The organism is Wenjunlia tyrosinilytica (assembly GCF_014646055.1).
Lineage (GTDB): Bacteria > Actinomycetota > Actinomycetes > Streptomycetales > Streptomycetaceae > Wenjunlia > Wenjunlia tyrosinilytica.
On sequence record NZ_BMMS01000018.1, the window covers coordinates 1 to 57,671 of the forward strand.

General features: G+C 72.6%; 41 protein-coding genes and 1 pseudogene (1 of these 42 running past the window's edge). 14 read left to right on the forward strand and 28 right to left on the reverse strand.

The features are described from left to right. The 4 genes from IEY86_RS20610 to IEY86_RS20625 form a co-directional block, all read left to right on the forward strand. Window positions 1-1,445, forward strand: a 1,445-nt coding sequence (locus tag IEY86_RS20610) for a 1-deoxy-D-xylulose-5-phosphate synthase N-terminal domain-containing protein (RefSeq protein ID WP_189133264.1), incomplete at its 5' end; no start/stop codon positions are given. 262 nt (window positions 1,446-1,707) lie between these two features. After that, on the forward strand, window positions 1,708-3,171 hold the full coding sequence (locus tag IEY86_RS20615; RefSeq protein ID WP_229698636.1) for an amino acid permease: 1,464 nt from the start codon (window positions 1,708-1,710) through the stop codon (window positions 3,169-3,171). 37 nt (window positions 3,172-3,208) lie between these two features. Beyond that, window positions 3,209-4,669 (forward strand): ArnT family glycosyltransferase, encoded by a 1,461-nt coding sequence (locus IEY86_RS20620; protein ID WP_189133266.1) that lies wholly within the window; start codon window positions 3,209-3,211, stop codon window positions 4,667-4,669. 188 nt (window positions 4,670-4,857) lie between these two features. Beyond that, on the forward strand, window positions 4,858-7,077 hold the full coding sequence (locus IEY86_RS20625) for an NADP-dependent isocitrate dehydrogenase (RefSeq protein WP_189133267.1): 2,220 nt from the start codon (window positions 4,858-4,860) through the stop codon (window positions 7,075-7,077). Between the two features lie 237 nt (window positions 7,078-7,314). Here IEY86_RS20625 and IEY86_RS20630 read toward each other — a convergent pair whose 3' ends face one another. From IEY86_RS20630 to IEY86_RS20660, 7 genes are all read right to left on the reverse strand, one after another. Next, window positions 7,315-7,719, reverse strand: a complete 405-nt coding sequence (locus IEY86_RS20630; protein ID WP_189133268.1) for a PIN domain-containing protein — start codon at window positions 7,717-7,719, stop codon at window positions 7,315-7,317. Window positions 7,720-7,826: 107 nt separating this feature from the next. After that, window positions 7,827-8,795 carry a hypothetical protein gene (locus IEY86_RS20635; protein ID WP_189133269.1) on the reverse strand — a complete coding sequence of 323 codons (969 nt, stop codon included), beginning with the start codon at window positions 8,793-8,795 and terminating at the stop codon, window positions 7,827-7,829. A 134-nt stretch (window positions 8,796-8,929) separates the two neighbouring features. Continuing rightward, a complete protein-coding gene (locus tag IEY86_RS20640; RefSeq protein WP_189133270.1) occupies window positions 8,930-11,050 on the reverse strand; it encodes a 3-hydroxyacyl-CoA dehydrogenase NAD-binding domain-containing protein in 2,121 nt (706 codons plus the stop codon). 1 nt (window position 11,051) lies between these two features. Continuing rightward, the gene (locus IEY86_RS20645) at window positions 11,052-12,269 is read right to left on the reverse strand and encodes a thiolase family protein (RefSeq protein WP_189133271.1); all 1,218 of its coding nucleotides are present in this window, start codon (window positions 12,267-12,269) and stop codon (window positions 11,052-11,054) included. A 247-nt stretch (window positions 12,270-12,516) separates the two neighbouring features. Continuing rightward, window positions 12,517-13,770, reverse strand: coding sequence for an HRDC domain-containing protein (locus tag IEY86_RS20650; RefSeq protein ID WP_189133272.1), 1,254 nt, complete (start codon window positions 13,768-13,770; stop codon window positions 12,517-12,519). An 80-nt stretch (window positions 13,771-13,850) separates the two neighbouring features. Beyond that, entirely contained in the window at window positions 13,851-14,504 is a 654-nt protein-coding gene (locus IEY86_RS20655; RefSeq protein ID WP_189133273.1) for a helix-turn-helix transcriptional regulator, read from the reverse strand. 563 nt (window positions 14,505-15,067) lie between these two features. Then, entirely contained in the window at window positions 15,068-15,721 is a 654-nt protein-coding gene (locus tag IEY86_RS20660; protein WP_189133274.1) for a DUF3000 domain-containing protein, read from the reverse strand. A gap of 126 nt (window positions 15,722-15,847) precedes the next feature. On the opposite strand from IEY86_RS20660, the gene hemE reads away from it, so the two are divergent. Then, window positions 15,848-16,903, forward strand: coding sequence for a uroporphyrinogen decarboxylase (hemE, locus tag IEY86_RS20665; protein WP_189133275.1), 1,056 nt, complete (start codon window positions 15,848-15,850; stop codon window positions 16,901-16,903). 777 nt (window positions 16,904-17,680) lie between these two features. On the opposite strand, the gene IEY86_RS20670 is transcribed toward hemE, so the two are convergent. Then, on the reverse strand, window positions 17,681-18,790 hold the full coding sequence (locus tag IEY86_RS20670) for a DUF4349 domain-containing protein (RefSeq protein WP_189133276.1): 1,110 nt from the start codon (window positions 18,788-18,790) through the stop codon (window positions 17,681-17,683). A gap of 196 nt (window positions 18,791-18,986) precedes the next feature. On the opposite strand from IEY86_RS20670, the gene hemG reads away from it, so the two are divergent. Together hemG and hemQ are read left to right on the forward strand one after the other, a co-directional pair. Next, the gene (gene hemG, locus IEY86_RS20675; RefSeq protein ID WP_189133277.1) at window positions 18,987-20,468 is read left to right on the forward strand and encodes a protoporphyrinogen oxidase; all 1,482 of its coding nucleotides are present in this window, start codon (window positions 18,987-18,989) and stop codon (window positions 20,466-20,468) included. Window positions 20,469-20,472: 4 nt separating this feature from the next. Further along, on the forward strand, window positions 20,473-21,216 hold the full coding sequence (hemQ, locus tag IEY86_RS20680; RefSeq protein WP_189133278.1) for a hydrogen peroxide-dependent heme synthase: 744 nt from the start codon (window positions 20,473-20,475) through the stop codon (window positions 21,214-21,216). Between the two features lie 93 nt (window positions 21,217-21,309). On the opposite strand, the gene IEY86_RS20685 is transcribed toward hemQ, so the two are convergent. From IEY86_RS20685 to IEY86_RS20740, 11 genes and pseudogenes are all read right to left on the reverse strand, one after another. Beyond that, entirely contained in the window at window positions 21,310-23,220 is a 1,911-nt protein-coding gene (locus IEY86_RS20685; RefSeq protein WP_229698637.1) for an alpha/beta hydrolase, read from the reverse strand. Window positions 23,221-23,411: 191 nt separating this feature from the next. Continuing rightward, window positions 23,412-24,203, reverse strand: coding sequence for a TIGR04222 domain-containing membrane protein (locus IEY86_RS20690; protein WP_189133279.1), 792 nt, complete (start codon window positions 24,201-24,203; stop codon window positions 23,412-23,414). Between the two features lie 94 nt (window positions 24,204-24,297). Continuing rightward, window positions 24,298-25,326 carry a TIGR04222 domain-containing membrane protein gene (locus tag IEY86_RS20695; protein WP_189133280.1) on the reverse strand — a complete coding sequence of 343 codons (1,029 nt, stop codon included), beginning with the start codon at window positions 25,324-25,326 and terminating at the stop codon, window positions 24,298-24,300. A gap of 9 nt (window positions 25,327-25,335) precedes the next feature. Next, a pseudogene (locus IEY86_RS36620) lies at window positions 25,336-26,722 on the reverse strand (MbnB/TglH/ChrH family RiPP precursor modification enzyme). 133 nt (window positions 26,723-26,855) lie between these two features. Further along, window positions 26,856-27,569, reverse strand: a complete 714-nt coding sequence (locus IEY86_RS20710) for an aminoacyl-tRNA hydrolase (protein ID WP_189133283.1) — start codon at window positions 27,567-27,569, stop codon at window positions 26,856-26,858. 269 nt (window positions 27,570-27,838) lie between these two features. After that, a complete protein-coding gene (locus IEY86_RS20715; RefSeq protein ID WP_189133284.1) occupies window positions 27,839-28,057 on the reverse strand; it encodes a hypothetical protein in 219 nt (72 codons plus the stop codon). 461 nt (window positions 28,058-28,518) lie between these two features. Beyond that, window positions 28,519-29,112 (reverse strand): TIGR00725 family protein, encoded by a 594-nt coding sequence (locus IEY86_RS20720; protein WP_189133285.1) that lies wholly within the window; start codon window positions 29,110-29,112, stop codon window positions 28,519-28,521. Then, complete coding sequence (gene msrB / locus IEY86_RS20725) at window positions 29,024-29,428, reverse strand: peptide-methionine (R)-S-oxide reductase MsrB (RefSeq protein WP_189133286.1); 405 nt, start codon at window positions 29,426-29,428, stop codon at window positions 29,024-29,026. Before msrB ends, IEY86_RS20720 begins: the two co-directional genes overlap by 89 nt. Before the next feature lie 9 nt (window positions 29,429-29,437). After that, window positions 29,438-30,832: a UDP-N-acetylmuramate--L-alanine ligase gene (gene murC, locus IEY86_RS20730; protein WP_189133287.1), complete on the reverse strand. Its 1,395-nt coding sequence runs from the start codon at window positions 30,830-30,832 to the stop codon at window positions 29,438-29,440. Between the two features lie 161 nt (window positions 30,833-30,993). Continuing rightward, window positions 30,994-31,461: an indole-3-glycerol phosphate synthase gene (locus tag IEY86_RS20735; protein ID WP_189133288.1), complete on the reverse strand. Its 468-nt coding sequence runs from the start codon at window positions 31,459-31,461 to the stop codon at window positions 30,994-30,996. Between the two features lie 135 nt (window positions 31,462-31,596). Further along, on the reverse strand, window positions 31,597-32,382 hold the full coding sequence (locus tag IEY86_RS20740; protein WP_189133289.1) for a pyrimidine reductase family protein: 786 nt from the start codon (window positions 32,380-32,382) through the stop codon (window positions 31,597-31,599). A gap of 184 nt (window positions 32,383-32,566) precedes the next feature. On the opposite strand from IEY86_RS20740, the gene zapE reads away from it, so the two are divergent. Further along, window positions 32,567-33,598 carry a cell division protein ZapE gene (gene zapE / locus IEY86_RS20745; RefSeq protein WP_189133290.1) on the forward strand — a complete coding sequence of 344 codons (1,032 nt, stop codon included), beginning with the start codon at window positions 32,567-32,569 and terminating at the stop codon, window positions 33,596-33,598. A gap of 326 nt (window positions 33,599-33,924) precedes the next feature. Here the strand turns inward: zapE and IEY86_RS20750 are convergent, their stop codons facing one another. After that, window positions 33,925-35,643 (reverse strand): cholesterol oxidase substrate-binding domain-containing protein, encoded by a 1,719-nt coding sequence (locus tag IEY86_RS20750; protein ID WP_189133291.1) that lies wholly within the window; start codon window positions 35,641-35,643, stop codon window positions 33,925-33,927. Window positions 35,644-35,906: 263 nt separating this feature from the next. Here IEY86_RS20750 and IEY86_RS20755 point away from each other — a divergent pair, with 263 nt between their 5' ends. Then, a complete protein-coding gene (locus tag IEY86_RS20755) occupies window positions 35,907-36,443 on the forward strand; it encodes an Asp23/Gls24 family envelope stress response protein (RefSeq protein ID WP_189133292.1) in 537 nt (178 codons plus the stop codon). Between the two features lie 200 nt (window positions 36,444-36,643). Here IEY86_RS20755 and treZ read toward each other — a convergent pair whose 3' ends face one another. Together treZ and IEY86_RS20765 are read right to left on the reverse strand one after the other, a co-directional pair. Continuing rightward, window positions 36,644-38,389, reverse strand: a complete 1,746-nt coding sequence (gene treZ / locus IEY86_RS20760; RefSeq protein ID WP_189133410.1) for a malto-oligosyltrehalose trehalohydrolase — start codon at window positions 38,387-38,389, stop codon at window positions 36,644-36,646. Window positions 38,390-38,586: 197 nt separating this feature from the next. Then, complete coding sequence (locus tag IEY86_RS20765) at window positions 38,587-39,288, reverse strand: DUF4232 domain-containing protein (RefSeq protein WP_189133293.1); 702 nt, start codon at window positions 39,286-39,288, stop codon at window positions 38,587-38,589. A 303-nt stretch (window positions 39,289-39,591) separates the two neighbouring features. Between IEY86_RS20765 and IEY86_RS20770 the strand changes: the two genes are divergently transcribed. Then, a complete protein-coding gene (locus IEY86_RS20770) occupies window positions 39,592-42,333 on the forward strand; it encodes an ATP-binding protein (protein WP_189133294.1) in 2,742 nt (913 codons plus the stop codon). 78 nt (window positions 42,334-42,411) lie between these two features. Here IEY86_RS20770 and treY read toward each other — a convergent pair whose 3' ends face one another. Together treY and glgX are read right to left on the reverse strand one after the other, a co-directional pair. After that, entirely contained in the window at window positions 42,412-44,877 is a 2,466-nt protein-coding gene (gene treY / locus IEY86_RS20775) for a malto-oligosyltrehalose synthase (protein ID WP_189133295.1), read from the reverse strand. A gap of 33 nt (window positions 44,878-44,910) precedes the next feature. After that, entirely contained in the window at window positions 44,911-47,037 is a 2,127-nt protein-coding gene (gene glgX, locus IEY86_RS20780; protein WP_189133296.1) for a glycogen debranching protein GlgX, read from the reverse strand. A gap of 258 nt (window positions 47,038-47,295) precedes the next feature. Here glgX and IEY86_RS20785 point away from each other — a divergent pair, with 258 nt between their 5' ends. From IEY86_RS20785 to IEY86_RS20800, 4 genes are all read left to right on the forward strand, one after another. Next, complete coding sequence (locus tag IEY86_RS20785) at window positions 47,296-48,183, forward strand: Tat pathway signal sequence domain protein (protein WP_189133297.1); 888 nt, start codon at window positions 47,296-47,298, stop codon at window positions 48,181-48,183. Window positions 48,184-48,195: 12 nt separating this feature from the next. Further along, window positions 48,196-49,521 (forward strand): copper amine oxidase, encoded by a 1,326-nt coding sequence (locus tag IEY86_RS20790; protein ID WP_189133298.1) that lies wholly within the window; start codon window positions 48,196-48,198, stop codon window positions 49,519-49,521. Between the two features lie 328 nt (window positions 49,522-49,849). Next, a complete protein-coding gene (locus IEY86_RS20795; RefSeq protein ID WP_373287062.1) occupies window positions 49,850-51,088 on the forward strand; it encodes a DUF5919 domain-containing protein in 1,239 nt (412 codons plus the stop codon). A 122-nt stretch (window positions 51,089-51,210) separates the two neighbouring features. Beyond that, window positions 51,211-51,936, forward strand: a complete 726-nt coding sequence (locus IEY86_RS20800; RefSeq protein ID WP_189133300.1) for an exonuclease domain-containing protein — start codon at window positions 51,211-51,213, stop codon at window positions 51,934-51,936. A gap of 104 nt (window positions 51,937-52,040) precedes the next feature. On the opposite strand, the gene IEY86_RS20805 is transcribed toward IEY86_RS20800, so the two are convergent. The 4 genes from IEY86_RS20805 to IEY86_RS20820 form a co-directional block, all read right to left on the reverse strand. Beyond that, window positions 52,041-52,913 (reverse strand): phosphotransferase enzyme family protein, encoded by an 873-nt coding sequence (locus IEY86_RS20805; protein ID WP_189133301.1) that lies wholly within the window; start codon window positions 52,911-52,913, stop codon window positions 52,041-52,043. A gap of 83 nt (window positions 52,914-52,996) precedes the next feature. Next, window positions 52,997-56,017, reverse strand: coding sequence for an AfsR/SARP family transcriptional regulator (locus tag IEY86_RS20810; protein WP_189133302.1), 3,021 nt, complete (start codon window positions 56,015-56,017; stop codon window positions 52,997-52,999). Between the two features lie 278 nt (window positions 56,018-56,295). Further along, window positions 56,296-57,060: a S1 family peptidase gene (locus tag IEY86_RS20815; RefSeq protein ID WP_189133411.1), complete on the reverse strand. Its 765-nt coding sequence runs from the start codon at window positions 57,058-57,060 to the stop codon at window positions 56,296-56,298. Between the two features lie 454 nt (window positions 57,061-57,514). Next, window positions 57,515-57,671, reverse strand: the final stretch of a protein-coding gene (locus tag IEY86_RS20820; protein WP_229698625.1) for an MMPL family transporter. It continues 2,105 nt past the right edge of the window; the window shows 157 of its 2,262 coding nt (coding positions 2,106-2,262); its start codon lies off the right edge, out of view — the gene reads right to left on this strand; the stop codon is at window positions 57,515-57,517.

The following is a 57,671-nucleotide window of genomic DNA, read 5'->3' on the forward strand; positions in this document are numbered from 1 at the left end:
ACAACATCGCGGCGGCCAAGGACCGGCCGCTGGTGATCGTGGTCAACGACAACGAGCGGTCCTACGCGCCCACCATCGGCGGGTTGGCCAACCACCTGGCCACGTTGCGCACCACGGACGGGTATGAGCGGTTCCTCCAGCGCGGCAAGGAGATCCTCGAGCGCACCCCCGTCATCGGGCAGCCGCTGTACGAGACGCTGCACGGCGCCAAGAAGGGGCTCAAGGACTTCATCGCCCCGCAGGGCATGTTCGAGGACCTGGGCCTCAAGTACGTCGGGCCCATCGACGGCCACGACATGGAGGCGCTGGAGTCGGCGCTCCACCGGGCCAAGCGCTTCGGCGGCCCCGTCATCGTGCACTGCCTCACCGAGAAGGGCCGCGGCTACCGCCCCGCCGAGCAGGACGAGGCCGACCGCTTCCACGGCATCGGGCCGATCCACCCCGACACCGGGCTGCCGGTGGCCGCCGCCGGAGCCGACTGGACGTCGGTGTTCGGCGAGGAGATGGTGCGCATCGGCGCCGAGCGCAAGGACGTCGTCGCCATCACGGCCGCCATGCTCCAGCCGGTGGGGCTGGAGAAGTTCGCCAAGGCGTACCCGTCGAGGGTGTACGACGTCGGGATCGCCGAGCAGCACGCCGCCGTCTCCGCCGCGGGCCTCGCCACCGGGGGGCTGCACCCCGTGGTCGCGGTCTACGCCACCTTCCTCAACCGCGCCTTCGACCAGGTCCTGATGGATGTCGCCCTGCACAAGTGCGGGGTGACCTTCGTCCTCGACCGGGCGGGAGTCACCGGCACCGACGGCGCCTCCCACAACGGCATGTGGGACATGTCGATCCTCCAGGTCGTCCCCGGGCTTCGGCTGGCCGCCCCCCGCGACGCCGACCAGCTGCGCCTCCAACTGCGCGAGGCCGTCGAGGTCGACGACGCGCCCACCGTCGTGCGCTACTCCAAGGGCGCCGTCGGCCCGGCCGTCGAGGCCGTGCGGCGGGTCGGGGGCATGGACGTCCTGCGCGAGAGCGGGGCCGAGTGCCCCGACGTGCTGCTGGTGTCGGTGGGCGCCCTCGCCCCGATGTGCCTGGAGATCGCCGCCCTGCTGGACGCGCAGGGGATCTCCACCACCGTCGTCGACCCCCGCTGGGTCAAGCCGGTCGACGAGGCGCTGCCCGCGCTCGCGGCCGACCACCGCGTGGTCGTCACCGTCGAGGACAACGGCCGTGTCGGCGGTGTCGGCTCCGCCGTGGCCCAGGCCCTGCGCGACGCCGGAGTGGACGTCCCGCTGCGCGACTTCGGCATCCCCCCGCGCTTCCTCGACCACGCCACGCGCAAGGAGGTCATGGCCGAGATCGGCCTGACCGCCCCCGACATCGCCCGCCAGGTCACCGGCCTGGTCGCCAAGCTCGACGGGCGCCTGGAGCAGGCCCACGCCGAGGTGGCCTCCGACTGACCCGGGAGAGGGTCTCCGCGAATCGACCGGGGCCGGGCGCCACTCTTTCGGGTGGCGCCCGGCCCCTTCTGCGCAGGTGTGAGCGCACGCCTACGGGTGAAACGCCACAACAGGTGCTGCCATGGACGCCACGGCCGGTGATCATGGCACCAGAACAACCCGCGGAGGTGTACCGATGGACGCCAGCCCACCCCCGAGCCCTCCCCCCGACGTCGCCTCGCGACGGGTGTCGGCCCTGCGCACCAAGACCGTCGAGCAGTCGATGCGGGACACCGAGGAGCCGCAGCACGCGCTCCGCAAGTCGCTGTCCGCCCTGGATCTGACGGTCTTCGGCGTCGGCGTCATCATCGGCACCGGCATCTTCGTCCTCACCGGCACGGTGGCCAAGAACAACGCGGGACCCGCCGTCGCCCTCGCCTTCGTCGCCTCCGGTGTGGTGTGCGGGCTGGCGGCGCTGTGCTATGCGGAGTTCGCCTCCACGGTGCCCGTCGCCGGGTCGGCGTACACCTTCGCGTACGCCTCCCTCGGAGAGCTGCCCGCCTGGATCATCGGCTGGGACCTCGTCCTGGAGCTGGCCCTCGGCTGCGCCGTCGTCGCCGTGGGCTGGTCCGGCTACATCCGCTCACTCATGGACAACATCGGCTGGCACATGCCCGACGGGCTGGCCGGCACCAGCGACGCCGAGGGCTTCGGCTTCGACCTGCTCGCCTTCCTGCTGGTGCTCCTGCTGACGACCGTGCTCGTGGTGGGGGTCAAGCTGTCGGCACGGATCACCGCGGTCGTCGTGGCGATCAAGGTGTGCGTGGTCCTGCTGGTCATCGTCGCCGGGCTGTTCTTCATCAACTCGGCCAACTACTCGCCGTTCTTCCCCGAGGCCGTGCCCGCCTCCGGTGCCGAATCCGGCCTCAACGCGCCACTGATCCAGCTGATGTTCGGCTACGAGCCGACGACCTACGGCGTCCAGGGCATCTTCACCGCCGCCTCCGTGGTGTTCTTCGCCTTCATCGGCTTCGACATCGTGGCGACCGCCGCCGAGGAGACCAGGCACCCCCAGCGGGATGTGCCCCGCGGCATCCTCGGATCACTCGCCATCTGCACGGTGCTCTACGTCGCCGTGTCGATCGTGGTCACCGGAATGCAGAAGTACACCAAGCTGTCCGTGGACGCCCCGCTCGCCGACGCCTTCAAGGCCACCGGCCACCCCTGGTTCGCCGGTGTGATCAGCTTCGGAGCCGCCGTCGGGCTGACCACGGTGTGCATGATCCTGCTGCTCGGCCAGAGCCGGGTGTTCTTCGCGATGAGCCGCGACGGCCTGCTGCCGAGGGCCTTCTCCCAGGTCCACCCCCGGCTGCGCACCCCTTACCGTTCGACCGTCCTGCTCGGGGTGATCGTGGCGGTCATCGCGGGCTTCACCAGCATCTCCGAGCTGGCCGGGCTGGTGAACATCGGCACCCTCTTCGCCTTCATCGTCGTGGCGGTCGGCGTGATCATCCTGCGCAACACACGCCCCGACCTGCACCGCTCCTTCCGAACGCCCTGGGTGCCCTGGCTGCCGATCGCGTCCGTGTGCGCCTCGCTGTGGCTGATGCTGAACCTCCCGGCCGAGACCTGGCTGCGGTTCGGGATCTGGATGGTCGCGGGTTTCGTCATCTACTTCGTCTACGGCCGCCGCCACAGCAGGCTCAGCACGCGGGCGCGGCCGCAACCGACGAGTCCCGGCCCTTGAGCCGCCGGGAGACCGGAGGGCGGGTACTTTGGTCCGGGTGTCGAACGCTTCCCCTTCCGCCACGCCAGACACAGCCGCCACAGCGACGCGCTACTGGCTGAGGCTGCTGCCGCTGCTGGCGGCGGTGGCGCTCGCCACCCGGCTGCCTTCTTTCCTGCGGCCCATCTGGAATCCGGACGAGGGGTTCCTCGCCACCCAGGCCCGCATGCTGGCCAACGGCGGGGTCCTGTACGACACGGTCGTCGACCGCAAGCCGCCGCTCCTGCCGTGGGCCTACCAGGGGCTGTTCGCGCTCTTCGGTGACGGCTCGCTCCAGCCGGTGCGGGTGCTCGCAATCGCGGCCCACCTGCTGACCGCGCTGGCCGTGGTCGGCATCGCGCGGCGGCGCTGGGGGAACCGCGCGGGCGCCGGCGCCGGAGTGCTCTACCTGCTGGTCTCCGTCGGGCTCGCGCCGGAGGACGCCCAGGCCGCCTCCTTCGAGGTCTTCATGCTGCCGGGGACGGCGGGCGCGTTCTACTTCGCCGACCGCGGGCGCTGGGCCCTCGCCGGGACCTGCGCGGCCCTGGCCGCGCTGACCAAGCAGACCGGCGGCGCGGTGCTCCTGCCGGTGCTGTGGATGATGTGGCGCGACCGCGACCGCTCCGACGACCCCGGACGCGGCGGAGCCCACGCCCTGCTCGGCTTCCTCGTCCCCATCGGGATGGCGGCGCTGATCACCGGACCGGGGCGCTTCCTGTTCTGGACCGTGACCGGCAGCGGCTCCTACGCCTCCTCCATGAGCGGCTCGTGGCCGACCGCGCTGGCCCGGGCCCTGGGGAACGCGGCCATACTGTCCGCCGCCGCCGGCGCGCTGGTGGCCGCCATCGGCCACATACTGCTGCGCCGCCGAGCCGTGGCCGACGCCGACCTGTGGCTGTGGCTGGCCTCCAGCGCTGTCGCCGTCGTCGTGGGCTTCCACTTCTTCGGGCACTACTACCTCCAGCTCGTCCCCCCGCTGGTCCTCCTCGGTGTCGACGCCCTGCACCACCTCCCGCGCTGGCAGCGGCCCGCGCTGTTCCTCACGGCGGTCGTCGCGGGCGTGTTCGTCGTGTGGGGGCTGCTGCACCCCACCAAGGAGCTCGACCACGCCGAGGCCGTGGCTCAGGCGGTCGCCGAGCGCACCGACCGGCAGGACACCGTGCTGATCTGGGGGATGCACCCCGAGGACTACTGGCTCGCCGACCGGCAGCCCGCCAGCCGCTATCTGACCGCGGGGTTCCTGACGAATTTCAGCGGGGGCCGTGGACAGCACCAGGTCGGCAAGGCGCACGCCGTGCCGGGAGCCTGGGCCACGTTCGAGCAGGAGACCCGGGCCCGGCGGCCCGCCCTGGTCGTCGACGACTCCAGGGGCGCCCCGTACCGCCCGTCCGAGCTGCCCGCGCTGGAGCGCATGCTGGACGACCACTACGAGCGGGTCGGCACGGTGGACGGCGCCGTGCTCTACGCCCGCAAGAGCTAGGAGGAGCCGGGCGGGAGCCGCCCGCGGCCGGCCCCGCCACACCGCTGTGAGGACCGCTCCCGGCGACCGCGCGAGCCGCCGCCCTGTCCGGGAGCGCGGCCCCCGTGCCCCCGGGGGTGGGTGTCGGACAGGGGCGCGAACGAGATATCTTGATATCGAGACGATGTAGACGTGAAGGCGGAGTACCGGTGACTGACTCGACCATCATCTATACGCACACTGACGAGGCCCCGGCCCTGGCCACGTACTCGTTCCTGCCCGTGGTCCAGGCGTACGCCTCGACGGCCGGAGTCAATGTCGAGAGCCGCGACATCTCCCTGGCGGGGCGGATCATCGCCGGCTTCCCCGAGCGTCTCGAGGAGGGCCGGCGGATCGAGGACGCGCTCGCCGAACTCGGCGAGCTGGCCAAGACCCCCGAGGCGAACATCATCAAACTGCCGAACATCTCGGCGTCGATTCCGCAACTGAAGGCGGCCATCGCCGAGCTGCAGGAGCAGGGCTACGCGCTCCCGGACTACCCGGACGACCCCAGGACCGACGAGGAGCGGGACATCCGCGCCCGCTACGACAAGGTCAAGGGCAGCGCCGTCAACCCGGTCCTGCGCGAGGGCAACTCCGATCGCCGCGCCCCCGCCTCGGTCAAGAACTACGCCAAGACCCACCCGCACCGCATGGGCGCGTGGACCTCGGACTCCAAGACCAACGTCGCCACCATGGGCGTCGACGACTTCCGCTCCACCGAGAAGTCCGCGGTCGTCGGCGTGGCCGGCTCCCTGCGCATCGAGCTCGTGGGCGACGACGGCAGCACCACTGTCCTGCGCGAGTCGGTGCCGGTCCTGGCCGACGAGGTCGTGGACGCGTCCGTCATGCGGGTCGCGGCCCTGCGGGAGTTCCTGGGCGCCCAGATCACCCGCGCCAAGGACGAGGGCGTGCTGTTCTCGGTGCACCTGAAGGCCACGATGATGAAGGTCTCCGACCCGATCATCTTCGGCCACGTCGTACGGGCCTTCTTCCCGAAGACCTTCGCCGCGTACGGCGAGGCGCTCGCCTCGGCGGGTCTGGCCCCGAACGACGGCCTCGGCGGCATCCTCAAGGGCCTGGAGTCGCTCCCCGAGGGCGAGCGGATCAAGGCGTCCTTCGAGGCCGAGCTGGCCGAGGGCCCGCGGCTCGCGATGGTCGACTCCGACCGGGGCATCACCAACCTCCACGTCCCGAGCGACGTCATCGTGGACGCCTCCATGCCCGCGATGATCCGCACCTCCGGCCACATGTGGGGCCCGGACGGCCAGGAGGCCGACACCCTCGCCGTCCTGCCGGACAGCAGCTACGCGGGCATCTACCAGGTCGTCATCGACGACTGCCGCGCCAATGGCGCCTTCGACCCGTCGACGATGGGCTCGGTGCCCAACGTCGGCCTGATGGCGCAGAAGGCCGAGGAGTACGGCAGCCACGACAAGACCTTCGAGATCCCCACCACCGGCACCGTGCGGGTCGTCGACGAGTCGGGCGACGCGGTGCTGGAGCAGGTCGTCGGCGCCGGCGACATCTTCCGCATGTGCCAGACCAAGGACGCGCCGATCAAGGACTGGGTGAAGCTCGCCGTCACCCGCGCCCGCGCCACCGGCGACCCGGCGGTCTTCTGGCTCGACGAGAACCGCGCGCACGACGCCCAGCTGATCGAGAAGGTCAAGGCGTACCTGCCGGAGCACGACACCGAGGGGCTCCGGATCGAGATCATGGCGCCGACCGAGGCCATCGCGTTCTCCCTGGAGCGCATCCGCCGCGGCGAGGACACGATCTCGGTCACCGGCAATGTGCTGCGTGACTACCTGACCGACCTCTTCCCGATCCTGGAGCTCGGCACGAGCGCCAAGATGCTCTCGGTCGTCCCCCTGATGAACGGCGGCGGGCTGTTCGAGACCGGCGCCGGCGGCTCCGCGCCCAAGCACGTCCAGCAGCTCGTGAAGGAGAACTACCTGCGCTGGGACAGCCTGGGCGAGTTCCTGGCGCTGGCGGTCAGCTTCGAGCACCTCGCGCAGACGACCGGCAACGCGCGCGCCCAGGTGCTCGCGGACACGCTCGACCGCGCCACGGCCACGTTCCTCAACGAGGACAAGTCGCCCAGCCGCCGCCTCGGTGGGATCGACAACCGCGGAAGCCACTTCTACCTCGCGCTCTACTGGGCGCGGGAGCTGGCCGGGCAGACCGACGACGCCGCGCTGGCCGAGGCGTTCAAGGGCCTGGCCGAGACGCTGGCCGAGCAGGAGCAGACCATCGTCGACGAGTTGATCGCGGTGCAGGGCACGCCGGCCGACATCGGCGGGTACTACCAGCCCGACCCGGCCAAGGCGGCGGCGGTCATGCGTCCGTCGAAGGTCTTCAACGAGGCCATCGCGACCCTCGGCTGACGGGGTCCGCGGGTTGCCCCGACCGCCGGTTCCACCGATTGAGGCAGAGGTCCCTCGGGCCGAATCCGACGCCCCGGCAGACGCCCGGGGCGAAGGGTCCGAGGGACCTTTCCCTGCCGGTCGGAGGCGGTTCCGGAATGGTCCGAGGCCGTCCCGGACCGACCCGAATCCGGTTCCGGGCCGGCTCCGGCCGGGTCCCGGGCCGACGGTCGCTCCCGGCTTCCGGGCCGCCGGCGTTCAGGGGCGGACCGCCTTGGGGCCGGCGACCTCGGCGCCGAGCTTCCTGACCCGCTCGCGCAGCTCGCGGTCGGCCGTGACGACGAGTACGGGCCGTTCGGGGGCCTCGGCCCTGGCCCGCGCCACCAGGTCCACGATCGTGTCGTCACCGCTGCCGGGCGCCGCGGTGACCGGCACGTCCTCCACGGGCGGGACGGCGCGGGCCCTGCCCTCCACGACGAGCAGGACGTCCAGCGGCGGCCGCCGGACCCACTCCGGCACATCGGCCCGATCGGGCAGCCCCTCCCGGGCGATCGGGACCAGGGCGTCGCGGAGCCTCTCGTTCGCCGCGAGCCGGTCGCGCCACCAGCCGTCCGGCACCGAGCCGACGACATTCGCACCGTCCACCACCACAAGAGGCCGCATGCCTCCAGCCTCGCGCAACGGCCGGTGCCCCGGCGAGCCGGACCGCCGACGGGGCTGCCGACGGGTGCCGTTGACGGGTGCTGTTGACGGGTGGCCCTGAGCGTGCGTCAGCGGCCGTTCCAGCCCCGTGCCGCCTCGTCCAGCGCGTCCACGACGGCCGAGCGCCCGGCCGCGTCGGTACGCACCGTGTGGCTGTTCTCGACGTGCAGGAACGGAATGCCGTGAGCGGCGGCGTCGCGCCCCTGCACATTCGTCGTGCCCTCCAACTGCCCGCAGGAACGCACCCAGGTCCGGCACGTCCGCAGCCCGGCGTCGGAGATCAGCCTGGCCGCCCTGCGGATCTCGGGGCCCGGCTCCGTGACGCCCGGGGAGAGCACCACGTCGTTCCCCGGCGAGCTCTCGTTGGCGAACCCGTGCAACTGCACCCCCGGCAGCCCGCGGGCCGTCAGAGCGGCGCACACGGCGTTGAAGACCGACCGCGCCTGGTGCGCCATGTCCGCCTCCTTGCCCTGCCCGGCGAAGCGGTTGGCCCCGGCGAGCACCAGCACCGCGCCGGGCGTCTTCGCGAACAGCTCCGCGCCCATCAGCTCGCTGTTCATGTCCGCCCGGGGGTGCGGCACCTGGACGCTGAACCGCGCGGACCGCGAGAGGTCCACGTAGACCCGGCCCCAGCCGCGTCCGGTGTCCTCGCCCTCGCGCTCGGCTATCTCGGCGACCGCCCGCTCGGAGCCCTTGAGGCGCATGGTGCGGACGGTGTAGCCGACGTGCCCGAGCCGGGACCGCGCCGAGTCGATCCTGCCGTCGAGGACGTCCATGACGCCCGCGCGCACGGCCGCCCGCTCCTCCCGGCTCGGCGGCCGGTAGCCGCTCCGGAGGGGGAACAGCGCCGTGTACGAGCCGACACGGTCGCCGAGTTCGACCGGCGAGGCGACGTCGGGAGGGCGGTCCTTCGGCTCCGGGCGGGACTTCGCGGTGAGCGTGACCACGGTGGCGGCCACCAGCAACGAGGCGCACAGGGCCGAGACGAGGACGCGTCGGCGCCGCTGACGCGGCGCCGCGGGGGAAGGCGCGTACATATGGCCGTAGCTTAAGCGCCCCGGTCCCGGCCGCTCGCACCGCATGGCTCCCGGCCCCGCGCCCGCAACGCCGAAACGGCGGGCCCCGGGACAGGGGCCCGCCGGATCAAGGGTTTCGGCGGCTCGCGCGAGGCTTACGCGGGCACGCTCGCCACGCCCGGGGCGAGGAACGGCTTGCCGTTGACCCGCTCCGAGACGCCCGCACGGTCCAGGTACGGCGTGATGCCGCCCAGGTGGAACGGCCAGCCGGCGCCGGTGATCAGGCACAGGTCGATGTCCTGGGCCTCGGCGACGACACCCTCGTCCAGCATGAGCTGGACCTCCTGGGCGATGGCGTTCAGCGCCCGGTCGCGCACCTGCTCCTCGGTCAGGACGGTGTCGCCGACCTGGAACAGGGCCGCCACCTCCGGGTCGACCTCGGGCTTGCCGGAGTCGTAGGTGTAGATGGAGCGCTTGCCCGCCTCGACGATGCGGCCGAGGTTCTCCGACACGCGGAAGCGGTCGGGGAAGGCACGGTGGAGGGTGCCCGAGACATGGTGGGCGACGGCCGGGCCGACGAGCTCGAGCAGCACGATGGGCGACATCGGAAGGCCGAGCGGCGCCACGGCGCGGTCGGCGACCTCCACCGGGGTGCCCTCGTCGATCGAGGCCATGACGTCGCCGAGGAAGCGGGTCAGGACGCGGTTGACGACGAACGCCGGGGCGTCCTTGACCAGCACTGCGGTCTTCTTCAATGTCCTGGCGACGGAGAACGACGTGGCCAGCGTGGCGTCGTCGGTCTTCTCGCCGCGGACGATCTCCAGCAGGGGAAGGACGGCGACCGGGTTGAAGAAGTGGAAGCCGACGACCCGCTCCGGGTGCTCCAGCTTCGAGGCCATCTCGGTGACCGACAGCGAGGAGGTGTTGGTCGCCAGGATGGTGTGCGGCTGGACGATCTGCTCCAGCTCGGCGAACACCTTCTGCTTGACGCCCATCTCCTCGAAGACCGCTTCGATGACGAAGTCGGCGTCGGCGAAGGCCACGGCCTTGTCCAGCGAACCGGACACCAGCCCCTTGAGGCGGTTGGCCTTGTCGTTGCTGACGCGGCCCTTGAGCAGCAGCTTGTCGATCTCGGCGTGGACGTAGCCCACGCCCTTGTCGACGCGCTCCTGGTCGATGTCGGTGAGGACCACCGGCACCTCGAGGCGGCGGGCGAACAGGAGTGCCAGCTGAGAGGCCATCAGGCCCGCGCCGACCACGCCGACCTTGGTGACCGGACGGGCGAGGTTCCTGTCCGGGGCACCGGCCGGGCGCTTGGCGCGCTTTTGGACCAGGTTGAACGAGTACAGCCCGGCCCGCAGCTCGCCGCCCATGATCAGGTCAGCGAGGGCGTTGTCCTCGGCGTCGAACGCGGCCTCGAGGTCGCCGTCCTTGACGGAGGCGATGATGTCCAGGGCCTTGTACGCGGCCGGGGCCGCGCCGTGGACCTTGGAGTCGGCGACCGTGCGGCCGCGCGCGACGGCGTTGTCCCACGCCTCGCCGCGGTCGATCTCGGGCCGCTCGACGGCGATCTCGCCCTTGAGGACGGCCGCGGTCCACACAAGGGACTGCTCGAGGAAGTCGGCCGCCTCGAAGATCGCGTCGGCGATACCGAGCTCGAAGACCTGGGCGCCCTTGAGCTGCTTGTTCTGGTTGAGCGAGTTCTCGATGATCACCGAGACCGCGCGGTCGGCGCCGATCAGGTTCGGCAGCAGCGCGCAGCCGCCCCAGCCGGGGACCAGGCCGAGGAAGACCTCGGGCAGGGAGAACGCCGGCAGGGCCGCCGAGACGGTGCGGTAGGTGCAGTGCAGGCCGATCTCGACCCCGCCGCCCATCGCCGCGCCGTTGTAGTAGGCGAAGGAGGGCACCGGCAGCGCGGCGAGGCGCTTGAACGCGTCGTGGCCGCCCTTGCCGATGGCCACCGCGTGGTCGCGCTCCTTGAGCGCCTCGACGCCCTTGAGGTCGGCGCCGACGGCGAAGATGAACGGCTTGCCGGTCACACCGACGGCGACGATCCCGCCCGCGGCGGCCTCGGCCTCGACCTGGTCGAGCGCCTTGCCGAGGTTGGACAGGCCCTGCGGGCCGAAGGTGGTCGGCTTGGTGTGGTCCAGGCCGTTGTCCAGGGTGATGAGCGCGAAGCGCCCGGCCCCGCCCGGGAGGTCGAGGTGGCGCACGTGAGCCTGCGTCACGACCTCGTCCGGGAAGAGCTCCTGGGCGAGCTGCTGAAGGTCGGTCACGTTACTTCTTCCCCTCGAAGTGCGGGTTCTCCCAGATCACGGTGCCACCCATGCCCATGCCGACGCACATGGAGGTCAGGCCGTAGCGGACCTCGGGGTGCTCCTCGAACTGGCGGGACAGCTGGTTCATCAGCCGCACGCCGGAGGAGGCCAGCGGGTGGCCGAAGGCGATGGCGCCGCCCCAGGCGTTGACCCGCTCGTCGTCGTCGGCGAGGCCGTAGTGGTCCAGGAAGGACAGCACCTGGACGGCGAACGCCTCGTTGATCTCGAACAGGCCGATGTCGTCGATCGACAGACCCGCCTTGGCCAGGGCCTTCTCGGTCGCCGGGACCGGTCCGATGCCCATGACCTCGGGCTCGACGCCCGCGAAGGAGAAGGAGACCATGCGCATGCGCACCGGCAGGCCCAGGTCGCGGGCCACGTCCTCGGCCGCGAGCAGGGAGGCGCTGGCGCCGTCGTTGAGGCCCGCGGAGTTGCCCGCGGTGACGCGGCCGTGCGGGCGGAAGGGGGTCTTGAGGCCGGCCAGGCCCTCGAGCGTGGTGCCCGGGCGCATCGGCTCGTCGACGGTGGCCAGGCCCCAGCCGGTCTCGCCGCCCTCGGGGCTGGTGCGCCGCACCGCGACCGGTACCAGGTCCTGCTGGATCTTGCCGTTCGCGTACGCCTTGGCGGCGCGCTCCTGGCTGCGCACACCGAACGCGTCGGCGCGCTCCTTGGTCAGCTGCGGGAAGCGGTCGTGGACGTTCTCCGCGGTCATGCCCATGAACAGCGCGGACTGGTCGACCAGGCGCTCGGACAGGAAACGGGGGTTGGGGTCCACGCCCTCACCCATCGGGTGGCGGCCCATGTGCTCGACACCGCCCGCGACGACCACGTCGTACGCGCCGAAGGCGATACCGCCCGCGGTGGTGGTGACGGCGGTCATGGCACCGGCGCACATGCGGTCGATGGCGTAGCCGGGCACGGACTTGGGCAGGCCGGCCAGCAGGGCGGCCGAGCGGCCGATGGTCAGCCCCTGGTCGCCGATCTGCGTGGTGGCGGCCACGGCGACCTCGTCCACGCGCTCCGGCGGCAGGTCCGGGTTGCGCCGCAGCAGCTCCCGGATGCACTTGATCACCAGGTCGTCGGCACGGGTGTCGTGGTAGATGCCCTTCGGGCCCGCCTTGCCGAACGGGGTGCGGACGCCGTCGACGAAGACGACGTCCCTAGCGGTACGAGGCACGTTGGCTCTCCTCCAGATGCGGGGGCACTGCTGCTGAACTGTTCGCTTCTCCGCTCGCGAGGCGCCGCCGGCGGTACCGGCCGATGCCGTCGGCGGGTCCCTCCCGCCCGACCTCGGGCGGAAGGACCTCGCACGCGTCGCTCCCGGCTGGGCGCGCCGCAACGATGGAGCGGCGGGCCCATACGGTCATGCTACTCACGGGTAACCACTGTGCCCAGCCCTGCCCCCCAAAGGGGCCAACGTCACATCACGACGTGTCCGTGTCGGTCAGCGCGGCGAGGAGGACCGGGGCCACCAGCTCCATCTGCCAGGGCCGTGCGCCGTGCGCCGCCAGGGCCTCGCCGACCCGCTCCAGAGACAGCGTCCTCGGGGGCTCCCAGCACACCCGGCGGACCGTGTCGGGGGTGATCAGGTTCTCCTGGGGCAGGCGGAGCTCCTCCGCGAGCGAGGTCACCGCGACCCGTGCCGCGGACAGCCGCGCGGCGGCCACCGGGTCCTTGTCGGCCCAGGCGCGGGGCGGGGGAGGGCCGGTCATGGGGGCGGTCGGCTGCGGCAGCCGGTTCTCCGGCAGGGCCCTGGCCCTGTCGATGGCGGCCATCCACACGTCCAGCTGGCGGCGGCTGCCCCGGTTGCCGAACCCCGGGAGCGCGACCAGCGCGTGCGTAGTGGCGGGCGGGGCCAGGGCGGCGGCGACGATGGCCGCGTCGGTCAGCACCCGGCCCGGGGAGATGTCGCGCTCGCGGGCCACCTGGTCGCGGGCCGTCCACAGCTCGCGGACGACGGCGAGCTGGCGGCGCCTGCGTACCTTGTGCATCCCCGAGGTTCGGCGCCATGGATCGACGCGGGGACCGGGCGGGGGAGCGGCGGCGATCGCGGAGAACTCCTGGAGGGCCCACTCCAGCTTCCCCTGCCGGTCCAGTTCCTCCTCCAGCGCGTCGCGCAGGTCGACCAGGAGCTCGACATCGAGGGCCGCGTAGCGCAGCCAGGGCTCGGGGAGCGGGCGGGTGGACCAGTCGACGGCCGAGTGGCCCTTCTCCAGGGAGTAGCCCAGGACGTTCTCGACCATGGCGCCCAGGCCCACGCGGGCGAACCCGGCCAACCGTCCGGCGAGTTCGGTGTCGAAGAGGCCGGCGGGACGCATGCCCAGCTCGCCCAGGCAGGGAAGGTCCTGGGTGGCCGCGTGCAGCACCCACTCGGCGTCGGCGAAGGCGGCCCCCAGGCCGGACAGGTCGGGGCAGGCGATCGGATCGACCAGCGCGGTCCCCGAACCGTCACGGCGCAGCTGGACCAGGTAGGCCCGCTGCCCGTAGCGGTAGCCGGAAGCGCGCTCGGCGTCGACAGCGACCGGACCGGTGCCCGCCGAGAAGGCGGCGATCACCTCGGCTAGGGCCTCCGGGCTGGCGACTACCGGCGGGATGCCCTCGCGCGGGTCCAGCAGAGGGACCGGCGCCGGGGTTTGTTCACTTGCGGTTTCAAGGGCGGCTTCTCGGGCGTCGGTCACCTACCCAGGGTAGCTGTCCATACAAAACGCCCGTCGACGGAACGTTCCGCCGACGGGCGTTCGACAAGCGGGCCCGACGATCAGTGAATGATCCCCGTACGCAGGGCGACGGCCACCATACCGGCGCGGTCGCCGGTGCCGAGCTTGCGGGCGATCCGGGCGAGGTGGCTCTTGACGGTCAGGGCGGACAGCCCCATCGACACGCCGATCGCCTTGTTCGACTGGCCCTCCGCGACGAGCCGGAGCACCTCGACCTCGCGTCCGGACAGTTCCCGGTAGCCGTTGGGTGTGGCACCCGGGGGACGGCGCAGGCGGGCGGCGCCCGCGCCGATCGGGGCGGCACCCGGACGCGGCGGCAGGCCGACGCTCGTACGGGTGCCGGTGACGACGTAGCCCTTGACGCCTCCGGCGAGGGCGTTGCGCACCGCGCCGATGTCGTCGGCGGCGGAGAGCGCGAGGCCGTTCGGCCACCCCGCCGCCCGCGTCTCCGCGAGCAGGGTCAGGCCGGAGCCGTCGGGGAGGTGGACGTCGGCGACGCAGATGTCGCGAGGAGTACCGACCCGGGGGCGGGCCTCGGCGATGGACGAAGCTTCGATCACGTCGCGGACTCCGAGCGCCCACAGGTGTCGGGTGACGGTGCTGCGGACGCGGGGGTCGGCGACGACGACCATCGCGGTCGGCTTGTTGGGCCGATAGGCGACCAGGCTTGTTGGGTGTTCGAGAAGAACCGACACCAGGCCTCCTGTGGGTGGCAGGACGGGTCCGACGTTGGGGAAGTCGGCGTGATCCGCGGTTTGAAAGGGTCACTGTGTGCTTCGGCACCATCCGTGCCCGTCTTTAGCGAAAGATCACGGTTTAGTTAGTAACAATTCGGGCAATGCGGGCTTCGTCCTGCTCGCGAAGAGCGCAAAAGTCGGCTCATCCGATCAGGATTGATGGGTAATCGGACAACAGTGGGCATCGGGGTGACGGAGTGTCACCGCTTGGGGTATCACTGCCCGGCTGCGAGTACCTTTCGAAGTCCCATTCGAAGTCCTCTTCGGGGCCCCTTCTCGGTTCCTTGGGGGTCCCTCTCGGCGTCACTTCGCGGTCCCTTTCACGGTCCCTCTCGAAGCGTCGGCAGCGGCCCTTCGCGGCCGTCCCTCCTCCGGACTCACCGACGGTTCGGGACCGGCCGCGACGTCCGTGCGGACGCCCGTGGGGGTGCCGCGACCGCGGAGGGCGATTCTGCCGCCGTGCCTCGCGGCGCCCCGTCAGCGCCTCCGCCGTACCTCGGCAGCGCCTCGTCCGTGCCTCGTCAGTGCCGCTGCGGACTGCGGCGGCTCGGCATCGGCACCACGCCGCCGCCTCCGGACCGCCCCGAGCCGGGGCCGCCGTCGTCGCCGTGGCCCGACGGAGGAAGACCGCCGGTGGTGCACAGCAGATCCGCCCACGCGGCCAGGTGCGCCGGAAGGTCCGGTCCCGCGCCCCGGTCCTCGGGCGTCCACGAGGCGCGGATCTCGACCGTGGTGGAGACGGGGCGCTCGCTCAGCCCGCCGAAGAAGTGGGAGGAACAGCGCGACACCGTCCCGCTCGGCTCGCCGAAGCGGGCGCCACGGCCCTCGAGCGCTCCGGTCAGCCAGGACCAGCCGACCTCCGCCAGCAGCGGGTCCTGGGCCATCTCCGGCTCCAGGTCCGCACGGGCCAGGGTCACCACACGGAAGTCGCCCTGCCACGCCTCGTGGCCGTCCGGATCGTGCAGGAGCACAAAGCGCCCGTCCGCCAGCTCCTCCCCCTCCACCGTCACCGAACCGGTGACCGCGTACGCGTACGGAGCCAGCCGCTGCGGCGCCCGGGTCGGGGTGAGCTCCACCTCCGGCCGTACGGCTGCCGCACGCAGCGCCTCCACCGCGCGCTGGAACTGGGGTGGGGTGCCGTCCCCGTCCGCGAGGTGCCCGCTGACCGCTGCCATGCTGCGAAGACTAGGCCGCCCGAGCGTCCGAGGCGCGCAAGGGCGCCCGCGTGGGCGGGTCGCCCACACGGACGCGCGCCATTCGGGCGGGGCGGGCGGTCCGTCGCCGCGTGCGAAGATTCAGGCGTGAGTGCCAACGAACAGCAGACGAGCAGGACGCACGACTCCGCGTTCTTGAAGGCGTGCCGCCGCGAGCCGGTGCCGCACACGCCGGTGTGGTTCATGCGGCAGGCCGGCCGCTCCCTGCCGGAGTACCTCAAGGCGCGCGAGGGCACGGCCATGCTCGAGTCCTGCATGCGGCCCGACCTGGTCACCGAGATCACCCTGCAGCCCGTGCGCAGGCACAAGGTGGACGCGGCGATCTACTTCAGCGACATCGTGGTGCCGCTCAAGGCCATCGGCGTCGACCTGGACATCAAGCCGGGGGTCGGCCCGGTCGTCGCCGACCCCATCCGCACCAGCGCCGACCTGGACCGGCTGCGCCCGCTGGACCCGGACGACGTGAAGTATGTGACCGAGGCCATCGGCATGCTCGTCCAGGAGCTCGGCTCCACCCCGCTGATCGGCTTCGCCGGCGCTCCGTTCACTCTGGCCAGCTATCTGGTCGAGGGCGGCCCCTCGCGCAGCCACGAGCGCACCAAGGCCCTCATGTACGGCGACCCGGAGCTGTGGGCGGACCTGCTCGACCGGCTCGCCGACATCACCTCGGCGTTCCTGAAGGTGCAGATCGCCGCCGGTGCCTCGGCCGTGCAGCTGTTCGACTCCTGGGTGGGCGCGCTCGCCCCGGACGACTACCGCCGCTACGTCATGCCCGCCAGCGCCAAGGTCTTCGAGGCCGTCGCCGGGCTCGGGGTGCCGCGCATCCACTTCGGCGTGGGCACCGGCGAACTGCTTAACCTCATGGGTGAAGCGGGCGCCGACGTGGTCGGCGTCGACTGGAGGGTCCCCCTGGACGAGGCGGCCCGGCGGGTCGGCCCCGGCAAGGCGCTCCAGGGCAACCTCGACCCGGCCGTCCTGTTCGCCCCGCGCGAGGCGGTGGAGGCCAAGGCACGAGAGGTGCTGAAGGCCGCCCGCTCCGCCGAGGGCCATGTCTTCAACCTCGGCCACGGGGTGCTGCCCAGCACCGACCCCGACGCGCTCACCAGGCTCGTGGAGTTCGTGCACAGCGAGACGGGTGCCTGAGCCTCCGGACCCGAGGTCTGAGAGAACTGAGCCCCGAGGGTCGGGACCGGAGGTCTGAGTACTGGGGTCGGAGGGTTGGGACCGGGGGTCTGGGAACTGCGGCCGGAGGCTCGGGATTCGAGGTCTGAGAACTGAGCCTCGGAGCCTGGGGCCTGGGAACTGCGGCCGGGGGTCGGGACCGGGGGTCTGGGAACTGCGGCCGGAGGCTCGGGATTCGAGGTCTGAGAACTGAGCCTCGGAGCCTGGGGTCTGGGAACTGCGGCCGGAGGCTCGGGATTCGAGGTCTGAGAACTGAGCCTCGGAGCCTGGGGTCTGGGAACTGCGGTCGGAGGGTCGGGACCGGGGGTCTGGGGGCTGAGGCCGGAGGGTCGGGACCGGGGGTCTGGGGGCTGAGGCCGGAGGGTCGGGACCGGGGGCCTGGGGGCTGAGGCCCGAGGGTCGGGACCGGAGGTCTGGGAACTGAGGCCCGAGGGTCGGGACCGGAGGTCTGGGAACTGAGGCCCGAGGGTCGGGACCGGAGGTCTGGGAACTGAGGCCCGAGGGTCGGGACCGGGGGTCTGGGAACTGAGGCCCGAGGGTCGGACCCGGGGTCTGAGAACTGAGCCCTGGGGCCCGGGGCCTGGCACCCGGGACCTGGGGCACGGGATCGGAGCCCGGTGGCTCCGGGCTCGGGAGGCCGACGCTGCCAGGTCGGCCGGTGGCACATTCCGGCGCACCTCGGCGGGTGGCAGCGGTCCCGTCGCTGCCGCCCGCCGGTTGTGGGCGGGTCCGCTCGCCCTACTCGCGTGGGCTCCGCTGGGCGCCATCCTCCCCGTCCTGCGGCTGCTCGCCCGCGGGCGCGGGCGCCGCGGGGCCGGCCGGAGTCGCGGGGTGGGGCGGAGCTGCGGGGTGGGGAGGTGCCGAGGGGTGCGCCGGCGGCGCCGGGTAGAGCGTCGACATGATCGGGGAGGGCCCCGCCACGGCCGGACGAGGCTGAGCCGCGCGCCTCAGGTAGCGGCGTCCCACGTAGAACAGCAGCGCCCCCAGCGCCGCGAACGGCAGGACCGCCGAGAAGACCACCAGCAGGGCACGCAGGGTCACATAGAACGCGTGCCAGCCGTCGCCGAGCGCGCCCACGACCGCCTCCCCGACGCCGTCCCCGCCCTTGTCCTTCTTCTTGGCCGCGGCGGCCGGTTCCACGACGTTGAGCGTCACCGTCGCCATGGTCGTACGCGACGCGAGCGACTTCTGCTGCTGCTCCAGCGACTCCAGATCGGCCTGGCGGGTATTCAGCTCGCCCTCGAGCGTGACCACATCGTCGATCCTGTCCGCCCGGTCCATCAGCTTGCGGATCCGGTCGACACTCGCCTTCTGCGACGTGATCCGGCTGTCGACGTCCACGACCTGGTCGGTGACGTCCTTCGCGGAGACCTTCCGCTCCAGCAGCTTGTTGCCCTCGCCGCGTCCGAGGGCCGCGAGGTCCTCCAGCGTCTGCTGGTAGGCGTCCTGCGGGACCCGCAGGACCAGGGTGGAGTGCTCGAAACCGTCCTCGTCCCGCCCGGTGTCCTCACTCCCCACATAGCCGCCCGCCGCGGTGGCCAGCCGCTGCGCCTCCTCCACCGCCCGGTCCACATGCCTGGTGCGGATGCGCAGGGACGCGGTGCGGATGACATGCGTCTGCGAGGGCTTGACCGCCTCCCGCCGCGACGCCGGGGGCTTGGGCGCCTGCCCCGGCTTCGCGTCCGAGTCGTAGGAGCCGCCGCGCTCGGCGCTGTCGGCGGCCCCCCGCTGAGCCTTGTTACCGCTGTCACCGCCCCTGCCCGAAGCCGAACATCCGGCCAGCAGGGCCACGGCGGCCAGCAGGAGTGCGAGCACGGCGGCGGAGAGGGAACGCCCGCGACCTGACATGGATCTTCGAACGAGCATCGTGAAACCCCCCGGTTCGAGGTGGCCCTGACTGCGGGCCACCGTGAGTGTCGGCGGTTCGACGGGTGCCGAGGTACGACGGTTTCCGTTTCGGGGATCTCGAACGCGTCACGGTACGGACGCGGAACGGCCCACCCGCGCCCGCCCGCCCGCCTGAGCCGTCTGCGAGAGTGGGGGCATGAACGCTTCGCCGCCGCAGCCCCGTTCCGTCCCGGACCCCAGGCACGTGGTCGTCGTCGGAGGAGGCATCTCCGGCCTCGCGGCGGCATGGTTCCTCCTGAGCGACGGCAGAGCGACGGACGGCGCGGGGACGCGGGTCACGGTGTTCGAGGCCTCGGACCGGCTCGGCGGCAAGCTGCACGCCGACGAGATCGCCGGGGTACCGGTCGACCTGGGCGCCGAGTCGATGCTGGCCCGCCGCCCCGAGGCGGTGGAGCTGGCCCGTGCCGTCGGCCTCGCCGAGGACCTGGAACCGCCTGCCACCGCCAGTGCCCGCCTGTGGACCCGTGGCGCCCTGCGGCCGATGCCCAGGGGCCATGTGATGGGGGTGCCCGGCGACCTCGCCCCGCTCGCCGCGGCAGGGGTGCTCTCCCCGCAGGGTCTGGCCCGTATCCCGCTGGACCATCTCCTGCCGCGCACCCCGGTGGCGGACGATGTGTCCGTCGGCGACTTCGTGGCCGCCCGGCTCGGCCGCGAGGTCGTGGACCGGCTCGTCGAGCCGCTGCTCGGCGGGGTCTACGCGGGCGACTCCTACCGCCTCTCGCTGAAGGCCGCGGTGCCGCAGCTGTTCGACGCCGCCCGCCGGGACCGCTCCCTGATCGAGGGTGTCCGAAGGATCCAGCGCCGGGCGCCCCGTGAGCCGGGGCCGGTCTTCATGGGCATCCGCGGAGGCGTCGGCAGGCTCCCGCTCGCCGTCGCCGATGCCTGCCGTCAGGCCGGTGCCCGGCTGGAGACGGGCACCGCCGTGCGCGAGCTCAAACGGTCCGCGAGTGGATGGCGGCTCGTCGTCGAGGGCCCGGACGGGATGCGCGCGGTCGGCGCCGACGCGGTGGTCGTCTCCTCGCCCGCCCCCGTCGCCGCCGGACTGCTCCGTGCCGAGGCACCGCAGGCGGCAGCCGAGCTCTCGGCGGTCGAGTACGCGGGCATGGCCCTGGTCACCATGGCGTTCCGCCGCCGTGACGTGGCGGGGCTGCCCGACAGCAGCGGCTTCCTCGTCCCGCCGGTGGACGGGCACACGATCAAGGCGTCCACGTTCTCCTCCCGCAAGTGGGGCTGGATCGACGCCGCCGACCAGGACACCTTCGTCCTGCGCACCTCCATCGGCCGCTACGGCGAGGAGGCGGACCTCGCCTGGGACGACACCGACCTGGTGCGGCTCTCGCGCGAGGACCTGAACGCGGCGGCAGGGCTCACCGCCGCCCCCGTCGCGGCCCGGGTCACCCGGTGGGGCAATGGGCTGCCGCAGTACCCCGTCGGCCATCTTGACCGGGTGGCTCGGATCAGGACCGACGTGGGCAAACTCCCGGGTCTGGCCGTGTGCGGGGCGGTGTACGACGGCGTGGGCATCCCGGCGTGCGTGGCCGGCGCGCGCCGGGCCGTGGACCGGCTGCTGGAAGAGGGGACCCCTGGTCCGGGCCGCACCGGGGCCGGGGGAGAATGAGCACATGACCGAGAGCACTGCCGCCGCTGCCGCGGAAGACGCCCAGGACGCCCCGGACGCCCCGAAGAAGAAGGCCCGCGATCTGAACCAGGTCATCCGGTACACCATGTGGTCGGTGTTCCGGCTGCGGGACGTGCTGCCGGAGGACCGCGTGGGATACGCCTCCGAGGTGGAGGAGCTGTTCGAGCAGCTCGCCGCCAAGGACGTCACCGTGCGCGGCACCTACGACGTCTCCGGGCTGCGCGCGGACGCCGACGTCATGATCTGGTGGCACGCGGAGACCGCGGACGCCCTCCAGGACGCCTACAACCGCTTCCGCCGCACTCGGCTGGGCCGCGCCCTCGACCCGGTGTGGTCGAACATGGCGCTGCACCGCCCGGCCGAGTTCAACAAGAGCCACATCCCGGCGTTCCTCGCCGACGAGACGCCCCGCGAGTGGGTCAGCGTCTACCCGTTCGTGCGCTCCTACGAGTGGTACCTGCTGCCCGACGAGGACCGGCGGCGCATGCTCGCCGACCACGGGAGGATGGCGCGGGGCTACCCGGACGTGCGGGCCAACACGGTGGCGTCGTTCTCCCTCGGCGACTACGAGTGGATGCTGGCCTTCGAGGCCGACGAACTGCACCGCATCGTCGACCTCATGCGCCACCTGCGCGGGTCCGAGGCGCGGCGGCACGTCCGCGAGGAGGTGCCGTTCTACACCGGGCGGCGCAAGGCCGTCGCCGATCTGGTGGCCGGGCTGGCCTGACGATCCAACGCCGAAACGGCGGTGGGCACCCGGTCCTGCCGGATGCCCACCGCTGTCTTCGCGGCCCGCTCGCCGTCCGCGGTGGGCCGGCCGCTACCGCCCGGTGCCGGAAGCGAGGGGGACGCCGTGCGAGGGGCAGCCCTCCGAGGCCGGACCGGCGTCGCCGTGCAGCAGGTAGTCGACCACCCGGTGGTTGACGCAGGGGTTGGGCAGATCGGTGACGCCGTGCGAACCGGAGTCCCGCTCCGTCACCAGCACCGAACCGGACAGCCTGCGCCGCAGTTCCACCGCGCCCGCGTACGGCGTGGCCGCGTCGCGTTCGGCCGCCACGATCATCACCGGCGCCAGACGTCCCCGTGTCCCGGCGCCGACATCCACCGGCCGCCCCTTGGGGCCCTTCCAGAACGCGCACGGCAGATTCATCCAGGTGTTGTCCCACGTCTCGAACGGGGCCCGACGGGCGACCCTGGTGCTGTCGCGGTCCCAGACCTTCCAGTCGCGGGGCCACGGAGCGTCGGCGCACTGGATCGCCGTGTAGACGGCAGAGCCGTTCTCGTCGTCGGCTGCCTGCGCGGGGTCCTTGGCGGCGAGAGCGACCAACCGCTCGGGGTTGCCGCGCACGTACTGGGAGAGGGCCGAGGCGCTGTCCGCCCAGACCATGTCGTAGTAGCCGGTGAGCAGGTAGGCGGCCTGAAGTTCGCCCGCGCCGACCTTCCCGCCCGCCGGGCGCGCGATGAGCTCCTTGCGGACCTTGTCGTAGGAGCGCTGGACCGCGGCGGCGGTGCGGCCGAGGTGGTAGACGGAGTCATGCCGGGCCACCCAGGTGCGGAAGTCGCGCCAGCGGGTCTCGAAGGCGACGTTCTGGTCCATGTTGTTGCGGTACCAGATGTGGTCCGGCGCCGGATTGACGGCGCTGTCCAGCACCATCCGGCGGACGTCGCCCGGGAAGAAGGTGGCGTAGACCCCGCCGATGTAGGTGCCGTAGGAGGCGCCCAGGAAGTTCAGCCGGTCGTCGTGGAGCGCCGCCTTGAGGACATGGAGGTCACGGGCGACATTGGCCGTCGTCATATGGGGCAGCAGCTTCGCCGAGCGGCGCCGGCAGCCTTCGGCGTACGCCTTGGCCTTGGCGACGCGGCGGCTCTTGTCCGCCGCCGACGTCGGATCCGGGTCGGGGGAGGGGCCCTTGGCAAGCGTCTTCGGGTCCTCGCAGGAGACGCGTGTGGACTGGCCGACGCCCCGAGGGTCGAAGCCCACGAAGTCGTACGCCTTCGCCACCCGCGTCCAGTTGGGGCTCTTGCGGGTGAGGGCGAGCGGGAAGGACAGGCCGGAGCCTCCGGGGCCGCCGGGGTTGTACAGCAGTGAGCCCTGGCGCTGCTCGCGTGTGCCCGTCGCCTTGGCCCGGCTGACCATCAGGCTGATCCGCGCGCCATGCGGCCGGGAGTAGTCCAGTGGCACCTCGACCCGTCCGCACCTGATCGGGGCGGGCAGGCGGGCGGCCTTGGGACATGCGGAGAAATGGACCCCGGCCGCGTAGGCCTCGCCAGCGGCCGTCTCGGCTCCCGCCTCCCGCACCTCACCGCTTAGCGGCAGCGCTCCGACTCCTGGCAGGCCCCCGCCTCCTCGAAGTGCGGCCTCTCGCTGAAGCCCACCGTCGTGCAGAAGGCCGCCGCCTCCTTGAAGGGCCGGGTCCTGGCGCAGGGCACCGTCCTGGAGAAGGCCGTCCAGCATCGGGCCGCCGCCCCGGAGAAGGCGGTCCTGAAGCACACCGCCGCCCCGGAGGCCGTCGTCCCAGCCGGCACCGGTGACCTGCCCCGACCCGACGTGCCCCGACCCGACGTGCCCCGAGGTGCCCTCTCCGGAGGCGCCTTGTCCGGAGCCGGCCTGTCCGGAGCCGCCCTGTCCCGACTCGTCCCGCACCGGATGCGGACGGTCGGCGGCCGCATCCGCCGGGGCCACCGCGAGCACTGCCGCCACGATGGCCGCGCTCATGCCGAAGCGCATCACTGCTCTCAAGGAAGTTCCCCTCTCCAGGGCCGCCCCGGGCCTGCGCGGCACCGGATCATGACAGCGATCCTTCGGAAGGTCTTTCCTTATGTAAAGCACCGTTTGTCCGGTGTCGGGATCAAGTCGCCGCCATTCAGGGGGAGTTGGGCCCAGGATGGTCATCCGATCGGATGCGCCCTTTCCGTGGGCGTTCACCCGTTGGAGGCGACTCGCCTCCCACCGCGCAAGGCGGTGCGCAGGAGCGGATCGGGCACCGCGGCGGGACCGCACACGGCGACCGCGGCCAGCACCTCACCATCGGCCGACTCCTCACCGCCCGTGCCCCGATCGGGTATTCGGAATCTCCGCAGGTAGTCCTGGCCGGCGGGCGAGGCCCACCGGGTGCAGGGGCCGATCTCGACATGGGCGATGGCAAGGCTCCCCAGGGTGATCAGCAGGGGCAGTGCGAACCAGCCGACCAGCGACCCGTCCGCACCCCGTGGATGCAGGACCGCGCCCATCACGAACGTGACGACGATCACGACCGAGGCCGCCCGCACCACGCGCACGGAGGAGTCAACGGCCAGGCGGGCGGCGGCCGGTACGGCGAGGCCGGCCTCGGTGAGCCGGTCGGCGAGCGAGCGCACGGCCTCGCCCTCGACGAAGGCGGCGCGCACGGCCGACACCGGTGACTGTCCCCCGGCCCCCACCGCCGATATCAGCGACCGCTCGATCTCGTCGCGCCCGTGCGGATCCACAACGGTGGCGTATCCGGTGTGCGCCAGCAGGATCCGCTGGTCACACGAGAGCCGGACCAGGGCGAGGTCGGTGACCCGCCGGGGACCACCGAAGAGGTAGGCCGCTTCGTACAGGCCCGGCGCTCCCCGCCGCTCCTCCCGCTCGGCGGGCTCCCGCGTCCGCGCGGCGGTGATCGCCGCACGGCACAGCCGCCCGCACGAGCCGATGGCCGCGATCCAGGCGACCAGGAGGAACAGGACCCACATGGGCCCGTTCTACCTGACGCCACCGACAATTCGCTCACCATTTCGATCGCGATTCGGTCCCAGCTCGCTGTCCGCTCCGGGCCGGCATCCGAGCTCAGCCGCCGCAGCTGGACCCGCCCCCGGAGCTGGACCCGCCCCCGCAGCTGGACCCGCCCCCGCAGCTCGACCCACCGCCGCAGCTGGACCCGCCCCCGCACGACGAACCACCCCCGCAGCTCGACCCGCCGCCCCCGCCCCCGCACGACGAACCACCGCAGCCGGAGGCGCCACCGCCGTCCGACGCACCGCACCACGAGGCGGTGCCGCAGGAGGTCCCGCCCGACGACACGACGGTATGGGCCGAGGCCATCGAGGGGCGCCACGCCATCAGATCGCGCAGAACCGGGTCCCACAGTGCCGCGGTGCCGACGATCGCCACCGTGCTCAGCATCGCCACATCCGTGGTGGCCGCTCCGGGGACCGTCCAGGGGTTCGCCCGGACCAACTCGTCCCGTTGCTGTCTGCCCCGGCGGGTCAACCGCCCCGGACGCGGCCCGAAGACCGTGATGACGACCAGGCTCCCCACGAAGAACGGCAGCAGCCATACGATCGGCGGCGGCCCCGAGGGGAAGCGATCGCTCTGGCCCACCCAGACGATCGTGGCGGCGACCAGGGCCCCGAACGACAGCACCAGGGCGACGACCACCCGGTTCCTGGCCCGGCGCCACCTGGTGTGGATCGCCGGCGCCAGCAGGAGACCGTTCGCCGCCAGCCCGTCGCCGACCTGCTGGATCGCGGGGTGGCGCATCATCTCCAGGCGCAGCGGGGCCAGTTCACGCTGCCTGGCCGGGCCGCAGGAGTCGATCAGCGCGGTCTCCAGGGGCCGCCGAGGGTGCGGATCGGTCACGGTGACGAGCCCGCTGCTGGAGACCACCACCCTGCCGTCGTAGTGCATTCCGGCGAGCACGGTCTCGGCCACGCGCCGCGGCCCTCCGGTCAGGAAGGCGGCGTCGAGCACCGACACCGGGTGCGGGACACGCGGGGCACGGTCCTCCAGCGACCGGGCCCTGCTCCAGGCCACGACGAGGTTCGCCCACGAGGCGAGCGTGAGCAGGCAGGCGATGAGGACGAGAACGGTCGACATGGCGGCCCCCTAGCCCAGCACCGAGGCACGGGCCCTGGCGGCGGCGGCCAGTCGGCGCAGCCGTCCCCGCGGACGCGGGGCGGGACCGGTGCGCTCGCGCACCCACGCGGTCAGCTCACACCGCTGTTGCCGGGTCAGATCACCCGCGGGGTCCCCGCTCGACTCCGCGGCGCGCAGCCGTGCCCGCGCGAACGAGAGGGCGTCCCGCCGCGCCCCACCGGCCGACGGATTGACCTGGGCGTAGCGGATGAACGAGGGCCGGAAGCCGTCGCCGAGGATCCGGGGCAGCTCGGGGGCGACCTTGGCGGTCACCGATGCCCGTTTGTCGGCGAGCGCCCGGGTCTGGAGCCGTACTCGCGCGGGGTCGAAGCCCTGGGGCACCGGAGTACCCGCGACGAGTGCCGACAGCAGGGCCGCCTGCGCCAGCGCGAGCCGCTGCCTGGCCGCGTCGGTCCCGGAGGCGGCGGCGCTGGAGTGGGCCGAGCCGGCGGCGGGTGCCGTGTTGGCGGTGGGAGCACCGGCCGGGGCGGATGCGGAAACGTTCATGGCGGCATTCCCCCTACGCTGCCTGAGGTGTGCGCGTGAGCACGCGGCGGATGGTGTCCAGCTCGGCGGCAAGCTCCGCCGGGGGCGGGAAGTTGTCGTCCCGCTCCAGCAGCACCCCGGGCGGGACGGCTTTCGAGCACAGCTGCCCGAGGACGTCGAGGACCGGCTCGGTGACCGGATGGGCGTGGGTGTCGTGCCAGACGCCGTCGCGCATCACTCCGCCCGCCACATGGACATAGGCGATGGCTTCCACCGGAAGGGCGTCGAGGGCGGCGGCCGGGTCCTCGCCGCGGTTGACGTGGTTGGTGTGCAGGTTGGCCACGTCGATCAGCAGGCGCACCCCCGTGCGCTCGACGAGCTCCGCGAGGAACTCGCCCTCGCTGTACTCGTTGTCGGGCCACGAGACGAGTGCCGCGATGTTCTCCAGCGCGAGCGGCACCGGAAGGCAGTCCTGGGCGATACGGATGTTCTCCGCCAGCACTTCCAGGCTGTCGCGGGTGCGCGGAACGGGCAGGAGGTGGCCCGCCTCCAGCAGCGGCGAGCCCGTCATCTCCCCGCCCGCCCGGACGAACGCGATGTGCTCGGTGACCAGCGGCGCCCCCAGCGCCTCGACCCGCTCCGCCAGCGCGGCCAGCCGCTGGGGGGCGGGACGCTCGGCGCCGCCGATGCCTAGGGAGACCCCGTGCGGAACGACGGTGACCCCGCGGTCGAGAAGCCGGCGCAGCGAGTCCGGGATGTGGCCGGGGCAGATGTTCTCCGCGACGACCTCGACCCAGTCGATGCCCGGCAGCCGGTCGAGCGCCGTGTCGATCTCGGACCGCCAGCCGATCCCCATGCCCAGGTGTTCCATCGTTTCCCCCTCCGACGCTGTCTCCCAAGCCGCTGTCTTCTACGCCGCTGTCTCCTCCGACGCTGTCCCCTCCGACGCGCTGTGCGGGGTTGATGGCCCCGGCGGGGGACGGCGAACCCTGGGCAGGCGTGGTTCAGAGCATGATTTGAGGTTGCCCGCGCAGCGCGGGCAGGTCGGCGACCACGGTGCAGGAGCCGGGCGCGATCTCCGTGAACCCGGCGTCACGTACGACCGGCAGACCGCTGTCGGTGAGCCGCCCCCAGCGCTCCGCGGCAGCGGTACGCACCGCGAGCCGGAAGCCGTCGCCTTCCCACGCGTGGCGCTCGGCGGGGGACAGCCGCCACCACGCGAGCTGGGCGGCATGCCCGACCTGGGCCATGGCCTTGCCCGCGCTCATCTCCAGCTCCGGGTTGAGCCACAGGACGGGCCCGCCGGTGTGCGGGGGCGCGACGGGCTCGGGGTCGGCGAGGTCGGTGCCGGAGACCTGGAGGCGGGCCAGGTCGCGCGGCCAGTCGTCGACGGGAACGGGCGGGAAGACCCGGACCCGGGCCCGCTCACCGTGGACGGTGATCCCGGCAAGCGCCTCGGCCCGCCGCCACTCCGCGCCGCGCGCCCGGCGCACCACCTTCCTTATCCGGCCGTCGGTCCATGAGCGCAGCGCCTTCGCCCACTCCCCGTCGCCCTCGACCCGGGGATCGGCGAGGAAGGTGAGCACAGCACGTGCCGAGGTCTCCAAGGCATCGGTCCTGGCCGGGGGTTCGGCCTTCTCGATGTTCACGACGAGCGGCAGGACGAACTGGGGCGCCGCGTCGCGCTCGGCAGCGGCGGGATCAACGGGGCTGGTCACGGCTCCAGCATGCCAGCCCCGTCACGGCGCCCGCCCGTCCGGTGCGGGACCACCGCGTCCACCCGTCATGCCGCCCCCATTTCTTGAGTGCGCCCCGATGCCGCACCACCCGCGAGTCCGGGCCGTCCACGATGCCGCCTCCCCTGCGAGGCTGCTTTTTGCCTGCGAGGGCGCTTCGCCCGCGAGTCCGGGCCACCCGCGAGTCCGGGCCGTCCGCGAGGCGGCCCTCCATGCGGCCGCGCCGCACACCGGGCAGCAACGTCGCGAGGTCAGGCCGCCGCCTGCCGGGAGACGGCCGCCGCGAGCGCCGCCGGCAGATCGATGGCGCCGGGCCCCACGTCCCGGCCGCTGTGGTCCACCGCCACCACCCAGGGGCCCGCGGCCCCCGTGGCCGAGCTGTCGGCCCAGGCCATGGTGGGGCCGTGACCCAGCACCAGGGCCGCAAGAGCGCTGCGGGCACGGTTGACACGGACCGTGATCTTCGCCATGGGATCCTCCGAATCGGGTGCTCCGTTTCCGACTCTGACCCCACGACTCGAGTCCGGCCTGAGTGGCCTCTCCGGCGCGTCTCAGGCGCCTTGTCCGCTCACCCGACCGGGCCGTCGGGGAACACATCCGCGACGTAGGCGTCCAGGTCGCCGGTGTCCGGTGCCGGCATGTGACGCACCCCGGCTGCCCGCTCGTGCCAGCGGCGAAAGCTCCCGCACGCAGCCTATGCAGGGGTGCTTCGACTTGCGAAGTGCGGGGGGCCTTACCGCTGGTGGAAGCCGTGCGGCACCGCAGGCGGCGGTGCCCGACGCCCTCGTCGGTTCTTGCGGCCAGCAGCTTCTTACGGCTTCTTGCCGCCTCTTACGGCCTCTTACGACCAGCGGCTTCTTGCGGCCTACGACCATCCGCTTCTTCGACCATCCGCTTCCTCCGGCCGTCCGCGATCCCCCGGGGAGGCCGCTCAGCTCTCCAGGGCCCAGCCGACGGCCTCCTCCGGCGAGGAGGCCTGCCGGGGCCCCGGCAGCTCGGTGCCCCCGGCGTCGAGCACCCGCCAGCCGCCGAGGCCGATGACGGGCGTGGAGCCCGACCGTACGGCCATGGCGACCTCCGACAGCGTGCCCCAGGAGCCGCCCACGGCGATCACCGCGTCCGCCGAGGCGACCAGGACGTGGTTGCGGGCCTGGCCCATGCCCGTGACGATCGCCGCGGACAGCTCACGGTTGGCGCCGGTCCGGTCGGCGCCGGACAGCACGCCGATCACCAGCCCGCCCGCCCGTGCGGCCCCCTCGGCGGCGGCCTCCATGACACCGCCGTAGCCACCGCACAGCACAACCGCCCCGGCCGCCGCCAGCAGCTCTCCCACGGAGCGAGCCGCGGCCGCCTCCTCGGGCGTGCACACGCTGGGGCCGCACACGGCCACCTGCCGTACCTGACCGGATCCTCCGGACACGACCGCGGCCCGGCGCCTACGCGTCCGGGGCCAGGCGCAGCGAGATCGAGTTGATGCAGTAGCGCTGGTCCGTCGGGGTCGGGTAGCCCTCGCCCTCGAAGACATGGCCCAGATGTGAGCCGCAGGTGGAGCACCGGACCTCGACGCGGACCATGCCGTGGGAGCGGTCCTCGATCAGCTCGACGGCCTTGGAGTCCGCCGGGTCGTAGAACGACGGCCAGCCGCAGTGGCTCTCGAACTTCGTGTCGGAGCGGAACAGTTCCGCCCCGCACGCCCGGCAGGAGTACACGCCGGTGGTCTTCGTGTCGGTGTACTCACCGGTGAACGCCTGCTCGGTGCCCGCCTCGCGCAGCACCCGGAACTCGGATGGAGTCAGCTGCTCGCGCCACTCGTCCTCGGACTTCTCGACTTCGTAGGCCATGTCTGAAGCCTACGACTCGAGCCTCGCGAGGATCTCGGGGCCGAGGAAGGTCACATCGCCCGCGCCCATCGTCAGGACGAGGTCGCCGGGGCGGGCCAGCCCGGCCACGACGCCGGGGACGGCGGTCATCGAGTGCTCGGCACGCACCTCGGCGCCGAGCGCGGCGGCCGCGCGGACCACGATGTCGCTGGTCACGCCCGGCACCGGGTCCTCACGCGCCGGGTAGATGTCCATCACGACCGCGGAGTCGGCGAGCGCCAGGGCCTCGCCCATCTCCTTGCCGAGCTGCTGGGTGCGGCTGAACAGGTGGGGCTGGAAGACCACCAGGACCCGGCCCCCGCCCGCGTTGCCGCGGATCGCCTCGAGGTCGGCGGCGATCTCGGTGGGGTGGTGGGCGTAGGAGTCGATGACCTGCACGCCGCGGGCGGTGCCCTTGACCTGAAGGCGCCGGCGTACGCCGGTGTACTGGGCCAGGGCGGGGCCGAGGTCGGCCGCGGGAACGCCCAGCGCGGCGCCCGCGGCGAGGGCGGCCACCGCGTTGTGCGCGTAGTGGCGGCCGGGGACGGACACCTTGAACGGCAGTTCGCCTCCGCCGAAGGATTCCGGCAGCGCCACCGTGACCTCGCTCGCCAGGCCCTTCGGCTCGAACTTCAGCACCCGCACATCGGCGTCGTCCGCCTCGCCGACCCGGATGATCCGCAGGTCCTGGCGGGTGATCCGGGAGGCCAGCTCCCGGGCGCCCGGGTTGTCGGCGGAGACGACCAGGGCGCCACCGGGGGTGATCCGGTCGACGAAGGTCACGAAGGACTCGTAGACCTCTTCGAGCGAGGCGTAGTTGGCGTGGTGGTCCAGCTCCACATTGAGGACGATCGCCACCTCGGGCGCGTACTTGTGGAAGCTGCGGTCGCTCTCGTCGGCCTCGGCGACGAAGATGTCGCCGGTGCCGTGGTGGGCGTTGGAGCCGGGCTCGTTGAGATCGCCGCCGATGGCGAACGACGGGTCGAGGCCCAGGCTGGACAGGCTCACCGCGAGCATGCTGGTCGTGGTGGTCTTGCCGTGCGTGCCCGCGACGGCGATGGCGCGGCGCCCCTCCATCAGGGCGGCGAGGGCGTCGGCGCGGTGGACGATCGGAATCCCGCGCTCGGTGGCGGCGGCGATCTCCGGGTTGTCGGTGCGAATGGCGCTGGAGACCACCACACAGCTCGCGTCCTCGGCCAGATGCTCGGCCGCGTGGCCGATGTGCACCTCGGCGCCGAGCTGCTTGAGTGCCAGGACCGTCGCGGACTCCTTGGCGTCGCTGCCCGCGACGTGGGCCCCGCGCATCGCGAGGATCTTCGCCAGGCCCGACATTCCCGCACCGCCGATGCCGACGAAGTGCGGGCGGTCCATGGAGGCCGGTGCCATCTGCGTTACTCCCCGAGGTGCGGTGCGGTTCTGCGGGTGGCACCCGGGTGCCCGGCGTCCGGGCGCCGCGGGTGCGGTGTGCCTAGATTCTGCACCACTGAGTGGGTGCGCCGCGGCGGCGGCCGCGGCGACCGGCCCCGCGGCGCACCCCGCCCCGGACGTCACTCGGTGTGAGCGAAGAGTTTGAGGACGGGGACGCCCACTTTGTGCCTCGCCCGCGATGCCCAGTCACGGTGGAAGAACTCCTCCACCAGGTGCGGCGCCGTCATCACCACCACCTCGTCGGCCTTGGCCTCGTCGACGATGGAGCGCAGCATGTCGAGGGGGTTCTCCTCCACCACCTGGCCGACGGCCTCGGAACCGGCGTCGCGCAGCGCCCGCAGGCTGTGCTCCAGGGCCAGGGCCGCCACGGGTGCGGCCTTCTCGCCCTCCGGCTCCTCGCGTTCGCGGGCGGCCTGGTCGAGCTGGCCGAGGGCGACATCGTCCAAGGCACGCAGCAGCCTGTCCTGGTCGCCGCGCGGCTGCATGAGCACGATGAAGGAGACCTGCTCGTCGTCGTGGAGCGTGGTCAGCAGCTCCACATCGGCGGGGACGAGCGGCTTCTCGATCATCAACACGGTCGTGAACACGGGACGTCCTTCTCTCTCACGGGCCCCACAAGCCCCTTCAGAACCATCCTGCCTCGGTCCGGCACGCGGCACGCGCCGATGCGCCACCCCACGGGGGTGTACGGGAGAGGTGTTCCAGGGAACGGGGGCAAGAGCTCATGGTCGGTTGTCGCGGGTGTACCGGGTGAACAGGAATCCGTCCTCCTCCAGGACGGACGACAGGGTGAGGCGCTGGGGGTTCTCGAGGCGCGGCCCGTCCATGATCCTTGCCGCGTCCCCGGCGGTGACCAGCGGTGCCAGGGTCAGGCACAGCTCGTCGAGGGCCCCGGCGAGGCAGAGACCGGCCAGCAGACGAGGGCCGCCCTCGGTGAGCAGCCGGAGATGGCCCCGCTCGGCGAGGGCCGCCACCGCCCGGGCGGGCTCCACACCCCGGCCCTCGCCCGCCACCACGACGTCGGCCACGGCACGGGCGGCCCTCATCCGGTCCTCCGGGGCGTGCGCGCCGGTGAGCACGATGGTCGGCACGAGTGGGTCGGTGAACAGGGGCGCCGAGAAGTCCAGGTCCAGGCCGGCGGTGACGACGGCGATGGCCGGGGCCGGGGGCTGGCCGAGGGCGGCCCGCCGCTCGGCGAACACCTCACGGGCCCGGGCCGGGCGGTAGCCCTCCTGGCGTACCGTTTCAGCGCCTACGACGACGGCGTCCGCAAGCCCGCGCAGGACACCGAAGACCCGCATGTCGGCGGGGCTGGACAGGGCCTGGGACCGCCCTTCGTGGTGGGCGGCTCCGTCGAGGCTGGAGACCATGTTCGCCCGCAGCCAGGGATGGCCCTCCCGGACGGCGCCGGGGTACTCGTACTCATCGGCGAGGGCGTCGACGGAGTCGAGCTCCGGTGCGGGGTCCGGCTTGCCGGGGGTGGCGGAGACGGTGAACAGACGGCGCATGTCGGGCAGTGTTGCACGCCCCGTAGAGTGAGGGGTTGTGTCCCCAGCAGCACGTCCTTCCAAACCAGGTCACTGCGGCGAGTCGCGCCCCGATCAGGGCCCCCACCAGGCCGGGACCCTACCGCCGTCGCCGTCCCAGGCCCTGTCCCCGGCCCCGTCCCCAGCCGCGGACGGGCGAGCGCCCGTGACCCTGTGCGAGCGCCACCCCGTCGTGCCCGCCGACCGACTGGTCGCCGAGATGGTGCCGCCGCCGCGCTTCGACGGTGTGCGGTTCGCCACCTACATTCCCGACTCCGGCCGACCCAGTCAGGCGGAGGCCGTGGGGGTGCTGGAGGGATTCGCGGCCGGTTTGGCGGGGGCGACGGCGAGCGGTCAGGGGAGCAGACGCTGGTTCCGCCGGGCCCCGGCGGCCCCGGCCGGCCCCAAGGGTGTCTACCTCGACGGTGGGTACGGCGTGGGGAAGACCCATTTGCTGGCGTCGCTGTGGCATGCCGCTCCCGGGCCGAAGGCCTTCGGGACGTTTGTGGAGCTGACGAACCTGGTCGGTGCGCTCGGCTTCCAGCAGGCGGTGGAGGCGCTGTCCGGGCACGTCCTGGTGTGCATCGACGAGTTCGAGCTGGACGATCCGGGAGACACGGTGTTGGTCTCGACGCTGCTCGGGCGTCTGGCCGACGCGGGGGTGAGGCTGGCGGCGACGTCGAACACGCTGCCGGGGAAGCTGGGGGAGGGGCGCTTCGCGTCGGCGGACTTCATGCGGGAGATCCAGGGGTTGTCGGCACACTTCCGGAGCCTGCGGATCGACGGTGAGGACTACCGGCACCGGGGGCTGCCGGACGCGCCGGCGCCGTACACCGACGAGGAAGTGACCGAGGCCGCGGGGCGGGCGGTGGGGGCGTCGCTGGACGACTTCGGGGATTTGCTGAGTCACTTGGCGAAGGTGCACCCGAGCCGGTACGGGGCGATGTGCGACGGGGTGGACGCGGTGTTCTTGCGCGCGGTGCATCCGGTGCCGGACCAGAACACGGCCTTGCGGTTGGTGGTGCTGGCGGACCGGTTGTACGACCGAGAGGTGCCGGTGGTGGCGTCGGGGACGCCGTTCGACCGGATCTTCAGCGACGAAATGCTGAGGGGCGGATACCGCAAGAAGTATTTGCGAGCGGTCTCGCGGTTGGTGGCGCTGGCCAGAGACAGCGAGACCCTGGTCACGCGGGACTGACGGTCGTTGGTGGCGGGCGTGGTGTTTGCCGAAGCCGTCGTCAGCGAGAGAACGACATCGTGGCGCGGGCGGCCCTGCGGCCCGACTGCGGCAAGGCCCACGGGGACGCGCTCGGACGGTGCGGCACCGGGGCCGCGCCGTGGTGCGTCGTCCCCGCCGACGACAAGTGACACCGGAACGGGCTCGTCGGCGAGCTGCTCCTCGAACACCTCCGGGAGATCGAGCCGGTCCATCCGCCGGCCGACCTCGATGTGGAGGAGTACCGCACGATGCCGCTGGAGACCTGGTCCGACGTCAGTTCGCATGAACCGGCGCTCCGGCCGCGCTCAGGGCAGGAGCCTGTCCAGGAACGCGTTGGAGAAGACCCGCCCGGGGTCGTACCTGTTGAGGATGGACCTCGCCGTCTCCCACCCCTCGAACGACGCCGGGATCGAGTCGGTCAGCGCACCCCGGTCCGTCCATGCCCCGCTGTCGGTGTACGCCCAGCCCTTGGACCACTCCGGGCGCACAGCGGCGTACGAGCCGGTGTAGTTCGACAGGATCCACTGCTCCAGTTCGCGGAAGAATCCCGCCGCCCCCGGCGTGCCGGGATACGTGGCGAAGTCCAGCCACACCACCGTGTCCCACTCCGGATGTCCGGCGTCGGCGCGGGCGGGGGAGAGGAGCGCCGCGGTGGTACCCCGGTCAACCCCCGTCACTCGCAGCTCGATCGGTCCATTGACCGGGAACGACCCCCGGGCCTGGTAGGCGCCCAGCTGCGACCGGTAGCGCCCCACGAACTCGTACACCACGCGCTGCACCTGAGCCCGTGAAGTGAGCACCGCCCAGCCCGCCTCCACGATCCTCAGCGTGGAGGTCTCCACGTACAGCAGCGGGTTCTTCGACCAGCCCCACACATCCCAGGTCCCGGTGGTGATCAGCCCCGACCCCACGATCGCCATGGCCAGCTTGGTGAATTCCGGGGTGCACCCGGTGTCGCCCGAGACGATCCTCCCCAGGAACCCCGACATCTCCTCCGTGACCCGGTTGGCGAAGGTGTACGGGTACGGCGAGTCGATCTGCTTGGACAGGAGCGGGCGGTTCGGCGCCACGCTCCACACCTTCAGCCAGGGCACATCGGTGAACGGGAACCAGATCGCCTCCACCCGTCCCGTGCGCGCCACGTACGAGGCGAGGGTCCGGCCCCCGCTGCCCGGGGAGGCGAAGACGGTGCCCACCGGCACGTCGAACCAGTTCTGGCAGCGCAGACGGGTGTTGGCCGCCGCCCTCAGTGTCACCTCGACGACGAATGCCCGGCCGAGGTGGACGAGGAAGGCGCCGATGTCCGGGTCGGACCGGTCGAACGTCCTGAGCGTGTACGTCCCCCGCTCCGCGTCCCACACCACGGCTGTCAGCGAGGTGACCAGGTCGCTGAGCGTGCCGAAGCCCGAGCCCGCGGGCGGGTTCTCTCCGGGGGCCGGTACCCCCGTGCCGTGGCCGCCGATGGCCAGCGCTCCGCCGATCGTCAGCTGCCCCGGTGCGGTGGTGGCGGCGAGCCCGTAGCCCGCTTGTTCCAGGCGGGTGAGCACAGCCTCCAGGGTCGCCCCCGCCTGCGCCGTGACGGTGGGCGGTGCGCCCGGGCGGACCGTGATCGCGGTGAGGTCGGCCGTGGTGTCCACGAGCACCGTTCCGGCCGGATCCGTGCCCGCCGGGAGCACCAGCGGCGACCAGTTGTGGCCCTTGCCGCGGGCGCGAACACGGTACTGGTTGGCGTGTGCCCAGTCGGCGACGGCGACCACGTCGTCCGGGGTTCTGGGCACGGCCGTCCAGACATTCTCGACGATGATCTCCAACGACCAGTTCCGGAAGGCCTGTTGGACCAGCGGGACGCCGGGCGGGAAACTGGGCGGCGGTGCGAGTGTGGAGGCGGCGCTGCCTGCCGGAACGCGGTGGGCCGGTGTCCAGGTGGCGGCCGCGGCGGCGGTGGCGGCCGCGGTGAGAAGGGTGCGGCGGGAGATGCGGGAGAGGTTCACACGCGGTCGTCCCGGACCGCTGTCGGTGGGCATGGTGGACGTCCTTCCGGCGCGCGGCGCGCCGTCCCGTTGCGTCGCACGCGGCTCGAAGGGGAGTGGATTTCAGGCCGGTTCGGCGGCAGAGTAATCTGACGATCTATCAGTTACAATGCGAAATGACGGACGATGTGCTATGGGAAGCGGCACTTGAGAACTCCCCGAGAAAATTCAGGAATCCGCGTGACGACCACGTGCCTCGTGTGTCCACAGTGGTGTCAGGGCCTCACGGCCATGGACGATCGAGGAGGAAGCACCTCATGACCACCAACACGGGCCAGTCGGCCGCCGCTTCGGCGACCGGAGGGGGCCAAGGCGTGGCGGCCGTCCCGGCACAGGCGGCGGGCTCGAAGGAGCCGGTGGAGCTCGGCGGCACCGCGATCGAGGTGCGCGGATCCGGGCCGCTCGCGGCGCCGGCGGAGCGCGGCAGGACCTCCATCGCGGACGGCGTGGTGGAGAAGATCGCGGGTATGGCGGCCCGCGAAGTGCCCGGCGTCCACGCGCTCGGCGGAGGTCTCGCCCGCACCCTCGGCGCCGTGCGCGACCGCGTTCCCGGCGGCCGCACCAATGTCGCCCGCGGGGTGAAGGTCGAGGTCGGTCAGCGGCAGACCGCCATCGACATCGACCTCGTGGTGGAGTACGGAGTGCCCATCACCGAGGTCGCCTCCGACGTGCGGGAGAACGTCATCGCGGCGGTCGAGCGGATGACCGGCCTGGAGGTCGTGGAGGTCAATGTCTCCGTGATCGACGTCCACCTCCCGGACGAGGACGAGGACCCCGACACCCGCGTGCAGTAGGCGAGCGGCTCCCGCGGGCGGCGTCAGCCGGGTCCGCTCAGCCCGCTCAGGCCCCAGCCCGCTCAAGCCCTCAGCCCGCTCAGCCGGGTGCGGCCGAGCTCCCGCCGGCCGGTCCCGCCGACCGGTCCTGTCCAGCCGTCCGCGGCAGCCGTCCTGCGCAGCCGTCCTGCGCAGCCGGTCCCTGTTCAGTCGATCCCTGTTCAGTCGGTCCTGATGACCGCCAGCGTCTCGCCCGGCAGCTCCAGGTCCGCCGACGCCCCGAGTCCGAGGGGGCCGGAGGCGGCCAGGAGCTGCGCGGCGATGCCCGACAGCGGCACCGAGCGGGGCTGGTTGGTCAGGTTCGCGGCCACCCGCAGGCTCCCCCGGCGCATCACCAGCCAGCGGCCGAGTTCGTCGAAGTCCACCCGGACGGCCGACAGGTCGGGGTCGGTCAGCTCCGGCTCCGTCCGCCGTAGCGCGAGGAGTTCGCGGTACCAGTCGAGGAGCCCGGAGTGCGGGGCGCGCTCCGGCTCGGACCAGTCCAGGCAGGACCGCTCCCACGTCGCCCGGTCCTGCGGGTCCGGCACCTCCTCCTCGCTCCAGCCGTGCGCGGCGAACTCCCGCCGCCTGCCCCGGCTGACCGCCTGTGCCAGCTCCGGATCGGTGTGGTCGGTGAAGAACTGCCACGGCGTGCCCGCGCCCCACTCCTCGCCCATGAAGAGCATCGGGGTGAACGGGGAGGTGAGGACCAGTCCCGCGGCCACGGCGAGGAGGCCGGGGGACAGGCAGGCCGGCAGCCGGTCGCCCACCGCCCGGTTGCCCACCTGGTCATGGGTCTGCGCGTAGCCGAGGAAGCGGTCGGCGCTCGCGCGCAGCGGGTCGACCGGCCGGCCGTGGTGCCTGCCGCGGAACGACGACCAGGTGCCGTCGTGCAGCCACACCCGGGTCAGCGTCTTGGCCAGTGCGGCCAGCGGAGCCTCGGCGAAGTCGGCGTAGTAGCCCTGCCGTTCACCGGTCAGCGCCGTGTGCAGGGCGTGGTGGAAGTCGTCGCTCCACTGCGCGTGCAGCCCGAGGCCGCCCGCCTCGCGCGAGGCGGTGGTCCGAGGATCGTTGAGGTCGGACTCGGCGATCAGCGTCAGCGGGCGGCCCAGCGCGGCGGACAGGGCGTCCACCCGGGTGGACAGCTCCTCCAGGAAGTGCAGGGCACGGGTGTCGGCGAGGGCGTGCACCGCGTCGAGGCGCAGCCCGTCGAGGTGGTAGTCGCGCAGCCAGGCCAGGGCGCTGCCCAGCAGGTAGTCGCGCACCTCGTCGGAGCCGGGCGCGTCGAGGTTGACGGCCGAGCCCCAGGGCGTGTGGTGGGTGTCGGTGAAGTACGGGCCGAAGGCGGGCAGATAGTTGCCCGACGGCCCGAGGTGGTTGTGCACCACGTCCAGCAGGACCGCCAGCCCGCGGCCGTGGGCCGCGTCCACGAAGCGCTTGAGGCCGTCGGGCCCGCCGTACGGCTCGTGCACCGCCCACAGCGACACCCCCTCGTACCCCCAGCCATGGGTGCCGGGGAACGGGCAGACGGGCATCAGCTCGACATGGGTGACCCCGAGGCGCACCAGGTGGTCCAGCCGCTCGGCCGCCGCGTCGAACGTGCCCTCCTTGGTGAAGGTGCCCACATGCAGCTCGTAGACCACCCCGCCGGGCAGCGCCCGCCCCGGCCAGCCGTCGTCCGTCCACGCGAAGCGGCCGTGGTCGACGACCTGGCTCGCCCCGTGCGGACCGTGCGGCTGGCGGCGCGAGCGCGGGTCGGGGAGCAGGCCGCCGCCGTCGAGGCGGAAGCCGTACTCAGTCCCGTCCCCGGCCTCGGCCCTGGTGTGCCACCAGCCGGGGCGGCCGGCGTCCTCGCGCATCGGATACCGCCTGTCCGCCGCCTCCAGCGCCACCCGGCGGGCGTGGGGCGCCCACACGTCGAAGGCCAGGGACGAGGTTTCCGGCGGGGTTTCCGGCACGGTCGGCTGCTCCCTCGGTGCGGCGGCTCGTGGGCGTTGTCACACTCGCGACCAGTATGGCGGCGGGAGTGGATTTCGACATGACCACGACGGCGCGCCGACCTGTGCCGGCGTGGGCGCCGGTCCGTGCCGGCGGGGGCGCCGGCCCGTGCCCCACGGGGCTGCTGTCAGTACGCCAGCGCGTCCGCCGCCGATGCGAAGAAGACGGTCACCTGCGGGTCGTTGATCGTCGTCTGCCCGGCGAGCTTCGCGGTGACCGCCTTGTCACCCGCCGACAGGGCGATGTTGATGCCGGTGACGGACTGTCCGCCCGAGCTGTCCGCCCGGGAGAGCCGCACTCCCGCGTAGGCGCTCTTTCCCGTTTCGAGGGCGGTCTCCGAGCTCGTGCCCGGGCCCATCGGCTGCGCCTGGCCGTCAATGGCACCGAACGTGACCACGGGCGCCTTGAGCGGGACACGGCAGGCAGTGCCGCTGGTGTTCGTGGCGGTGATGAGCGCGTGGTTGATCGGCCTGGAGACCTGCGTCACCTTGAAGGCCAGCTGGCTCGTCCTGCATGGGTGGACGTCGCCCTCAGTCTGCCCGCCGCTCGAACCGCCCGACTTGGAGCCGCCGGAGGAACCGCTGCTCGAGGCGGGCTCGGCTCCCCCCGTGGATCCACCGGACGAGCTTCCCGCCGAGGACGTGTCCCCGGACGACGAACCCCCGGAAGCGGACTCCTTGGCCTTCGGCGCGGCGGACGACGACGCCTTGTCCGACGGCTTGGGTGCGGCCGAGTCGGAGCTGTCGGAGCCGCACGCGGTGAGCGCGAGCGCGCTCAGGGAGAGCGCGGCCAGCGCGGTCGCGGTGCGGCGGACAGTGGTGGTGTTCATGGAACTGATCCCCCCAGGGATGTGCACCGGTCGGTGCGGTCTTCGAGCGGCCCGGCCGAGGAGTTCCCAAGGGCCGGGGTTGTGCCACCACCATGTCGCGTCCATGGTCTCGTGGACCATCGTGGTCCGCCACGAGATCCATGAGTGGAACTGTTACGAGAACCGTGCAACGTGCTGCGAGCATCTTTGGGGGCGGAGCCGGAACCGCGTGACGCGGCATCCGGGTCGGGTCCGTGCCGGACGGACCCGCCTCGACCGGCCCATTTCGACCAGCCGACGCATATCGATCAGGGAGAAGAGCGGATGATTCGGACCGGTGTGCCACTGCGCGGCCGTGAGCGGGCGCTCCGGAACGCCCGGGAGCTGATCGCGCGGGCCCTGGCGGGCAGGGGAGGCGCTCTCCTGGTCCGCGGGGCGACCGGCTCGGGGCGCAGCGCCGTGCTGCGGGCGGTGGCCGGGCCCGCGGCCGACGAGGGGATGCGGGTCCTGCGGGCCCGCTGCGCGGCCGAGGAGTCCGGGACCCCGTACGCCGTGGTTCGCCAACTGCTCGAAGGCGCTGACGCCTGTGCTCCGGTCGGCGACGCTCCCTCGCCCAACGCCTGGCAGGCGGTGCGTGACCTCGCCGAGGACGGCCCGCTCCTGCTCGCGGTGGACGATGTGCATCTGGCCGACCCGGCGTCACGGGACTGGCTGGCCCACCTGGCCCGCCGGCTGGACCGGCTGCCGGTGCTGGTGGCGCTGACCGAACGGCGCCAGTTCGACATCGAGGGCGCAAGGGTGCCCAGCGCCGTGCACCGGCTCGCGCGGGACGTCGTCGCCACCGAGTCGCTGGAGCCGCTGTCCCCCGAAGCGGTGGCCGCGCTGGTGCGGGACCGGCTCGGCGACAAGGTCCCCGACCCGGCGGCCTCGGGCTGGGCGGCGGCCGGATGCGGCAATCCGCTGCTCCTGCACGCCCTTGTCGACGATCTGGAGGAGCTCGCCCGCGACGGACTGGGGGCGGGCCGTTCGCTGTCCGGACTGCTGCACCCCGGCAATTTCACCGAGGCCGTGTGGTGGTGGCTCGGGTCCGCGGGCGAGGCCACCGCCGACATCGCGCGGACCGTGGCCGAACTCGACGGAGGGGGAGCGACACCCGAACTCCTCGCGGAACTGGCGCGGGCGGACACCTCCAGAGTCACCGGCTGGCTTTCCGCCATGCGCCACCAGGGGTTCCTGTCGGGCGGCGGCGCGCCGGACGCGCCGCCGCGCTTCGCCCATCCCCTGCTGCGGGACGCCGTGCTCGCCGGGTGGCCGCAGCGCCGCCGATCGGCGGCCCGCCTGCGCGCGGCCGAGATCCTCTACCGCGGCGGTGCCCCGGTGGACCAGGTCGCCGAGCATCTGCTCAAGTCCGCCCCCGTCGGCGCCGAGTGGGCGGTGGACGCGCTGGTGGAGGGCGCCGCGCGCGCCTCCCGGGCGCAGCGGCCGGCCGAGGCCACCGCGCTGCTGCGGCGGGCGCTCGCCGAACCCCTCACCGCGCCCCGGCTGGCCGATGTGCTCACCTCGCTCGGCTGCCTCGAGGTACGCACCGACCGCGCGGCCGCCGTACGGCACCTGGCCGAGGCACTGCGGCTCCAGACCTCTCCCCACGGGCGGCTGCGGGTGGCCAATGCCCTGGGCACGGCGCTGGCCGCACACGGCGAGGTCCCGGCCGCGCTGGAGGTGCTGCGCCAACTCGCCGAGGGCTTCGGCGAACGTGACGACCTGGCCGACCTCGTCCACTCGGTCCAGGCGGCCACGGCGTTCATCGCCAGCCACGAGGCCGATGGCTGGCGCAATATGCTGCCGCAGGTCCAGCAGCGGGTCCGGCGCTCCCCCGAGTGCACCGACCCCATGGCGCACTCCCTGCTCACCGAGCACGAGGCCACGGCCGGGCTCATCGGCGCGCCGGAGGCCATGCGCCGGGTCCGCTCCATCCTCGCCGCCCCGACCGACCCCGGGCTCCAGCCCTATCTGCTGGCCTCGCTCGCCACCCTGGCGCAGTGGTCGGACGAGCTCGACCTCGCGGACGAGCTGGTGGACCGGGGCCTCGCCCTGCACCGCGACCACCCGCTGCACCCGGCGCAGCAGTGCCTGCACAGTGTCCGGGCCGAGGCCGCCGTCATGCGCGGCCGGTACGAGCAGGTGGTGGAGTCGGCCACGGGACCGGGCGCCGAGGGCGAGAATGTCCATGTGCGGGCGCAGGGCGTGCTCGCCCTGATCGAGCTGGACCGGCTGCCGCAGGCCCGGCGCCTGGCCGAGTGCGTGGAAGGGCTCGGTGCCCGTGAGTCCTGGGAGTGGATCGAGTTCCGCTACGCCCAGGGCATGCTCCACTGGGCGGAGGACGACCCGGCGGGGGCGCTGCGGCATCTGAGCGCGTGCGGCGAGCTCCAGCAGGCCCGGCGGATGCTCACTCCGGCGGTGACGCCGTGGCGCTCCACGTCCGTCGCCTGCCTGCTGCGGCTCGGCCGGACGGCGGAGGCGCTGCCGCTGGCGGAGGAGGAACTGCGGCTGGCGAGGGTGTGGGGCACGCCGCGTGTCGTGGGGCGCGCTCTGCGGGCGTTGGGCGCGGCCAGAGGCGGGCAGCGCGGGCTGGCCCTGTTCGAGGAGGCCGTGGCGGAGCACCGCCGGCATCCCCTGGCGCCCGACCTGGCGGCCGCCCTGCTCGAGCTCGGCACCGCCCTGACGGACGTGGGCCAGTCCAACCGCGCCCGTGAAGTCCTGCGTGAGGCCGGGGCACTGGCGGAGCGGCTGAACGCGCCGAGGCTGCGCCGCCTGACCGCCGAGGCCCTGCGCTCGGGCGGCGCCCGGTCCCTGCGCCCGCGTCATACGGGCGTGGCGGCGCTGACGGCGAGCGAACGCCATGTCGCCTCCCTGGCGGCGGCAGGCCGCACCAACGCCGAAATCTCCGCCTCCCTCCATCTGGCCCGCCGCACGGTGGAAACCCACCTGACCAGCGTCTACCGCAAACTGGGCATCCGCGGCCGCCCCCAGCTCCCGGGCGCCTTGGCCACCCAGGAGGCGCCTTGACGACCCCGGGGTCGGCGAAGGAGCGGCCGCCCGGCACTGGCCCTGCCCAGCGGCGTCCCGCGCCCGGCCCGCCGCTCCTTACCCTTCCCGCCTCACCAGCAGGGCCACGGGGAGGTCCGTCAGAAGGGTGGCCAGTGGCACCGGGGCGTTGAAGGACCGGCCCGTCAGCTCGTCGGTCCATACGCCGCCCGGCAGGGGGAGTTCCGTGGTGCCCCAGCCGCCGCCGGCTGCCAACGCGCGGGACAGGCGGGTGGCCACCGTTGTCACCCGGTCGGCTCGGATGAAGGAGAACGCGTGGTCGGCCGCCGCGCCGTGGGCGTGCAGCGGGGTGTAGCCGGCCGCGTCCCCGAACCACTCCGGGTGGGAGCGGCGCAGGCGGAGGGCCTTGGCCGTCAACCACAGTTTGTCGTCCCGCAGGTCCCGGCCCGGTTCGCCGTCGTCGAGGCGCGCCAGCCGGGCCGCCAGGTCCGCGAACGGGACCGGCCGCCGGTTGTCCGGGTCCACCAGCGTGTGCCGCAGCGACTCCGTGCCCTGGTACACGTCCGGCGCACCCGGCATCGTCAGGTGGACCAGTGCCGCGCCCAGTACATTCGCCCGCTCCGAGGGGCCGTGCTCCTTCAGCAGGTCCGCGGCCGGGTGGGACTGCCCCTGCGCCGCGGCGGCGGCGAACTCCAGCACCGCGCTCTCGTAGTCCGCGTCCGGGCTGGTCCAGCTGGTCCGCGTCCCCGCCTCGCGCAGCGACTTGCGGACCGCCTCCACCACCCGTGCGGGACATGCCCCCACATCGTCCGGATCGGCCCCCGCACCTACCAGCGTCTGCCACACGAGGTACTGGGCGTGCCGGTCCGGCACACCTGCCCGCAGGTGCGCGTACGCGCCGTCGGCGTCCGCCAGCCACTGCCGCCACTCCTGCGGCGCCTCGGACAGCACGGCGATCCGGGCCCTGACGTCGGCGCTGCGCTTGGTGTCGTGCGTGGACAGCACCGTGCCCGTGGCGGGCCAGTCGCGCTGCAGACGCGCGCAGAAGGCATGGAACTCGTCCGGTTCGGTCCCCCGCCCATCGGGCTCGCCGCCCACCTCGTTGAGCGACAGCAGCGGGAACCACCGGTAGAACGCGGTGTCCTCCACGGCCTTCGCCCGCACGGCCGTCGAGACCTGTGCGAACCGCGCGACGAAGTCGTCCTTGTCCGGCGAGCGCCCGAGCGCCCCGAGCGCCAGGTCCCGCACCACCTGCACCGCCGCGGCCTCCTCGGGCACCCGGAAGGCCCGCGCGGCGACCTCGGCGGCCCGCTCCAGCAGCTCCACCGCCTCGGCCGGCGCCCGCTCGCCGGGGACGACGTACGGGCGGTAGACCGGGAAGGCGAGCAGCAGTTCCTCGACGGCCGTGCGCAGCGAGCGTGCGCTGTGGTCGCTCAGGGCGCTCTCGCGGGCGCATATCCGCGACGCGAGAACGCTCAGGCGTTCGACCTCGGCGGCCAGCTCCTCCCTGACGACGTCACGCGCGGCGGTCCTCGCGGTCTCCTCCCAGCCCTCGGCGCGGCCGGTGTCGGGCGCCGTGTAGTCGTCATGGACCCGGCGCAGCTCCCGGGCTCCCTCGGGGCAGACGAACAGCCCGTCCACGCGGCCCAGCGCGTCGTATCCCGTCGTTCCGGCGCACGGCCAGTCCCCGGGAAGCCGCTCCTCGCCGGTGAGCACCTTCTCCACCACCGTCCACCGCCCGCCCGTGGCCTCGGCCAGCCGGCGCAGATAGCCGCGGGGGTCTGCCAGCCCGTCCGGGTGGTCGATCCGCAGCCCGTCGACGACCCCCTCGTCCATCAGGCGCAGCAGGACCTCGTGGGTGGCCGCGAAGACCTCCGGCTCCTCGGCCCGCAGCCCGATGAGGTCGCTGATGGTGAAGAAGCGCCGGTAGTTGAGCTCGGTGGCGCCCAGCCGCCACCAGGCGAGCCGGTACCACTGGTTCCTCAGCAGCTCCTCCAGTGGCAGCTCCTCGGTTCCCTCCCGCACCGGGAAGGTGTGGCCGTGGTAGCGAAGGATCGTTTCACCGTCGAGTTCGTCGCGAGTGAGATTCTCCAGCTCGTCCCCGAGACGGCCGCCCAGCACCGGCAGCAGGATCCGCCCGTGCCGCCCGTCACCCGGATGCGCCCGCCAGTCGATGTCGAACCACCTCGCGAAGGGGGAGTGCGGCCCCTCCCGCAGCACCGACCACAGCTGCCGGTTCAGATGCTCGGGGACGGGCACGGCCATATGGTTCGGGACGGCGTCCACCACCAGCCCGAGCCCGAGCTCCCGCGCCTTGCGGGCCAGTGAGCGCAACCCCTCCTCACCGCCCAGGTCCTCGCTGACCCGGCTGTGGTCCACGACGTCGTAGCCGTGCGTGGAGCCCGGCGCCGCCTGGAGGACCGGGGACAGGTGGAGGTGGGAGACGCCGAGCGAGGCCGCGTACGGCACCACGGACTGTGCGGCCGCGAAGGGGAACGCCGCCTGCATCTGGAGGCGGTAGGTGGCCGTCGGCGTCGTCCGCGCGCAGGACGGGGCAGTCGTCATGGAATGACTTCTACCCACAGGCCCTGCCTCCCATCACGCGGGACGCTGGAGCACCACCACAGAGCGGTCGGTGACGGGCAGCCGGTCGCCCGCCCTGACCTTCGCCGTGTCGTCCCCGGCCGCCCCCTTGGGCCGCGCGGTGTCCACCACGAACCGCCACTCCCTGCCGTGGTCCACCGGCACCACGAACTCCAGCGGCTCGTAGTGCGCGTTGAACATCATGAGGAACGAGTCGTCCGTGACCCGTCCCCCTCGGGAGTCGGGCTCGGAGATGGCATTGCCGTTGAGGAACACCGTCAGTGCCCTGGCCTGAGCGGCCTGCCAGTCCTGCTCCGTCATCTCCTCACCCTCGGGGGTGAACCAGGAGATGTCGGAGAGGTCGTCGTGCGTCCCCGCGACCGGGCGGCCGTGGAAGAAGCGGCGCCGCCGCAGCACCGGGTGGTCCCGGCGCAGCCACACCATCTTCCGGGTGAACTCGTGGATCTCGGCGGCGAGGGTGTCCTCCTCGTCCTCCTTGGGCCACGGCACCCACGACAGCTCGTTGTCCTGGCAGTAGGCGTTGTTGTTGCCGTGCTGCGTACGGGCGAACTCGTCGCCGTGGCTGAGCATCGGCACACCCTGGGAGAGCATCAGGGTGGCGATGAAGTTGCGCATCTGACGTGTGCGCAGCGCCATGATCTCCTCGTCGTCCGTCCCGCCCTCGGCGCCGCAGTTCCACGAGCGGTTGAAGCCCTCGCCGTCGCGGTTGCCCTCGCCGTTGTCCTCGTTGTGCTTGTCGTTGTACGAGACCAGGTCCCGCAGGGTGAAGCCGTCGTGGCAGGTCACGAAGTTGATCGAGGCGAGCGGGCGGCGGCCGTCGCCCTGGTAGAGGTCGGAGGAGCCGGTCAGCCGCGACCCGAACTCCGCCAGGGTCGCGGGCTCGCCCCGCCACAGGTCGCGCACGGTGTCGCGGTACTTGCCGTTCCACTCCGTCCACAGCGGTGGAAAATTGCCCACCTGGTAGCCGCCCTGGCCGACGTCCCAGGGCTCGGCGATCAGCTTGACCTGGCTGACCACCGGGTCCTGCTGCACCAGGTCGAAGAAGGAGGACAGCCGGTCCACCTCGTGGAACTGCCGGGCCAGCGTCGCCGCCAGGTCGAAGCGGAAGCCGTCGACGTGCATCTCGGTGACCCAGTAGCGCAGTGAGTCCATGATGAGCTGGAGGACGTGGGGGCTGCGCATCAGCAGGGAGTTGCCCGTGCCCGTGGTGTCCTCGTAGTACCGGGCGTCCTCGGCGAGCCGGTAGTAGGACCCGTTGTCCAGGCCGCGGAAGGACAGCGTGGGGCCGAGGTGGCTGCCCTCGGCGGTGTGGTTGTAGACCACGTCCAGGATGACCTCCATGTCCGCCTCGTGCAGCGCCTTGACCGCCGTCTTGAACTCCTGCACCTGCTGGCCGCGGTCCCCGAGGGAGGAGTAGGCGCCGTGCGGGGCGAAGAAGCCGATGGTGTTGTAGCCCCAGTAGTTGGCCAGCCCCTCGTCCACCAGCCGATGGTCGTGCACGAACTGGTGGACGGGCATCAGCTCCAGGGTGGTGACCCCCAGCTCGACCAGGTGGTCGATGACGGCGGGGTGGGCGAGCGCCGCGTACGTCCCCCGGATCTCACGGGGCAGGTCCGGATGGAGCATCGTCAGGCCCTTGACGTGCGCCTCGTAGATCACCGTGTGGTGGTAGGCCGGGTTCGGCGGGCGGTCGTTGCCCCAGTCGAAGTACGGGTTGACCACCACGGACGTCATGGTGTGCGGCGCCGAGTCCAGGTTGTTGCGCGAGTCCGGCTGCCCGAAGCGGTATCCGTAGACCGCCTCGTCCCAGTCGATGGCCCCGCTCATCGCCTTGGCGTACGGGTCGAGCAGGAGCTTGGAGGAGTTGCAGCGGTGCCCCGCTCGGGGGTCGTACGGCCCGTGCACCCGGAAGCCGTAGCGCTGCCCCGGCATCACCCCGGGCAGGTAGGCGTGCCGGACGAAGGCGTCGTTCTCCCGCAGCTCCACCGCGGTCTCGGAACCGTCGTCCTCGAGCAGGCACAGCTCGACCCGCTCCGCCACCTCCGAGAAGACCGCGAAATTCGTACCCGCCCCGTCGTACGTGGCGCCGAGTGGGTACGGCTGCCCCGGCCAGACCTGCATGTCGGTGGCCCACCTCTTCCAACGTCGGTGCCGCGCACGTCCCGGTGGTCCGGGGCCGTCGGGCCCTGAGCTGCACTGCGCCGACGGCTGCCGACGCACACGCGAATCCTTGCCCACGAAAGGCCGGGCCGAACGAGTTTCCCAAGATCTTCCCCAGGATGGGCAGCGCAACGCCCTGGAGAGGCAACCCGATCGTGGGGACCGGCGTCATTCAGCACGGGACGGGGGAAACACAACCGAACAGCGCAAAGGGGAGAAATGAACAACGAGGGGGAGGCAATCCCTCCCGAGCGGGGCACCGGGGTGGGGCCTCGCGAGGGTGATCAGGACACGGGCCGTCCGGCTCGCCGCGCCATCACCGCCACACGTGTCCTGTGGGGTTCCGCGACAGCGCTGGCGTGCACCGCCGCGATGATCGCGGTCACGGTCCCCCTTCAGGCCATGGGGGACGACGGGAACGCGTCGCCGTCCCCGAGCGGTTCCTCCGCCACCGCCGGGCAGGGCGCGCCCGGTTCCGCCGCGGCGGGCCGCTCCGCCCCCGGCGTGGTCGAGGACGCCGGACCGGTGGGAGAAAGGGGCAGCGGCCGGGACCCGCTCACCCCCGACGAGGTCCAGCGGGCCAGAAAGCTCGCCGTGGACGCCTCGTTCCGCGCCAGGAGCCGCGATGTGCACGGCGGACCGGGCCCGGAGTACCTGCGCACCGAGTTCGCCGACACCCCCGGTGCCCGCACCGCGGACGTGTACTTCTTCAACTACGAGGACCGCACGGTCGTCAAGCGGACCGTCGACCTCGACGCCGGCAAGGTCACCGCGTCCAGCGCGGCCTCCGGGATCCAGCCGCCGCCCTCCCGGGAGGAGACCGACGAGGCGGTGAAGCTGCTCCTCGCCGACGGCGACGCCAAGCGGCTCAAGGCCAACTACCGCGACGCCACCGGCAAGCCGCTCACCCGGCCGGCGCAGCTCAACTCGCGCGGCCTGGCCTACGGAGGCAGCGGTGGCGAGCTCACCGGCGCCTCACCCCTGGGCAAGTGCGCCAAGGACCGCTGCCTGTCGCTGTTCACCCGAGTGTCCGGCGGCGGGCCGTGGATCGACGTCACCGACCTCGTGATCGACCTGACCGACCGGACCGTCACCCGGATCCCGTAGGAGACCCCAGACATGCGCACAACGAAACTGCGGTCCGCCCTGGGCGGAACCGCGGCCCTCCTGCTCGCCTCCGTCACCCTCGGCGGGTCCGGGTCGGGAACGGCCCAGGCCGCCCCCGGCACCTCCCCGAAGGCCGCCCCGAACGCCTCGGCGGCCAAGTGCAGCGGCCGCTCCCTGATCGAGCACAAGCTCGCGGGCGGCACCACCTGGCGGATGTGCTGGCGCGTGGACCCCCTGGCGGGCCTGGTGCTGGAGGACGTCTCCTACCAGCCCAAGCGCGAGAAGAAGCCCATCACGGTGCTCGGCTCGGCGGCGCTCGCCCAGGTCAACGTGCCCTACGACTCCGGCAAGGCGGAGTACAACGACATCACGATGTTCGGCTTCGGCCGGGAGGGCATCCTGATGAAGCTCGACCCGGCCGAGTGCCCGGGCGGCACCATCCGGAAGGCCTTCATCGGCAACAAGGCGCACGCCCAGAACGCCCTGTGCGTCAACACCCAGGCCCGCGGCACCGCCTACCGGTCCCAGGACTACGCCAAGCAGGACGGCAGCCCGGGCAAGCTCTTCCAGGCCCAGGGACAGGATCTCGTCCTGTTCAGCGTGAGCCAGGTGGGCTGGTACGAGTACATCAACCAGTGGATCTTCTCCGACGACGGCACCATCACCGCCCGCGTCGGCGCCACCGGCGACCTCTCGCCCGGCGACTACAGCAAGTCCTCCGACGGCTGGCCCATCGGCAAGGGCAGGAGCGACTACGCCACCAGTCACTACCACAGCGTCTTCTGGCGGCTGAACTTCGACCTGGACGGCTCCCCCAAGGCCAAGGTCGAGCAGTACGAGACGAAGTACACCGGCAAGAAGGGCGATGCGTCGGCCATCCTCAGCACCTCCATGTCGGAGCTGAAGAAGGAGACCGCCGCCAATTCCAGCCTGCGGCGCTGGTGGCGAGTGGTCAGCACCGCGGGCAGGAACAGCGACGGGCACCCGCGCTCGTGGGAGCTGGTCCAGAACCACAGCGACAAGTACGACGCCCACACCTTCACCAAGAACGACGTGTACTTCACGCAGTACAAGGCGTGCGAGAAGAACGCCAACGACAACCAGGACCCGGCCTGCAAGAAGGCCAGGTCCGTCGACAAGTACGTCAACGGGGAGGCGCTGACCAACCCCACGATGTGGGTGAACGTCGGCTTCCACCACATCCCCAGGGACGAGGACCAGAGCCCGATGCCCGTGCACTGGCAGGGCTTCCAGCTCGTTCCCCGTGACGTGACGGCGATGAGCCCGCTCACCCCGGACGAGCGGCTCGGGAACAACGGCCACCCGCACGAGGGGTGACATCCGCCCGCGGACGGCACTGACCCGCCGTTTCCCGCACCTGAGCACCCCGGGTCCCGCCCCCCTGCTCGGGACCCGGGGCTGTCCTCCCCGCCATCGCCCCCGGAGGGACGGACTCCACCGCCCCGGCCGCACGGCCCACCGCCGCGGCCGGATCGACCCCGCCGCCCCGCGAGTACCGCGGGGCGGCGCGGCAGTTGACCGCCTGCCGGACAACACCACCCATCGGGCTGCGCCGCCCCCCGCGAGGGCAGTAGTCTTGATCGCTGCCGGACGGCAGACGGTCGCGAGGCCTTCACGGGAAGGCCGTGGGAAGGCGGTGCCGGTGGTGACGTCGGGACTGGTCCTGCCCTCCTCGGACGGCGGCGGCCAGGGGAATCAGGGTCATGGCGAGGGAGCAACCAGCACTGTGTCCGCCCCCCGCCCTGCCGAGATAGGCGCCGAACTGGACTGGGCAGCACGGGACTGGGCCGAGGTCAGGCTTCGCGCCCGGCGTGCCGGCCGTGCCTATGTCTGGCTCAATCTCGTCGAACAGCGCCTCCGCGCCGTCGTCGCCGCCGTGCTGCGGCCCGTCTACGAACCCGTCCACGGCGAGGAGTGGGTGGTCGCCGCCGCCGGTCCCGCCGGGCACGAATGGGTCCAACGGGCCGCCGCCGTCAGGGAGGTCAGCCGCCGCAAGGGCTATCTGCTCGACCCCGCCGACGACGACCTGCTGATCTTCCTGACCCTGCCTCAGCTGCGAGAGCTCGTCGTCCAGCACTGGCCGTGCTTCGACCCCTTCCTCGCCGACCGGCGCGAACTCGAACTCGCCCTGGACGAACTGGAGGTGGCCCGGCATGTCGTCTCCCGCAACCGGTCCCTGTCCGAAACCGTCCTCGCCCAGGCCGAGCGGGCCGCTCAGCGGCTGCTCGACCTGCTGGAGGCGGGCACGCGCGGCGGCACCGCCTACGCCCGGCTGCCCGTCGACGTCGTGGAGGAACTGGTCGGCGACCGCTACGCCGATGTGGTCGGTGTGCACCCGGACCGGGTGCGGCTGCAGAGCCAGGTGGCGCTGGAGGACCTGTTCGGCTCCGCCCACCGCCTCGACGCGATAGGGATCGGTCTCAACCTGCTGGTCCAGAACTACTCCGGCCGACGGCTGGTGCGACTGGCCGAGTCCGGATGCCGGGTGCGGCTGCTGTTCCTCAATCCGGCCAGCAGCGCCGTGCGCCGCCGCGAGCGTGAACTCGGCCTCGGCCGGGGCGAGCTGAGCCGGTCGGTGGAGATGAACATCATGCACATGCGGCGGGTCCGCTCCCGCCTGCGTGACACCGGGAGCTTCGAGATCCGGGTCTTCGACGAGACCCCGAGGTTCACCGCCTACCTCGTCGACGGCGACAGCGCCGAAGGCATCGCCGTTGTCCAGTCCTACCTGCGCAAGTCGCGGGGCATGGAGTCCCCGGTCCTGGTCCTGCGCAGCGGGGGGCGCGACCTGGTCCACGGGGAGGCGGGCGGGGAGCACGGGCTGTTCGAGATCTACCGCGAGGAGTTCGAAGGGGTGTGGACCGACTCCCGGCCGGTGTCCTGAATTGATCCCCCTTTGATCCGGTTCGCTCTGTTCCGTAATGTTCTGACCACCTGTCAGGAGTGTCGGTGCCGCACGCGATGATGGGGTGAACAACGGGGGCGGCAAGGGGAAGGACGCACGACATGGCTTGGCATCAGGGGCTCCTCATCGGGTTCGACCTGGAGACCACTGGGACGGACCCCCAGGGGTCGAGGATCGTCACCGCCGCACTGACCGAAGCCGTGCACGGTGAGCTGGTCGGCTCCCGCCACTGGCTGGTCGATCCGGGTGTGCCCATTCCCGAGGAGACCTCCGCCATCCATGGGATCACGACCGAGCAGGCCGCCGCCGAGGGCCGCCCGGCGCCCGAGGCCGTGGAGGAGATCGCCGCGGGGCTGGTCGAGCACTGGTCCCGGGGGACGCCGGTCGTCGCCTTCAACGCGGCCTTCGATCTGAGCCTGCTCTCGGCGGAGCTGCGCAGATACGGCCTTCCTTCACTCGCCGAGCGGCTCGGCGCCGAGGTCGGCCCGGTCGTCGACCCGCTGACCGTGGACCGCGGGGTGGACCGCTACCGCAAGGGCAAGCGCACGCTGGAGGCCGCCTGCGAGGTCTACGACGTGGTGCTCGAGGGCGCCCACGAGGCGGCGGCGGACGCCCTGGCGGCCGTCCGGGTCGCCGTGCGCATAGCGGAGCGGCATCCCGAGGTGGCCGCGCAGGAGTCCTGGGATCTGCACCGTACGCAGGTCAGCTGGTACGCGGACTGGGCGGCGGGCTTCCAGGACTGGCTGCGCAGGGGGCGCGACCCGCAGGCCGTGGTCGACGGCCGCTGGCCGCTGCGCGAGCCGGACTCGGTGCCGGGCCTGGCCTGAGGACCGGTCAGGCGGTGACGGGGCACCGGGTCTCGCGGGACACGCCATTGCACCGTCACGCCGTAAGGCCGTTACGCCGTCACACATTTACGCCGTCACACGGGTCAGAAGGAGTGCCAGCGCACCGCCGGGTCGCCCTCGCGCAGCGAGGCGACCCTGCGGCGGAACTCCGCGAGCGCGGCCGGGTTGCCCGGGATCTGCTGGGCCACCCACGCGGCGCTTGCCGTCTCCCGGGCGCCGCGCAGCACCAGGCAGCCGTCCCACTCCGTCACGTCCCAGCCGTAGCCGGAGGTGAACGAGCGGTACTGCGAGTCGGGCATCCCATAGCGGTCCCTGGTCAGGGCCATCACCACGAGGTCGTGCTCGCGCAGGTCCGTGGAGAACGTCTCCAGGTCCATCAGCACGGGACCGTCCGGCCCCACCAGCACATTGCGCGGGAGCGCGTCCCCATGGATGGGCCCCGGGTCCAGTACGGGCTTGACCTCGCGGCCGGCGAGGGCGTACTCGTCACGGCGGGCCCGCAGAAACGCCATGTCCGCCGGGTCCACATGCCCCTGCGCCAGGCCGAGCCAGCGCTCCACCCCGCCGAGCAGATCCCGCTCGGGCAGCGGGAACGGCGGCTCCGGCAGCGCGTGCACCAGCCGTAGGAGCTGGGCGAGATCGGCGGGCCGGGTCTGTCGAACGGGAGCGGGCAGCGGCTCCCACAGCGTCATCGGGCTGCCTTCCACCAGCAGGGGTTCGGCCCGCGCCGCCCGCACCGCGGGCACACCCTGTTCGGCCAGCCACCGGGCGACCCGCATCTCGTGGCGGGCCCGCTCCAGCAACTCGACGGTACGGCCGACCTTGGCCACGGGACCCTCGGCGAGGGCGAACACGGCGTTCTCGCCCAGGGCGAGCAGCCGCGCCCGGGGTCCGTCGAACCCAGCGGCAGAGAGCAGCCGCCGGGCACTGTCCTGCGACAACGGGATGGCCTCCATGCCCGCACAGTAGCCCCCCGCCCCGGGGGCACGTCATCGGCGCGACGGCAGGGCCCCGAGTCGTTGACGCCCCTGGACGCCGCTCAGGTGGCCACGCGGGGGTCGGCGCCCCTGGTGGCCGCCGCGAGGGCGGCGCGCGCCTGGTCGCGCAGGCGGGTGGCGCCGAGCCTGGTCAGGACCGCGTCGCTCGTGGCGAGCAGGGGCAGTGCCTCGTCGCGGCGGTCCAGCGCCAGCAGGCTGGTGGCCTCCGTGAGCGCGGCCAGGTGCTCACCGCGCCCGTCGGAGAGGTCGCCGAAACGCTGCCGGGCGTCCCTCGCCAGGACGACCGCCTCCTCGTGCCGGTCCTCCGCGGCTGCCATCCGTCCGGACAGCGCCGTCAACCAGGCGGCGCCGTAGGGGTCCTTGGTACGGCTGACGATGGCCAGCGCCCGCCCGGCGGCTTCCCGGGCGCGCGGCAGGTCGCCGTGGTCCATCGCCGCGCGCGCCATCCGCCCCAGGATGTTGCCCATGTCGCCCTCGGCGCCGATCCGAGCGGTGATCGCCACCGCCTGCTCGAACAGGTCGATGGACTCCTGGTATCTGTCCAGGTGCTCCATCACCGCGCCCAGCTCGCGCAGCGCCCCCGCCTGGAGCTTCATGTCGCCGTCGTTCCTGGCCAGGTCCAGGGCCCGCCGAGCGAAGGCCAGGGCCTCGTGCGGGGCATCCTGCTCCATCAGGCAGGAGGCGAGCGCGTCGAGCGCGTGGACCAGCCGCGCCCGTATGCCCAGCCGGTCGAACGCCGTGACGCACTCGCGCAGGCCGGCGGCGGCGTCCGCGACATGGCCGCGGGCGATCAGCTGGCCGCACCGCCGCTCCTCCGCGTTCCAGGCCACGCGGTCGTCCCCGGCCTCCCGTGCGGCATCGCGCACCCTCACCCACAGCTGCTCGACCCTGCGCCGCCCGATGTAGACGTCCAGAATCATGAAGGCCCGGTGCGCGAGCGCCGCCGCGTCCGCGTAGTGCCCCTTGCGGGTCGCCCACTCCACGGCGTCGACGATCACGGCGCGCTCCGCGAGCAGCCAGGCCAGCGGGTCGGCCGTGAGCCGGGCCGCCTCGGACGCGGGCAGCGCCGTCGGCGCCTCGTGCGGCTCGGGCGGCAGACCATCGGCCGGGCGGGGCAGGCGCGCCCAGCAGGAGTCGGTCAGGGAGACCAGTGTCGACAGCAGCCGCTGGAGGGCGTCGGAGGTCTCCTGGTCGGGGGTGAGCACCGTCAACTCCCGTGCGTACACGGCCAGCAGGTCGTGCAGCCGGTAGCGGGGCTCCCCGCAGTCGTCCACGCCGGTCGGGATGAGCAGCCCCGCCTCCAGCAGCTCCTCGACCAGTTCCTCGCCGTCCGTGCCGTCGGTGAGCACCCCCAGGGTCCAGGCCGCCACGTCGTGCGCCCCGATCAGGCCGAGGCGGCGGAACGCGGTGCGGGCCCGGGCGCCGAGCGCGGTGTAGCTCAGCTCCAGACTGGCGCGCACGGCCAGGTCCCCGAAGGCCAGCTCGTCCAGGCGCCGTTGCTCGTCGTGCAGGCGTCCGGCGAACCGGGTCAGGGTCCAGTTGGGCCGCGCCGCCAGCCGGGCTCCGGTGATCCGCAGCGCCAGTGGCAGCCCGCCGAGGGTGCGGGTCAGCTCCTCGGTGGCCGCGGGCTCCTCCGCGACCCGTTCGGCGCCGACGAGGCGCTCCAGCAGCCGGGCCGACTCGTCCGGGGTGAACGGTGCCAGCGGCAGGGCCTTCACCCCGTCCAGCGTGCCAAGGCGCCTGCGACTGGTGACCAGGACGGCGCTGCCCGGCCGCCCGGGCAGCAGGGGGCGCACCTGCGCGGTGTCGGCGGCGTCGTCGAGCAGCACCAGGACCCGGCGGTCGGCCAGGCGCGCCCGCAGGGCCGAGGCGCGCTGCTGGAGGCCGTCCGGTATCGCGCCCGCCTCCACTCCGGCGGCCAGAAGGAGGTCGGCGAGCACATCGGCGGGGTCCCTGGGGTTGCCCTGGGCACCGTCCAGGGGGGCGTACCACTGGCCGTCCGGGAACCGTTCGCGCAGCCGGTGCGCCAGGCGCACCGCCAGCGCGGTCTTGCCGACCCCGGGCGGGCCGGAGATCACCAGGATGTCCGGGACACCCGCCCGCGATCCCCGCTCGAGCAGATCCTCGGCCACCTCGCGGTCGGACTCGCGGCCGACGAAGTCGGCGAGATCGGGCGGCAGTTGGCACTGCACGGTCCACAGCGCGGGCTCGGCACGCCCCTGCTCGCGGCCGTCCTCTGGGCCCTGCTGCCCTCGCGCGTGAGCCTCCCCGCGCCCGCCGGTCCGCGGCCGCCCGGAAACGGGACCGGGGGAGGTGCCGGAGATGTCTCCGGTCAGCAGGTCCCGGTGGAGCCGCTGGAGTTCGGCGCCCGGGTCCAGGCCGAGTTCGTCGGACAGGACCGCCTTGACCTTCCGGTAGGCGTCCAGCGCCTCGGCCTGGCGTCCCGCCCGGTACAGCGCCAGCATCAACTGGCCCCAGAAGCGCTCCCGCAGCGGGTACTCCGCGGTCAGCGCCGTCAGCTCGGGCAGGACATCGGCGTGGCGGCCGAGCCGCAGATCGAGGTCGATGCGCCGCTCCCAGGCCCGCAGGCGGTGCTCCAGCAGCCGGGGCACCTCCTCGCGGTGCAGCGTCTCACCGGGGACGTCCGCCAGCGCGCTGCCCCGCCACAACTCCAGGGCCTGGCGCAGGCTCTCGGCCTCGGCGGCGGGGTCCCCGCTGTGCTCACGGGCCCGCTCCAGCAGTTCCTGAAAGCGGGCGGTGTCCAGGGTCCTGGGGGTGGCGTCGACGAGATATCCGTTGCTCGTCGTGCGCAGCAGTTCCGCTGCCTCGCCCAGCGCCCGGCGCAGCCGCAGCACATAGGTGTGCAGGGTCACCCTGGCCTGGGCGGGAGGAGTCTCGCCCCACAGGGAGTCGATCAGTTCGTCGACGCTGACGGACTGTCCGGGGCGCAGCAGCAGGGCGGCCAGCAGGGCACGCAGCTTCCCGGCGCGCAGAGGGGCGCTCTCGCCGTTGACAAGGATCTCCAAAGGCCCCAGGAGTCGAAACTCAACGACCGCGCCCACGAGTCCACCTGTTCTGTTCTGTCCCCCCGAGTCCCCACCCGGCGTCCAGTCTATGGGGGCGTGGCGCTCTCGCGTCAGCGTCCCGTCAGCGGGCCGCCAGCCGGTGGGGGAACACTGAGCGCCCCGTGCCGGCCCAACGGGGGTGGGCCGGCACGGGGCGCGGCTGTGCCTGCGGTGGGGACCGGCGGGGAACTCGTGAGGTGCCCCCCGCCGCCTTCGGTCACCGTTCTGCGGTCACCTGTGGTGCGGTCACCCGTGGTGCGGTCACCTTGGTGCCGTCATCCGCCCAGCGAGGCGGCCGCGGAGGCGATGTTCGCGGCGAATGTGCTCACCTCGGAGTACACGCCCGGGTAGCCCGGCCTGGCGCAGCCGTTGCCCCAGCTGACGATGCCGACCTGGATCCAGGCGTTGTTGTTGTCCCGGCGGAACATGGGGCCGCCGGAGTCGCCCTGGCAGGTGTCGACGCCGCCGGTGGCCATGTAGCCGGCGCAGATCTCGTCACCCGGGACCAGGTCGGAGTAGGCGTCCTGGCAGGTGGCGTCGTCCACGAACGGAACGGTGGCCTTCAGCAGGTACCTCTGCTGGCCGCCGCCCTCACGGGCCGCGCCCCAGCCGGCCACCGTGAAGGTGCCGTTGTTGTAGGCGGTGTTCTTGGCGATCGGAAGCGTCGGCAGGCTGGTCACCGGGGTCTGGAGGCGGATGAGCGCCCAGTCCTTGCCGTTGCCGTTGTAACCGGGCGCCCGGTAGACGTAGTTCGACCTGACCTTGATGGCGCTGGAGCTCTGCAGGTCGACGACGCCGAGGGTGGCGGTGATGCTGGTGTTCGTGCCCGTCGAGCCGACGCAGTGCGCGGCCGTCAGCACCAGGCGCGGCGAGTACAGCGCGCCGCCGCAGCCCATGGACAGGCGGACCATGAAGGGGAACTCACCTTGCGCGGCGCGGGTGCCGCCCACGACGGAGGGGCCCGGGGCCGGTCCCGAACTCCGTGCCTGGGCGGGCGCGTTCAGACTGAACGCTGCCAGCACGACGGCCGCGACAGCCATCGTCCTCTTCCACGAGGTCAGCCACTTCTTCACCAGAGGTTCCTTTCGATTGGGGGACCCCGCCGGAGGGTTTGGGCAGGGTCATGTCAATCCAAGGTGCATATGCGCGCGCCGAGCCGATGGTGGGCTGGGCACGTGCGACGATCCGGTACGCCGCGACGGCGCACCGCTGCGCTTCACTGACGGGATCGGTCCGCCGCCCGGATGCGACGGCCGGTGGGACGGTCTGGCGATCGATGCGCGGACCCGGCTCGGTGGGAGCCTGCCGCGTTGAGGGAAGTATGTGGAATGCGGGCTTCCCTGACAAGGGGTCAAGCGGGTGTGCGATTACCGGAGAGGGCGCCGAACGAGCCGTTCTTGAGTCCGGGGCCGCACTTTCCCGCAGACCTTCCGTCAGGCCGACGCCCCGGCCGCCGAATCGGCAGCCGGGGCACCGGGGTGGGAGCCGGGCAGGTCAGACCAGGTCCGGCTGGCGGGCGGGAACCGGCTGCTCCACCGGGGCCGGGCGCGCCGGGGGAGGCGGGAAGTGGGCGGGCTCGGACAGGTCGGGCAGCCATTCCAGCCACTTCGGCAGGTACCAGTTGCGCTCCCCGAGCAGGGCCATGACCGCC

What these genes read in the sequence shown, in the direction of transcription:
- IEY86_RS20765 (WP_189133293.1), bottom strand. Translation starts at nt 39,288, where the DNA reads ATGAACACCACCACTGTCCGCCGCACCGCGACCGCGCTGGCCGCGCTC.
- IEY86_RS20635 (WP_189133269.1), bottom strand. Translation starts at nt 8,795, where the DNA reads ATGTACGCGCCTTCCCCCGCGGCGCCGCGTCAGCGGCGCCGACGCGTC.
- IEY86_RS20755 (WP_189133292.1), top strand. Translation starts at nt 35,907, where the DNA reads ATGACCACCAACACGGGCCAGTCGGCCGCCGCTTCGGCGACCGGAGGG.
- murC (WP_189133287.1), bottom strand. Translation starts at nt 30,832, where the DNA reads ATGGCACCGGCCTCCATGGACCGCCCGCACTTCGTCGGCATCGGCGGT.
- hemG (WP_189133277.1), top strand. Translation starts at nt 18,987, where the DNA reads ATGAACGCTTCGCCGCCGCAGCCCCGTTCCGTCCCGGACCCCAGGCAC.
- glgX (WP_189133296.1), bottom strand. Translation starts at nt 47,037, where the DNA reads ATGCAGGTCTGGCCGGGGCAGCCGTACCCACTCGGCGCCACGTACGAC.
- IEY86_RS20615 (WP_229698636.1), top strand. Translation starts at nt 1,708, where the DNA reads ATGCGGGACACCGAGGAGCCGCAGCACGCGCTCCGCAAGTCGCTGTCC.
- IEY86_RS20740 (WP_189133289.1), bottom strand. Translation starts at nt 32,382, where the DNA reads ATGCGCCGTCTGTTCACCGTCTCCGCCACCCCCGGCAAGCCGGACCCC.
- IEY86_RS20800 (WP_189133300.1), top strand. Translation starts at nt 51,211, where the DNA reads ATGGCTTGGCATCAGGGGCTCCTCATCGGGTTCGACCTGGAGACCACT.
- msrB (WP_189133286.1), bottom strand. Translation starts at nt 29,428, where the DNA reads ATGGCCTACGAAGTCGAGAAGTCCGAGGACGAGTGGCGCGAGCAGCTG.
- IEY86_RS20660 (WP_189133274.1), bottom strand. Translation starts at nt 15,721, where the DNA reads ATGGCAGCGGTCAGCGGGCACCTCGCGGACGGGGACGGCACCCCACCC.
- IEY86_RS20790 (WP_189133298.1), top strand. Translation starts at nt 48,196, where the DNA reads ATGCGCACAACGAAACTGCGGTCCGCCCTGGGCGGAACCGCGGCCCTC.
- IEY86_RS20690 (WP_189133279.1), bottom strand. Translation starts at nt 24,203, where the DNA reads ATGTGGGTCCTGTTCCTCCTGGTCGCCTGGATCGCGGCCATCGGCTCG.
- IEY86_RS20715 (WP_189133284.1), bottom strand. Translation starts at nt 28,057, where the DNA reads ATGGCGAAGATCACGGTCCGTGTCAACCGTGCCCGCAGCGCTCTTGCG.
- IEY86_RS20670 (WP_189133276.1), bottom strand. Translation starts at nt 18,790, where the DNA reads ATGTCAGGTCGCGGGCGTTCCCTCTCCGCCGCCGTGCTCGCACTCCTG.
- IEY86_RS20770 (WP_189133294.1), top strand. Translation starts at nt 39,592, where the DNA reads ATGATTCGGACCGGTGTGCCACTGCGCGGCCGTGAGCGGGCGCTCCGG.
- IEY86_RS20630 (WP_189133268.1), bottom strand. Translation starts at nt 7,719, where the DNA reads ATGCGGCCTCTTGTGGTGGTGGACGGTGCGAATGTCGTCGGCTCGGTG.
- IEY86_RS20695 (WP_189133280.1), bottom strand. Translation starts at nt 25,326, where the DNA reads ATGTCGACCGTTCTCGTCCTCATCGCCTGCCTGCTCACGCTCGCCTCG.
- hemQ (WP_189133278.1), top strand. Translation starts at nt 20,473, where the DNA reads ATGACCGAGAGCACTGCCGCCGCTGCCGCGGAAGACGCCCAGGACGCC.
- IEY86_RS20720 (WP_189133285.1), bottom strand. Translation starts at nt 29,112, where the DNA reads ATGTCTTCGAGGGCGAGGGCTACCCGACCCCGACGGACCAGCGCTACT.
- IEY86_RS20785 (WP_189133297.1), top strand. Translation starts at nt 47,296, where the DNA reads ATGAACAACGAGGGGGAGGCAATCCCTCCCGAGCGGGGCACCGGGGTG.
- IEY86_RS20815 (WP_189133411.1), bottom strand. Translation starts at nt 57,060, where the DNA reads ATGGCTGTCGCGGCCGTCGTGCTGGCAGCGTTCAGTCTGAACGCGCCC.
- IEY86_RS20750 (WP_189133291.1), bottom strand. Translation starts at nt 35,643, where the DNA reads ATGCCCACCGACAGCGGTCCGGGACGACCGCGTGTGAACCTCTCCCGC.
- treY (WP_189133295.1), bottom strand. Translation starts at nt 44,877, where the DNA reads ATGACGACTGCCCCGTCCTGCGCGCGGACGACGCCGACGGCCACCTAC.
- IEY86_RS20805 (WP_189133301.1), bottom strand. Translation starts at nt 52,913, where the DNA reads ATGGAGGCCATCCCGTTGTCGCAGGACAGTGCCCGGCGGCTGCTCTCT.